This window comes from Pseudoalteromonas prydzensis, assembly GCF_001661495.1.
Taxonomy (GTDB): Bacteria; Pseudomonadota; Gammaproteobacteria; order Enterobacterales; family Alteromonadaceae; genus Pseudoalteromonas; species Pseudoalteromonas prydzensis.
In genome coordinates this window covers 403,701-461,371 of sequence record NZ_BDDT01000003.1, presented here as the reverse complement: position 1 = coordinate 461,371, position 57,671 = coordinate 403,701, and the positions used below count along the sequence as shown (strand labels likewise).

51 protein-coding genes, 1 tRNA gene and 4 pseudogenes (2 of these 56 cut by a window edge) are annotated in these 57,671 nt (G+C 40.3%); 35 read left to right on the top strand and 21 right to left on the bottom strand.

Translation table 11 applies throughout. The features are described 5' to 3' along the window. The 5 genes and pseudogenes from A7968_RS23140 to A7968_RS09440 form a co-directional block, all read left to right on the top strand. A pseudogene (locus A7968_RS23140) lies at positions 1-119 on the top strand (IS3 family transposase) (its annotated part extends 13 nt beyond the left edge of the window); the annotation flags it as partial. A 293-nt stretch (positions 120-412) separates the two neighbouring features. Further along, a complete protein-coding gene (locus tag A7968_RS23135; protein ID WP_157586705.1) occupies positions 413-874 on the top strand; it encodes a hypothetical protein in 462 nt (153 codons plus the stop codon). A 97-nt stretch (positions 875-971) separates the two neighbouring features. Continuing rightward, entirely contained in the window at positions 972-1,448 is a 477-nt protein-coding gene (locus tag A7968_RS09450) for a hypothetical protein (protein WP_064666322.1), read from the top strand. 736 nt (positions 1,449-2,184) lie between these two features. Beyond that, positions 2,185-2,481, top strand: a complete 297-nt coding sequence (locus tag A7968_RS09445) for a hypothetical protein (RefSeq protein WP_157586703.1) — start codon at positions 2,185-2,187, stop codon at positions 2,479-2,481. A 100-nt stretch (positions 2,482-2,581) separates the two neighbouring features. After that, positions 2,582-3,154, top strand: a complete 573-nt coding sequence (locus A7968_RS09440) for a hypothetical protein (RefSeq protein WP_064666320.1) — start codon at positions 2,582-2,584, stop codon at positions 3,152-3,154. Positions 3,155-4,851: 1,697 nt separating this feature from the next. Here the strand turns inward: A7968_RS09440 and A7968_RS23130 are convergent. Then, a pseudogene (locus A7968_RS23130) lies at positions 4,852-5,013 on the bottom strand (IS110 family transposase); the annotation flags it as partial. A 125-nt stretch (positions 5,014-5,138) separates the two neighbouring features. On the opposite strand from A7968_RS23130, the gene A7968_RS09425 reads away from it, so the two are divergent. From A7968_RS09425 to A7968_RS09415, 3 genes are all read left to right on the top strand, one after another. Then, positions 5,139-5,813, top strand: a complete 675-nt coding sequence (locus A7968_RS09425; RefSeq protein WP_064666317.1) for a phytanoyl-CoA dioxygenase family protein — start codon at positions 5,139-5,141, stop codon at positions 5,811-5,813. Between the two features lie 358 nt (positions 5,814-6,171). After that, entirely contained in the window at positions 6,172-6,582 is a 411-nt protein-coding gene (locus A7968_RS09420) for a zinc-ribbon domain containing protein (protein ID WP_064666342.1), read from the top strand. Positions 6,583-6,708: 126 nt separating this feature from the next. Further along, the gene (locus tag A7968_RS09415; protein ID WP_064666316.1) at positions 6,709-7,551 is read left to right on the top strand and encodes an alpha/beta hydrolase; all 843 of its coding nucleotides are present in this window, start codon (positions 6,709-6,711) and stop codon (positions 7,549-7,551) included. 85 nt (positions 7,552-7,636) lie between these two features. Here the strand turns inward: A7968_RS09415 and A7968_RS09410 are convergent, their stop codons facing one another. The 3 genes from A7968_RS09410 to A7968_RS09400 all read right to left on the bottom strand — a co-directional run bounded on the left by A7968_RS09410 (position 7,637) and on the right by A7968_RS09400 (position 11,109). Further along, positions 7,637-9,385, bottom strand: coding sequence for an AMP-binding protein (locus tag A7968_RS09410; RefSeq protein WP_227008915.1), 1,749 nt, complete (start codon positions 9,383-9,385; stop codon positions 7,637-7,639). Positions 9,386-9,580: 195 nt separating this feature from the next. Next, entirely contained in the window at positions 9,581-10,027 is a 447-nt protein-coding gene (locus tag A7968_RS09405; RefSeq protein WP_064666315.1) for a DUF3010 family protein, read from the bottom strand. Positions 10,028-10,068: 41 nt separating this feature from the next. Beyond that, a complete protein-coding gene (locus A7968_RS09400; RefSeq protein ID WP_064666314.1) occupies positions 10,069-11,109 on the bottom strand; it encodes an endonuclease/exonuclease/phosphatase family protein in 1,041 nt (346 codons plus the stop codon). Positions 11,110-11,367: 258 nt separating this feature from the next. Between A7968_RS09400 and thrS the strand changes: the two genes are divergently transcribed. The 6 genes from thrS to A7968_RS09370 all read left to right on the top strand — a co-directional run bounded on the left by thrS (position 11,368) and on the right by A7968_RS09370 (position 16,756). Beyond that, the gene (thrS, locus tag A7968_RS09395) at positions 11,368-13,278 is read left to right on the top strand and encodes a threonine--tRNA ligase (RefSeq protein WP_064666313.1); all 1,911 of its coding nucleotides are present in this window, start codon (positions 11,368-11,370) and stop codon (positions 13,276-13,278) included. A 59-nt stretch (positions 13,279-13,337) separates the two neighbouring features. Beyond that, the gene (gene infC, locus A7968_RS09390; protein ID WP_084448114.1) at positions 13,338-13,901 is read left to right on the top strand and encodes a translation initiation factor IF-3; all 564 of its coding nucleotides are present in this window, start codon (positions 13,338-13,340) and stop codon (positions 13,899-13,901) included. Positions 13,902-14,109: 208 nt separating this feature from the next. Beyond that, a complete protein-coding gene (rpmI, locus tag A7968_RS09385; protein WP_004587840.1) occupies positions 14,110-14,310 on the top strand; it encodes a 50S ribosomal protein L35 in 201 nt (66 codons plus the stop codon). Positions 14,311-14,325: 15 nt separating this feature from the next. Continuing rightward, positions 14,326-14,688, top strand: a complete 363-nt coding sequence (gene rplT, locus A7968_RS09380; protein ID WP_008110477.1) for a 50S ribosomal protein L20 — start codon at positions 14,326-14,328, stop codon at positions 14,686-14,688. Positions 14,689-14,861: 173 nt separating this feature from the next. After that, positions 14,862-15,935, top strand: a complete 1,074-nt coding sequence (locus tag A7968_RS09375; RefSeq protein ID WP_064666312.1) for a sensor histidine kinase — start codon at positions 14,862-14,864, stop codon at positions 15,933-15,935. Continuing rightward, positions 15,932-16,756, top strand: a complete 825-nt coding sequence (locus A7968_RS09370; protein ID WP_064666311.1) for a LytR/AlgR family response regulator transcription factor — start codon at positions 15,932-15,934, stop codon at positions 16,754-16,756. Before A7968_RS09375 ends, A7968_RS09370 begins: the two co-directional genes overlap by 4 nt. 66 nt (positions 16,757-16,822) lie before the next feature. Here A7968_RS09370 and pyk read toward each other — a convergent pair whose 3' ends face one another. Then, positions 16,823-18,259, bottom strand: coding sequence for a pyruvate kinase (gene pyk / locus A7968_RS09365; protein WP_064666310.1), 1,437 nt, complete (start codon positions 18,257-18,259; stop codon positions 16,823-16,825). 399 nt (positions 18,260-18,658) lie between these two features. Between pyk and gnd the strand changes: the two genes are divergently transcribed. Further along, a complete protein-coding gene (gnd, locus tag A7968_RS09360) occupies positions 18,659-20,032 on the top strand; it encodes an NADP-dependent phosphogluconate dehydrogenase (protein WP_064666309.1) in 1,374 nt (457 codons plus the stop codon). Between the two features lie 85 nt (positions 20,033-20,117). Here the strand turns inward: gnd and ansA are convergent, their stop codons facing one another. Continuing rightward, positions 20,118-21,128, bottom strand: a complete 1,011-nt coding sequence (ansA, locus tag A7968_RS09355) for an asparaginase (protein WP_064666308.1) — start codon at positions 21,126-21,128, stop codon at positions 20,118-20,120. Positions 21,129-21,198: 70 nt separating this feature from the next. Then, entirely contained in the window at positions 21,199-23,064 is a 1,866-nt protein-coding gene (gene sppA, locus A7968_RS09350) for a signal peptide peptidase SppA (RefSeq protein ID WP_064666307.1), read from the bottom strand. Positions 23,065-23,284: 220 nt separating this feature from the next. Between sppA and A7968_RS09345 the strand changes: the two genes are divergently transcribed. The 7 genes from A7968_RS09345 to bamJ all read left to right on the top strand — a co-directional run bounded on the left by A7968_RS09345 (position 23,285) and on the right by bamJ (position 28,573). Continuing rightward, positions 23,285-25,246 carry an oxidoreductase gene (locus A7968_RS09345; protein WP_064666306.1) on the top strand — a complete coding sequence of 654 codons (1,962 nt, stop codon included), beginning with the start codon at positions 23,285-23,287 and terminating at the stop codon, positions 25,244-25,246. 64 nt (positions 25,247-25,310) lie between these two features. Then, positions 25,311-25,988: an HvfX family Cu-binding RiPP maturation protein gene (locus A7968_RS09340; RefSeq protein ID WP_064666305.1), complete on the top strand. Its 678-nt coding sequence runs from the start codon at positions 25,311-25,313 to the stop codon at positions 25,986-25,988. Between the two features lie 111 nt (positions 25,989-26,099). Further along, entirely contained in the window at positions 26,100-26,648 is a 549-nt protein-coding gene (locus A7968_RS09335) for an NAD(P)H nitroreductase (protein WP_064666304.1), read from the top strand. A gap of 197 nt (positions 26,649-26,845) precedes the next feature. After that, entirely contained in the window at positions 26,846-27,223 is a 378-nt protein-coding gene (locus A7968_RS09330) for a hypothetical protein (protein WP_064666303.1), read from the top strand. Positions 27,224-27,324: 101 nt separating this feature from the next. Continuing rightward, positions 27,325-27,415: transfer RNA gene (locus tag A7968_RS09325), tRNA-Ser, on the top strand. 49 nt (positions 27,416-27,464) lie between these two features. After that, positions 27,465-27,851, top strand: a complete 387-nt coding sequence (locus A7968_RS09320) for a hypothetical protein (RefSeq protein ID WP_064666302.1) — start codon at positions 27,465-27,467, stop codon at positions 27,849-27,851. Between the two features lie 104 nt (positions 27,852-27,955). Further along, positions 27,956-28,573, top strand: coding sequence for a BamJ family beta-barrel-assembly machinery protein (gene bamJ / locus A7968_RS09315; protein WP_064666301.1), 618 nt, complete (start codon positions 27,956-27,958; stop codon positions 28,571-28,573). A gap of 81 nt (positions 28,574-28,654) precedes the next feature. On the opposite strand, the gene A7968_RS09310 is transcribed toward bamJ, so the two are convergent. Beyond that, positions 28,655-31,048 carry a TonB-dependent receptor gene (locus A7968_RS09310; protein WP_064666300.1) on the bottom strand — a complete coding sequence of 798 codons (2,394 nt, stop codon included), beginning with the start codon at positions 31,046-31,048 and terminating at the stop codon, positions 28,655-28,657. A 150-nt stretch (positions 31,049-31,198) separates the two neighbouring features. On the opposite strand from A7968_RS09310, the gene A7968_RS09305 reads away from it, so the two are divergent. Next, positions 31,199-31,726, top strand: a complete 528-nt coding sequence (locus A7968_RS09305; RefSeq protein ID WP_064666299.1) for a YaeQ family protein — start codon at positions 31,199-31,201, stop codon at positions 31,724-31,726. Positions 31,727-31,755: 29 nt separating this feature from the next. Here A7968_RS09305 and yfaE read toward each other — a convergent pair whose 3' ends face one another. The 5 genes from yfaE to ubiG form a co-directional block, all read right to left on the bottom strand. Continuing rightward, positions 31,756-32,028, bottom strand: a complete 273-nt coding sequence (yfaE, locus tag A7968_RS09300) for a class I ribonucleotide reductase maintenance protein YfaE (RefSeq protein WP_064666298.1) — start codon at positions 32,026-32,028, stop codon at positions 31,756-31,758. After that, the gene (nrdB, locus tag A7968_RS09295; RefSeq protein WP_064666297.1) at positions 32,028-33,158 is read right to left on the bottom strand and encodes a class Ia ribonucleoside-diphosphate reductase subunit beta; all 1,131 of its coding nucleotides are present in this window, start codon (positions 33,156-33,158) and stop codon (positions 32,028-32,030) included. Before nrdB ends, yfaE begins: the two co-directional genes overlap by 1 nt. A 69-nt stretch (positions 33,159-33,227) precedes the next feature. Beyond that, complete coding sequence (gene nrdA / locus A7968_RS09290) at positions 33,228-35,510, bottom strand: class 1a ribonucleoside-diphosphate reductase subunit alpha (protein ID WP_064666296.1); 2,283 nt, start codon at positions 35,508-35,510, stop codon at positions 33,228-33,230. Between the two features lie 401 nt (positions 35,511-35,911). Beyond that, positions 35,912-36,595 carry an HAD family hydrolase gene (locus tag A7968_RS09285; RefSeq protein WP_064666295.1) on the bottom strand — a complete coding sequence of 228 codons (684 nt, stop codon included), beginning with the start codon at positions 36,593-36,595 and terminating at the stop codon, positions 35,912-35,914. Continuing rightward, the gene (gene ubiG, locus A7968_RS09280) at positions 36,595-37,305 is read right to left on the bottom strand and encodes a bifunctional 2-polyprenyl-6-hydroxyphenol methylase/3-demethylubiquinol 3-O-methyltransferase UbiG (protein WP_064666294.1); all 711 of its coding nucleotides are present in this window, start codon (positions 37,303-37,305) and stop codon (positions 36,595-36,597) included. Before ubiG ends, A7968_RS09285 begins: the two co-directional genes overlap by 1 nt. 179 nt (positions 37,306-37,484) lie before the next feature. Here ubiG and gyrA point away from each other — a divergent pair, with 179 nt between their 5' ends. From gyrA to A7968_RS23895, 10 genes and pseudogenes are all read left to right on the top strand, one after another. Continuing rightward, on the top strand, positions 37,485-40,184 hold the full coding sequence (gene gyrA / locus A7968_RS09275) for a DNA topoisomerase (ATP-hydrolyzing) subunit A (RefSeq protein ID WP_064666293.1): 2,700 nt from the start codon (positions 37,485-37,487) through the stop codon (positions 40,182-40,184). Between the two features lie 78 nt (positions 40,185-40,262). Then, positions 40,263-41,345 (top strand): 3-phosphoserine/phosphohydroxythreonine transaminase, encoded by a 1,083-nt coding sequence (serC, locus tag A7968_RS09270; RefSeq protein WP_064666292.1) that lies wholly within the window; start codon positions 40,263-40,265, stop codon positions 41,343-41,345. Beyond that, positions 41,345-42,622 carry a 3-phosphoshikimate 1-carboxyvinyltransferase gene (gene aroA, locus A7968_RS09265; protein ID WP_064666291.1) on the top strand — a complete coding sequence of 426 codons (1,278 nt, stop codon included), beginning with the start codon at positions 41,345-41,347 and terminating at the stop codon, positions 42,620-42,622. The genes serC and aroA overlap by 1 nt, the downstream gene beginning before the upstream one ends. Positions 42,623-42,729: 107 nt before the next feature. Further along, positions 42,730-43,440: a (d)CMP kinase gene (gene cmk / locus A7968_RS09260; protein ID WP_064666290.1), complete on the top strand. Its 711-nt coding sequence runs from the start codon at positions 42,730-42,732 to the stop codon at positions 43,438-43,440. Between the two features lie 94 nt (positions 43,441-43,534). Further along, entirely contained in the window at positions 43,535-45,202 is a 1,668-nt protein-coding gene (gene rpsA / locus A7968_RS09255) for a 30S ribosomal protein S1 (RefSeq protein ID WP_029216020.1), read from the top strand. Positions 45,203-45,264: 62 nt separating this feature from the next. Then, positions 45,265-45,552 carry an integration host factor subunit beta gene (ihfB, locus tag A7968_RS09250; protein WP_016707218.1) on the top strand — a complete coding sequence of 96 codons (288 nt, stop codon included), beginning with the start codon at positions 45,265-45,267 and terminating at the stop codon, positions 45,550-45,552. Positions 45,553-45,573: 21 nt separating this feature from the next. After that, positions 45,574-45,855 carry a lipopolysaccharide assembly protein LapA domain-containing protein gene (locus A7968_RS09245; protein WP_016707217.1) on the top strand — a complete coding sequence of 94 codons (282 nt, stop codon included), beginning with the start codon at positions 45,574-45,576 and terminating at the stop codon, positions 45,853-45,855. A gap of 2 nt (positions 45,856-45,857) precedes the next feature. After that, positions 45,858-46,994 carry a lipopolysaccharide assembly protein LapB gene (gene lapB, locus A7968_RS09240; protein ID WP_064666289.1) on the top strand — a complete coding sequence of 379 codons (1,137 nt, stop codon included), beginning with the start codon at positions 45,858-45,860 and terminating at the stop codon, positions 46,992-46,994. 33 nt (positions 46,995-47,027) lie between these two features. Beyond that, positions 47,028-47,732, top strand: coding sequence for an orotidine-5'-phosphate decarboxylase (pyrF, locus tag A7968_RS09235; RefSeq protein ID WP_064666288.1), 705 nt, complete (start codon positions 47,028-47,030; stop codon positions 47,730-47,732). A gap of 388 nt (positions 47,733-48,120) precedes the next feature. Next, positions 48,121-48,204 (top strand): annotated as a pseudogene (locus tag A7968_RS23895) (group II intron maturase-specific domain-containing protein); the annotation flags it as partial. A 179-nt stretch (positions 48,205-48,383) separates the two neighbouring features. Here the strand turns inward: A7968_RS23895 and A7968_RS23120 are convergent. From A7968_RS23120 to A7968_RS09215, 5 genes and pseudogenes are all read right to left on the bottom strand, one after another. Then, on the bottom strand, positions 48,384-48,638 hold the full coding sequence (locus tag A7968_RS23120; protein WP_157586701.1) for a hypothetical protein: 255 nt from the start codon (positions 48,636-48,638) through the stop codon (positions 48,384-48,386). Between the two features lie 666 nt (positions 48,639-49,304). Then, on the bottom strand, positions 49,305-49,778 hold the full coding sequence (locus A7968_RS09225; RefSeq protein ID WP_064666286.1) for an energy transducer TonB: 474 nt from the start codon (positions 49,776-49,778) through the stop codon (positions 49,305-49,307). Between the two features lie 396 nt (positions 49,779-50,174). Next, positions 50,175-50,249, bottom strand: a pseudogene (locus A7968_RS23800) (hypothetical protein); the annotation flags it as partial. 60 nt (positions 50,250-50,309) lie between these two features. Next, entirely contained in the window at positions 50,310-51,140 is an 831-nt protein-coding gene (locus A7968_RS09220; RefSeq protein ID WP_064666285.1) for a CvfB family protein, read from the bottom strand. Between the two features lie 2 nt (positions 51,141-51,142). Continuing rightward, a complete protein-coding gene (locus tag A7968_RS09215) occupies positions 51,143-52,471 on the bottom strand; it encodes a DEAD/DEAH box helicase (RefSeq protein WP_064666284.1) in 1,329 nt (442 codons plus the stop codon). Positions 52,472-52,671: 200 nt separating this feature from the next. Here A7968_RS09215 and trhO point away from each other — a divergent pair, with 200 nt between their 5' ends. Then, entirely contained in the window at positions 52,672-53,679 is a 1,008-nt protein-coding gene (gene trhO, locus A7968_RS09210; RefSeq protein ID WP_064666283.1) for an oxygen-dependent tRNA uridine(34) hydroxylase TrhO, read from the top strand. A 165-nt stretch (positions 53,680-53,844) separates the two neighbouring features. Here trhO and A7968_RS09205 read toward each other — a convergent pair whose 3' ends face one another. Beyond that, positions 53,845-55,347, bottom strand: a complete 1,503-nt coding sequence (locus A7968_RS09205; protein ID WP_064666282.1) for an alkaline phosphatase D family protein — start codon at positions 55,345-55,347, stop codon at positions 53,845-53,847. Between the two features lie 259 nt (positions 55,348-55,606). Continuing rightward, complete coding sequence (locus tag A7968_RS09200; RefSeq protein ID WP_064666281.1) at positions 55,607-56,440, bottom strand: UDP-2,3-diacylglucosamine diphosphatase; 834 nt, start codon at positions 56,438-56,440, stop codon at positions 55,607-55,609. 104 nt (positions 56,441-56,544) lie between these two features. Here A7968_RS09200 and A7968_RS09195 point away from each other — a divergent pair, with 104 nt between their 5' ends. Next, complete coding sequence (locus A7968_RS09195; protein WP_064666280.1) at positions 56,545-56,943, top strand: DUF3304 domain-containing protein; 399 nt, start codon at positions 56,545-56,547, stop codon at positions 56,941-56,943. Between the two features lie 76 nt (positions 56,944-57,019). On the opposite strand, the gene A7968_RS09190 is transcribed toward A7968_RS09195, so the two are convergent. Continuing rightward, positions 57,020-57,671 carry the 3' end of a proline--tRNA ligase gene (locus A7968_RS09190; protein WP_064666279.1) on the bottom strand. 1,073 nt of this gene lie beyond the right edge of the window, so 652 of the gene's 1,725 nt are visible here — the last part of the coding sequence; the start codon falls outside the window, past its right edge; its stop codon occupies positions 57,020-57,022.

Sequence of the window (57,671 nt, the reverse complement as noted above, 5' to 3'; positions counted from 1 at the left end):
TAGGTAATTATATTCAGTTTTACAATTACAAACGCAGGCATTCAACGCTTGATTATATGACACCGCATCAGAAATATAATGAATTAAAAAATGCCGCATTAGAATCTCTCCAAAATTAGTTGACCATTTCAATATGATGTTTTTGTTCATCAGCTCGCACTTACTTTTATAAAGAATGCTAGCGGCTTCCTTCAGACTATCTCTCGCGATTTAGCCCTTGCCATTCGCTAGTAGTTATCGTTTAATAACAGTATGTTATTTAAACGGTGATCTTCCTACAGAGGACTTTCACCTCATAAGTCAATGCCCATGTCGGGCGTACACAAGGCCAATCAGCATCGCCCCTTCGTGGCTGGACCTCGCTACGCTCGGCCGCTGTTGGCGGCGTTATATTGCTCTGTAAGGTCAAGTGTTGAATAAGAAAGAATGCAAGGAAAGCGGTATTTTATATGCGGTATTCACTACCGTTTTGTTGTATTTCTTTTTTAAAATTACACTAACTTTCTCTATGGTGTTAGATAGGAACTCCACTTGTCTAAGCTCTATTTGGAGTAACTCTGATACTGTAATAACACCTTTTTCAGCATTTTTGATTGTGGCGATATTGAGCTGTATTTGGTTTTTTTATTGCGGCATAAAGTACAAACAAAAAGTAGGTAAATCTGTATATTTATTATTAGCCGTTGGAGCTGTGTTCTATTACTTTTGGTTCAAAGGGTTTTACGGTTTTTGGCATCTAATGAGCTACGAGCAAAAAGAAATTACATTACAAAGTTTTTTTGAAAAAACAGGTGGTACAGAAAGGTTAAAGTTGTATGGTAATGGGCGTAGCCAAAATGTATTGTGTAAGTCGCAATATAACAAAGCAAATTAAAAGTGTGGACAAAAAACAGTTGGCTTTGTTCGTACCTCACAAATTATAGCCAACTATTTTTAGCCGTTTATTTGCGGCGTTATAAGGCATGAATCGAGTGAGCGCATACGAATTGGAAAAGGAAGTTTGGTCTGAAGCTGACTTCAATGTAATGGGGTGGCATGACACGTCAATATGGTCAATGGTCGCCAATTCAGGGCAATTCGAATACTTGTTAGATCTAGATTACATATTCAAATGGGTTCACCCGAAGGAAAATGAAACATACTTCAAATTTTGGGTTGCTCCGGCAACAATGGTTTTTGAAAATGCTTTTGATGTGAGAATTGATATTGAATCACAACAAGGTCTCATTGAGGTAGCCGACCTGTACTTGGAAAATCCAGAACTAACACCAAATGGCAAGTTCACATCTCATACTTATCGCTTTGATTGCCAAGAAGGTGAAATATCACTTAAAGCAACTGGTTTCAAAATGTACGTTCGTCAAAAACCGAAGCTTATTCAAGGTCAAAGCTTTGAACTTGAGGAACGTGGTGGTGTTAATTTTGGTCGTGCAATAAATGCCTTATAACAAGCGCATGTTGTCGGACTGGTTTTCCGCTGCGCTACAAACCAGCTGCAAATGCGGTCGTTTTGGTGTTCATGAGAACTGAAACTAAAACTCAACAGTGGTTCTTGCGTGATCCAAGAACACGAAAATGGATTAGGCAATGTGCTGCTTGTGGACAATATGGCAGAGGTCCCGACACACCCAATGATATTCAAAAAGTGAATTTCGAGAATATGTTTCCCGTAATGAAGTTGGACGTTCGTGGATTATGCCAATTTTGTGGGCCTAGGTTTAAATAAAACTGTACCAGATTGAAGCAGCTATTGGCGCAGCAGTGACTTATACTTCTTTTGTGTCTTCCTCTAAAGCGCAGCATCTTTTGACCTCTTTGTGAATAATTCACTAAATTTTTTTGCACAAAGAGAAGGGAGTGAGAAGTAAATGAGGATTAACTTGAAGGCTTATATTAGCATGCGTAATACACACTACTTTAATAAAACTAACCCTTATCTCCTTAAATAAGCGACTCAAACACCGGCAAAACGCCAATTAAAGCAACAGCAAATCCTCTTTTTATATTTTACGTAAAATCAAAGTAACCGATTGAATCAAAATAGGAACTCGGCTATGGTTAATGAATCAATAAAAATAAATTAAAAAACGAGTTAATCTACAGGCTCGTTAGCTTTGCGGAGGCATTATCGACACCTTAATTTTTCTGATTGGTTCCGTATTGTTCTTTGTATTGGTTATAAAGTTGGAATCAATGATTCCCGTCAACTTTTTGGATAAAGCAGAAAGGACGTTTAACGATTTAGGTTCAAACGTGCAGGTAAGATCAAATTCTTATTCTCGTTTTTATAATACTGAAGGTCGATTGGTAAAAAAGTCGGATATAGCAAAGGTCCAAAATGCAGGTTGTATTACACTTTTTACATTATCGGATAACGCAATCAATATTACAGTGCATTCAGCTAATAGAAGTATTGTGTTTGAAAGAGCTAAAAGTATATTTAAAGAGGCTCAAGTTGTTGAAATTGACATGCAAAGCTAACAAGCCAAGTCATCGGAAAATCACTCGCTAGCTGCGCCAAAACGCTCGCGTTTTCCGCTGTTTGGGGCGTTATAGCGCAAATAGTTAATCTGGAGAGTCCATGAATTTTCAACCAAACATCTCCAATGTAAGCAAAATTGAGTTTAGGCCTTACATGATAGAATGTGCTTTTGATTATTACAGTATGTCTGTTATGTCTAACCATCAAAGGATGGGGTTACAGACAGTAATGTGTGCTCTATCAATTGAAATAATTCTTAAGAGTTTTCTCGTTTCAGTTGCAGGTAACCATGGGCAACTAAACGAGACCTATCAATTTGATAAAAAGTCACTGGTCGCGGATGGAACGCTACCTAAAAAATCAGATGTACATGATTTAACCGTTCTGTATGAGGCATTACCAAAAGATTTACAAACTTATCTATTTGAGCCTTTTGAATTTAAGATCTTGCATGAAAATAGAAAATTATTTACTCAAAGTCGTTATGTTTATGAGCCAAGTGCCAATACTATTAATAATGACGATATTATTAAATTAACAGCTCGATTGGTGTGTAAAATTGTTTATCTATACAAGCATCAAGGATGTGTCGACCCATTTATACTGGAATTCGAAATAGATAAAATTTATTTCTCTCATGTACAACCGTATGCGTTCATTAAAGCACTATAATCGGGTAGCCGGAGGTCTCCTACAGCCCCCACACCACCTAACATGCGCTTTTTATTAACAGGAAGTGCAATGGGCGGTTCATCTCCCGTAATGAATATTGATCCAAATATCTCTCAATGACACTAAACCTTGTGAAGCTAAGTAGTTATTGCCTAGCGCAATGTTAATTCCTTTTGTTTTTGAGCTTCGACAAGGGCCTTCGCTTCCAAGCGCCTACTTTTGGTGCTGGTGATACCACATGCTATGGCGAGTCGCTCACTGACCCCCAATTTCATTAAACTGCGTACTTTAGTGCGTGATATTCCTTATAAAGAGGGTCATTGCCGACAGTAGCACATTCTTATCCTGCGACGGATCCTGTGTTCTAAATCCACCTTTAGCTGATAATTGTTGGCTATTAGGTAGCAGCGTCCCCAGCTACGTAAATACTTTGTGGATCTCGCATCGGTTTCACTCTAAAGCGCAGCGTCTCTTAACCTCTTTGTGAATAATTCAATTAAAGTTTTTTTGCACAAGGAGAAGGGAATGAGAAGTAAATGAGGATTAATTTGAAGGCTTATATTGGCATGCGTAAAACACGATGCATTAATAAAGGTAAGCTACTACCTCTGCAAATAAGCCACCAGTCAGACCTTACAAAGCGTCAATAAAGCAACAGTAAATCCTCTTTTATAGTTTATGTGAAAGTCAGTTGTCGATTGAATCAAAATAGCAACTCGGCTATGGTTAACGGTTAACGCATCAATAAAAATAAATTGAAAACGAGTTAAACTACAGGCTCGTTGTATGCCAGTGAGACAGTTGATGAACCTGTTTGTTAAAATAACTATTCTTCTTTTATTGGTTTGTATCGGATCTTATTACTTATATTTCTATATCACTCCAAATGTTACGGTAGTAAATAAATCTGAGAACGTTATAAGCAACGTAAATGTTAGCTTGCTTAACAGTAATTTGAATTTTGGTACTATTGAGCTTGAGCAGGAAAATACTATTTATTACTCACTCTCTCAAAGTGATGGCAGCTATAATTACTCATTCAGCATAGGCAGAAAAATTATAAGCGGGTCCTGTGGTTATATAACTAACAATGAGTTTAATAAGCGGTTTGTAATTACTGTTAGTGAAAGTAACCAGGTAGCTTGTAACCAGTAGACACATAGCAAGGCTATAAAGAAAAGGACATCTAACAGTTGGCTGGTGTCTCGTTCCTCAACAACTATTAGCTCGTCTAGTACCGAGCCTTAGAAATACTATAAGGATTTGCAAATGTCGTACTACAATCCCGCTATATTAATGACTGCTGCAAAAGTCACATTTCTGCATACTTTATGGCTAGTCGCTCTTATTGGTATCCCGATAGTCTTCTTCAGAGATGGCCTTAATTTCACCGAAAAGTCATTTCTGTTTGTTGGGTTATTGCTTTTTTTCTGGTTAGTCTATTTACTTTGTTGTATTACATTTCATAGGTTAAGTATGCGAAATGAACATAACCGCTTTGGCTATTTCGCAAAAGATGATTTAGAAAAAGGCAAAGAGGTTGGTACGCATTTCGAGGGGTGGTAAGCATAACACTTCTAACAAACACATTATGCTCATCCGTCCTGTTCATTGGGAACATACTCGCTGGCTAGCACTTCGAGAAATTATAGCCATCAAATAGTGCCCATATGTGAAGCTTTGAGGCTTTAAATTACTCTTTTAGGAAACTGACTAACAAGCTTTTGAACTGCAACTTTGGAAGAAGAAAATCGGCCAAGGTGAACATGTTGCGCATTTCTATGATCTTCAATATAGGCGACTTCATTGAATTCTTTATGTGTATCAAGACCGATAAAAAGTATGCTATGTTTATTCATGTTAGCCTCTGCTGTTTAGTTAATTGACAAACTAATTATGACTCTGGCTTTGAATTAAGCTAACCCACGAAAACCGGAGGATAACACCGTGTGGGAGTTATTATGTCTATATTGCCTTCAGGGATATGTCTAATTTGAACATTTGTGATAACGGTTTTGAAATTTTAGAGAAATTTATCTCTCAACCTGAAATAGATTCGATCAAAACTGAAGTTGAAGCATTTTCTGAGGATTACCCTAAATTTGGTATTCGCAACGCTAACGATAAATTCCATACAATTAAAAAATTGTGCTCATCTGAAAAACTTATAAAAAAAGCAGAATCAATATTAAAAGCTGAGGCTAATCTAGTAAGAGTTATTTTCTTCGATAAAACACCTGGCTACAATTGGTTGGTTACATGGCATCAAGATAAGACTATTTGCGTAAACGCAAAGGCTGAAATAGAGCAATGGAAAGCGTGGAGTATTAAAGATGGTAAACATCACGTTCAACCACCAGTTGATGTATTAAATAAAATGATTGCGTTCAGGATTCACTTGGATGATACCGATGAAAAAAATGGGTGTTTAAGAGTTATACCTAGTAGTCATAAATCAGGTATCTTAGCTCAAAATGAAATTGATTTAATCTCAAAAACGGAAAAGCCTTTTTCTTGTGCTGTTAATGCAGGTGATGCTCTTATAATGCGCCCACATCTTTTACATTCATCAAGTAAATCAGTTATTCCTAATCATCGGCGGGTAGTACATATCGAGTTCAGTAGTTATCAATTACCTTGTAATCTATCTTGGGCTTAGGGCAATTACACATATGAGCCTTAACTATTTCAATAGACACTAGTATTCTTTCTTTTTGACCGTTTTTATACAGTGACGGTCAACTTCAAATCAACTCTAATCCAGTAAGCAAATTAGTTTACCTCGTCTGCTTATATTCCTCTAAAGCGCAGCGTCTCTAAACCTCTTTGTGAATAAAATACATTTAAAGATTTTTTCCACAAAGAGCAGAGAAAGAGAAGTAAATGAGGATAAACTCGAAGGCTAATATTAGCATGCGTAAAACACAATACATAAATAGGCATATACGTAAAAGCTGATACTCAATGTATCACTTTACTGTCTCTCGACTTAACATAACGAAATGGTTAATACGCCAATGAATAAAGTTCCGCTAAATAGAAATGAATACTCGCAAGAATCAAAGCGCTCTGTCGGCCACGAATTTCTCGCAGCGTATTATGAAGATATTAAATACGTTTGCATCAAATGTAACAGTGAGGCTGTATTTCTTGCTCAAGATCAGAAACAGGCTTATGAAGTAAGAAAAGAGTATATGTGGATTGAGCGTAAACTGTGCTACACCTGCTGGAAACAAATGCGAGCAATCAAGGCTGAGTTATTTAGAGTCGAGCGTGAATACTGCGAAAACAAACCTAAAGCACTATCAAATAACGAATTTCTTACTCAATGGTTGGGTATGTTGGAGCTTTATCCAAAGTTCGGAAAAAAGGCGAATCTTGCAAGGATAGATTTCGTCAAAAAGCACCTGGCAAATAATGTATGGTGAAGCTATGGAAACAGCGAGATTAATCGTCTTTATAATTGGCTTTAATTGTATGATAAATTAGTTGTTTACTTCGTATAAAAACAGTGGAATGATAAAAATACAATTACATCATTAAAAAATAACAATATGAAACATCTCGTTGTAATCATTTTTAGCCTTGTGCTTAGTAGCAACGCTGTTGCATTTGAAGTTAAGAGCAACACTTTTGTAGGGCAAAAAACCAAGATAGCACAGCCAATCACTGTGGTACTGCCGGATAACTATTCAACCAATAAACGTTACAATGTGATCTATGTATTACATGGTTTTAGCGGTAACCATACAGATTGGACTAAGTTAACCAATATAGCGCAATTAGCTGATCAGTATGATGTGATAGTTGTGAACCCTGATGGTAACTACGGCGCTTGGTATTTAAATTCGCCAGTGCTTAACGATTCCCAATATGAAACTTACATAGCAGAAGATGTAGTAAATTATATTGATAATACCTATTCGACCAATCGGTCTAAAGTGGGGCGGGGGATCACTGGCTTGTCAATGGGAGGGTATGGTGCATTGAACGTTGCTATAAATAATCAACAGGTATTTGCCGCTGTGACGTCTATGTCTGGTGGTGTGGATTTACGCCCCTTTGCTGCTGAGTTTGGTATTGCGAAAGTATTGGGTGAATATAGCCAATACCCACAGCGCTGGGATAACGCAGCTATCATTAATAATTTACATAAACTGGCAGCAGGGAACACTCAGTGGAAGAAAACCGCTGATAGCCTGCCTATTATGTTGGATATTGGTGTTGAAGATTTTTTTATTGAGCAGAACCGTGAACTTCACCAAGCGTTATTGTCACAGCGAATACGCCATGATTATGTTGAGCGTCCAGGGGCCCATGATTGGCACTATTGGCAAAAAGTGATCCCTTATCAATTTTTGTTTTTAACGAGTCACATGCTACCCGCCGCTGAGTAAAATGCAGGCGCTTAAAATAAAATGAGGCTGAGCACAGGCTGCTCAACCTCTCGATAGTCGTAAAATTTTTTACAAATTAGGACAGTTAAGAAAACGCGGCTTCTTTTATTTCAGCTTGCATTTGTTCACGCATTTTAAATTTTTGTAGTTTGCCCGTTACTGTCATCGGGTACTGCTCAACAAACCGTATGTGTTTCGGTACTTTAAAATAGGCGAGTTTATCTTTCAAGAAAGCACGAATTTCTTGCTCGGTTAATACAGCATCTTCTTTGGGTTGCACCCAGGCACAGACTTCTTCACCGTATTTTTCATCATTAATACCAAAAATAGCGGCATCTTGCACGCCAGGATAAGTGTAGAGTACTTCTTCAATTTCTCGCGGGTAGATGTTTTCGCCACCGCGGATGATCATATCTTTGATCCTTCCAACAATGGCAACAAAGCCTTGCTCATCCATTACCCCTAAATCACCCGAATGCAGCCAGCCATCTTTATCTATCGTTGCGGCGGTTTTTTCTTCATCATTCCAATAGCAGCGCATAATACCAGCGCCACGGCTACACACTTCACCAGGTAGGCCAATTTTTTGAATATTTCCCAATTCATCAATAATTTTTACTTCTGTATGGGCAAGGGCACGACCAACCGTGGTGACTTGTTTCTCGATGGGCGAATCAATTTCCGTGACATTATTAATAGGGCTGCATTCTGTTTGACCATAGCCAATCACGACCTCTTGCATATGCATTAGTGTGTGTACTTTTCGCATCACTTGCTCAGGGCATGTCGATCCTGCCATTATGCCGGTGCGCAAACTTGATAAATCAAAACGGGAAAAATCTTTTAGTTCAAGCTCTGCAATAAACATCGTCGGTACGCCATGAAGTGCGGTGCAGCGCTCTTGCTCAACCACTTCTAAGGTGGTTGTAGGATCAAACGATTCGCCGGGGAATACCGCAGTGGCGCCTTTACTGATACACACAAGGTTTCCAAGTACCATGCCAAAGCAATGATATAAAGGAACGGGGATACACAATTTATCAGCAGCAGTTAATTTCATTGCATTCGCCATTAAAAAACCATTATTTAAAATGTTGCGATGGGTTAAAGTCGCCCCTTTTGGATTACCTGTTGTGCCGGACGTAAACTGGATATTGATATCTTGATCAGGTTGTAAGGTTGCAGCAATGGTATTGAGCGTTTGTTGTGTTGCATCATTGGGCAGTGCCATAACGTGTTTAAAACTAAACATGCCTGCTGCGGGGTCATCACCAATACGAATAATATTCTTCAGATCGGGTAAGTTTTTTGCCTTGAGCTGGCCTGCTGTTGCGGTGGCAAGTTCTGGCAGTAACTCATTTAACATTGCCAAGTAATTACTGGCTTTAAAACTTGAGGCGGTAATGAGCGTGGAGCATTGTACTGAGTTAAGTGCATATTGTAATTCATTAGGGCGGTAGGCTGGGTTAATACAGACCATAATGGCCCCAATCTTAGCCGTTGCAAATTGCGTTAAGGACCACTCAAGGTTATTAGGAGACCAAATACCGACCCGATCGCCTGGTTTTACCCCTAAAGCGAGCAATCCCATTGCGAGCTGGTTGATTTGCTGTTGATACTGTTTATAACTTAAGCGGATGTTTTGATGATGAACGACTATTGCTGGATGATCTGGGTTATTGTCGACAATGCTATCTAGGTAATTGCCAATGGTTTTATTGATCAATGCAGGGCTATGCGCCCCCTGATAGTAGCTTTTTAATAGTTTTGTGGGATTATTGACTGCATTATCTATGTTGCTTACAGTCGCTTCAATCTGTTCTACTTGCATCATTGTTCTCCGTATCAATGTTGTGAGAGTTTACATTGTTAGAAAAGCATAGATTGTCGACAAAGAAAAGTGCTATACGACCAATGTAGCAATAAAAATCAAGAATTTTAGGCAATAAAAAACGCTAGCAGTAACTGCAAACATGGTTGCAATACTTACTAGCGTTACGCTCAGTGCGAGATAGAGGTTAATTAAAAATTAAAGCTCTTCACTGCGGTAGGTTTTTTTCATCAAATACACATAAGCGTTAACAAATGCATTTTCTTGGTACTTTTTCAGTCCAGTTTCTGCAAAATCGATAGGAATTGGATTACGCTTTAATTGCTCTTTAACTTCAGTCACTGTAAACAAGTGTACGTCGAGCTCTTTAATTAATTGAATCGCTGTTTCCATCTTAAAACCATTTGCACTGCCGGCAAACTTACCTTTTGGTGCACGTTGACGAATAGCGACAGAATCAATTTGGTAATCTTGCATTAATTTTGCAAAATCAAATTGGAATTTACGCATTACTTCTGTGTCATTGCCGTTACCTAAGGTAAAGCGAGTTTGGCGAATATCGCGTATATCAAATACGTCTTTGTCTTTTGTTAAAATACACAGTAGTACGTCACTACCGGTAATTTCTACACCGCATGTTCTCATTGTCATTCTCTAAATAACTAGTTTGTTACATTATACCCAAGTCACCTCAAGATGCGAGCGTCGTTGCCATTAAAAGCGATTTCAATGCCAATAGCACTGTGATCGCTGACGCAAATATCTTCATCTATTTGCTCAGGATTTAAATGACTGTCGAAACTTAAATAGCGTAAAGACTGTACTCGCGATAACACACACTTAGTATTAAAGTGGCCGGAGACTAAAATATAATCTAAAACATTGCCACGGCCCTTGTAATAATGAGTCACGGGTTTTATTTTACCTGCGATAGCCTCGCTACTTAATTCAAACGCGTCAGTGAGCCCAACGATGGGTTGTTCAAGCTCTAAGCAGGGTTCGCATCGAGTAGGGTGAAATCCTTGGGTCATAAATGATAATGCCGGGCTTTGTATATTGTCGTTAAAATCCCCCATCACTAAGGTGGCGCAATTTTTCTCGCGCTGGGTTTTTAGTGCATCGTAGTAAACGATTGAGGCTTCGAGTGAACGTGATATTTGCGATTGCATCATGCCAACCGTTTGCTGTAGTAAATTAAGTAACGGATCGTCTAAATTATGAATGTTTAACATATGCGCCATTGAATGCACTCGTTGTGATTTAAAATGCACCACATAACAGGCTAACTCACCAAAGCCAGGTACATCAAAGTGGCACTTAATTGGCGTGCGGTTAAATTTAAACTCATTTTGATTATTTAAATACTCAAGTAACTCAGGGCAAGGGGTTAATTCATGGCAGTGTTGAAAAGGAATTTTTGCAGCAATAGCGACCACTGGATTAAATAATACCTGCGGGTAGAGGTTGTCACTGCGCGGGCTGGCCACAGTTGCAAAATAGTCATAGCCTTGTTCTTTACAGACTACCTCGAGTTGTTTAGGGCTAAATACTTCTTGAAATGCCACAACGGTCGCTTGGCTTTGCTGCAGGAAGCGTGCAATAAACTGCTGTTTTTGCCGCCACTGTGTTGCATTGTAACGTTCGTGCAATTGATAAAACGAATAAGGCGGCGCTGCATAATTAAGTAAATTTAAGGTGGCAAAACGGATACTTTTGAAAGCAGACATTCGATGATCCAACAGCTGAAATTGCATTAAGTATGAAATGCAGCGGTTATTTGTCAATTTGTCTGGCTAAATACTTGTATTTAGTGGCTTCAAACGCGACAATAACCGCTTGTGTTTGGTAAGACTCAACAAACGCATTAACCAAATACGGTTAAAATTAACAATGCTTATTCGTAAAAGCGTTGTCGAGTTACTCATTTTACTTTAATAAATACATGTGATGCATTGTAGGCGTCACCACTGTAGTAAGGATTTATAATGCCAGTTATTACTCTCCCTGACGGCAGTCAGCGTAGTTTTGAAAACCCAGTAAGCACTCTAGATGTAGCCAACGATATTGGCCCAGGCCTTGCCAAAGCAACCATAGCTGGTCGTGTTAACGGCACCCGTGTTGATGCCTGTGACTTAATTACAGACGATTCTCGCCTTGAAATCATTACCGCAAAAGATGATGATGGCCTTGAAATCATTCGTCACTCATGTGCTCACTTGATTGGTCATGCAGTTAAGCAATTGTTCCCTGAAGCAAAAATGGCAATTGGTCCTACCATCGATAACGGCTTTTACTATGATATCGATATGGAACACTCATTAAGTCAAGATGACTTAGAAGCCATTGAAAAACGTATGCTGCAGCTTGCTAAAACAAACTACGACGTGGTTAAGAAAACCGTAAGCTGGCAAGAAGCCCGCGATGCTTTTGCAGCACGTGGCGAAACATACAAAATTGAAATCCTTGATGAAAACATCAGCAAAGATGATCGTCCAGGTTTATATCATCATGAAGAATACGTCGACATGTGCCGCGGCCCGCACGTACCAAATATGCGTTTTTGCCAACACTTCAAAATAATGAAGGTGGCGGGCGCTTACTGGCGTGGTGATTCAGAAAATAAAATGTTGCAACGTATTTATGGCACTGCATGGGGCGATAAAAAACAGCTTAAAGCGTATTTACAACGCCTTGAAGAGGCTGAAAAGCGCGATCACCGTCGTATTGGTAAAGCACTCGACTTATGGCATTGGCAAGAAGAAGCACCAGGTATGGTGTTTTGGCATAACGATGGTTGGAGCATTTACCGCGAATTAGAAGAATTCGTACGTGAAAAACTGCGTGAATACCAATACGAAGAAGTTAAAGGTCCAATGATGATGGACCGTTCGTTATGGGAAAAATCAGGTCACTGGGAAAAATATTCAGAGGCCATGTTTACCACTGAGTCTGAAAAGCGTGAATACGCAATCAAACCAATGAACTGCCCAGGTCACGTACAGATCTTTAACCAAGGTTTAAAATCATACCGTGATTTACCGCTGCGTATGGCTGAATTTGGTTGTTGTCACCGTAATGAGCCCTCAGGTGCATTACATGGCTTAATGCGTGTTCGTGGCTTTACGCAAGATGACGCGCATATCTTCTGTACTGAAGAGCAAATCATGGCCGAAGTATCAGCCTGTATTCAAATGGTCTATGATACTTATGAAACGTTCGGTTTTGAAAAAATTGTTGTTAAGTTGTCGACTCGCCCAGAACAACGCATTGGCGAAGACGAAATGTGGGACAAAGCAGAGCTTGCGCTTGCTGAAGCACTTAAAGCAAATAACATCGAATTTGACTATTTACCGGGTGAAGGTGCCTTCTACGGTCCAAAAATTGAATTTACTTTGTACGATTGCTTAGACAGAGCGTGGCAGTGTGGTACAGTGCAACTAGATTTTGCATTACCTGGGCGTTTAGGAGCAACTTATGTTGCTGAAAACAACGAACGTCGCACACCTGTTATGATCCACCGTGCAATTTTAGGTTCGATTGAACGCTTTATTGGTATTTTAACTGAAGAGTATGCCGGTTTATTCCCAACGTGGCTTGCGCCTAAGCAAGTAGTGATTATGAATATCACTGATAAACAAGCTGATTATGTGCAAGAAATTGTACAAAAATTAAATAAACTTGGAATTAGAGCCGCTGCTGACTTGAGAAATGAGAAGATTGGCTTTAAAATCCGTGAACATACATTAAAACGTATCCCATATTTACTGGTTGTTGGCGACAAAGAAGTCGAACAACAAGAAGTAGCAGTACGTACCCGCACAGGTGAAGATCTGGGCAAATTTAATGTTGATGACTTTGTCGCTAAAATTAGCGATGAAATTAAAAATCGACTATAAAAATCCAGCGTGTAGGGCATACATTTAATTGCTAACTACACGCTTATTATTAGATATTCTTGGAGGAACGTACCATTAGAGGCGGCAAGAAAGGGCAACAAACAGCCCAAAAAAATCGTATTAACGAAGAAATTACAGCTCAAGAAGTTCGCTTAATTGACATTGACGGCGAGCAAGCTGGAATTCAGTCATTAAAAGACGCGCAAACTATGGCTGATGCCGCTGGTGTTGATCTAGTAGAGATTAGCCCAAATGCTGAGCCGCCTGTTTGTAGAATCATGGACTACGGTAAGTTCATCTTTGAAAAAAGCAAAGAACTAAAAGAGCAGAAGAAGAAGCAAAAGCAAATCCAGATAAAAGAAATCAAATTCCGTCCTGGCACGGATGAAGGTGATTATCAGGTTAAGCTTCGCAACTTACGTAAGTTCTTAGAAGGTGGCGATAAAGCTAAGATTACCATCCGCTTCCGTGGTCGTGAAATGGCCCACCAAGAAATTGGTATCGAATTATTAAACCGTATCAAAGGCGATTTAGAAGAACTTGCAGTTGTTGAGTCTTTCCCAAATCGTGTTGAAGGCCGTCAAATGGTTATGATGATGGCGCCTGTTGCTAAAAAGCAATAAACAGGTTAAGATGCGCACCGAATTTAGCTCAGGTCACCAAGTAATACGCAAGTATTCACCTGTGCTAACCGGTATTAAAGTAAAACTGCAGCATTTATGTTGGGTTTTCACCGGACTATGGCAGTAAGTTAGGCCTAAAAGTGGAGCTATAGCAATATATCTCACGCCTGCTTACTAATTTTAAAGCAATACATTTGGAGTTATTGCAATGGCTTATAAGCTAAAAAGTCACAGAGGCGCGGCTAAGCGTTTCAAGAAAACTGCTTCTGGCGGTTTCAAGCGTAAACAAGCGCATCTTCGTCACATTCTGACTAAGAAAACTTCTAAGCGTAAGTTACACCTACGTCCTAAGATGATGGTTCATAAAAATGACCATGGTCTAGTTTCACGTATGTTACCATTCGCTTAATAGGGGTTTTTAGAAATGGCAAGAGTTAAACGCGGCGTTGTCGCACGTGCACGTCACAAAAAAGTTTTAAAACAAGCAAAAGGTTACTACGGAGCACGTTCACGTGTTTACCGCGTAGCTTTCCAGGCTGTTACTAAAGCGGGTCAATACGCTTACCGTGACCGTCGCGCGAAGAAACGTACTTTCCGTCAATTATGGATCGCACGTATCAATGCTGCTTCACGTCAAAATGGTCTGTCTTACAGCCGTTTTATCAATGGTCTTAAAAAGACATCTGTAGAAATCGATCGTAAGATCCTTGCAGATATCGCTGTTTATGACCAAGTTGCATTCGCAGCGCTTGTTGCAAAAGCAAAAGAAGGCCTAGCGGCAGCTTAAGCTTTTACAAATAAGTATTGAAAAGGAGCCAATGGCTCCTTTTTTTGTGGCTAAATTAAAGTACCTATACATTTGCTTTGCGGTAAGGCTCGTGAAAAGCGAGATAGTCGGTAGTGATCCCACCCTAATTAACGCTATATAATAATTACAAATAAATGAGGTAATTAACTATTTTGAATTGGCAATCCTTAGTTGATAACCGCCAACGGTTTTTCTGGGTCTTACAGATCGCCGGCTGGATAGGTTATGCACTTGTTAACTACATTGGCTCTAAAGTATTCGAAATGCGCGATATTTATGTATTTGTGATCGTGCTCAATGCTTACGCTGGATGTTTAATGACTGTGCCATTGCGTTATATGTATCGCAAGGCCTGGAATGCAGCGCCTTGGGTTTTAATGTTGGTGGTGTTCAGTGCGTCGTATGTTACCGGTACTTTGTGGGCGGTGATCCAAAAGTTTAATTTATGGGAAATCTATCGTCATGGTTATCGCCCAACAGAATGGTTTTACTATCTTCAACAAGGCTTAGATTCAGTTTATATTATTCTTTGTTGGAGTGGTTTGTACTTTGGTATTAAATACTATCAGCTTTTGCAAAGTGAGCGACAAAAGGCGCTAAAAGCGACTACCATGGCACATGAAGCACAGCTAAAGATGCTGCGTTATCAATTAAACCCACACTTCTTATTTAATACCTTGAATGCGATCTCAACATTGATTTTGGTAAAAGAGAATAAAGATGCTAATTTAATGGTGTCAAAGCTGAGTGACTTTTTACGCTATACACTCAATACCGATCCGATAAAAAAAGTGCCACTTGAACAAGAGTTACATGCACTTATGCTTTATCTTGAAATAGAGCGAGTGCGCTTTGATGAACGATTACAAGTAAATGTACAAGTCAGTGATGAAGCAAAAAATGCATTAGTGCCAAGCTTGATTTTGCAACCGATCATCGAAAATGCGATTAAATATGCGATAGCTCATCTTAGTGAAGGTGGAGTGATTGATATTAAAGCACAAGTTTTTGCTAATGAACTATTACTGGAAGTAGGCGATAATGGCCCTGGTACTGAATTACTTAATGGCCAATTAGTTAATTCACAAGGGGTTGGGGTAGCAAATACTAAAGACCGGCTAAAAACCTTGTATGAAAATAACTATTCGTTTGTGTTATCACATAATACGCCAAGTGGATTGAAAGTAAATCTGCGCGTTCCGTTTGAAAAGGCTGTGAAAAAATGAGCAAGATTAAGACCCTGATTGTCGATGATGAACCATTAGCCCGTAGAGGCCTAGCTGTAAGATTGGAGGAGTTTGATGATATCGAAGTCATCAAACTATGTAACTCTGGTCAAGAGGCAATCGATGCATGTCAAGCAGGGAAGATAGATTTAGTTTTTTTAGATATTCAAATGCCAGGAATGAATGGATTTGAGGTTGCCAGAGCACTCAGTGAAAGTGTTAGAGCGTTACCTGCTATTGTGTTTGTTACCGCATTTGATCAGTTCGCAGTCAAAGCATTTGAAATTCATGCTTTAGATTACATTCTTAAACCAGTCGATGACAACAGACTAAAACAGGCGGTAGAAAAAGTGCATACCTACTTGAAGACGCAACAAGACAACGCCCATAAGAAAAAATTGGCAAGTTTTGTCGCTGGAATTACTGGCAATAATTGTGAAGAGATTTTGAAAAAACTGGCCACTGGCGATACCTTAACAGATCGTCGCTACCCAGAATCTTTAGCTGTGAAAGAGCAGGGTGAAATAATCCGTGTGCCTGTAGCGACAATTCAATGGGTTGATGCAGCTGGTGATTATATGTGCCTCCATTGCCAAGATGGGCAAACCCATATTCTTCGCAAAACCATGAAAGAACTAGAGCAGGAACTTGATCCGCAACTATTTGTTCGTGTACACCGCAGTGCGATTGTAAATACTAAACAAATAAGCAAGTTAGTGACGCAAGTCAGTGGCGAATATTTATTAGTGTTAGACAACGGCCAAGAACTAAAAGTAAGCCGTAGTTACCGCGATAAAGTAAAAGCGGCGTTAGCAAGTTAATAAAATTAATATAAAAAACGCGAGCCTTGACTCGCGTTTTTTTACTGTGCTAAATAATTTATGGTATTAAGCAACAGTCACAATCTTCATGGTGTTAGTTGCACCAATCGTTTCCATTGCATCACCGTGAGTGATAATAACTGTATCGCCAGCTTGTAAAGAGCCTGCAGCTACTAAAGTGTTAAGCGCATCTTTTACCATGTTATCTTTTTCACATTTCGTTGAGTCAAAGAATACTGGGTAAACACCGCGATATAATGCTGTTTGGCCAAGTGTACTGGCATGACGAGACAATGAATAAATCGGTAGGCCAGAACTGATGCGTGACATCAATTTAGCTGTGCTGCCTGATTCAGTTAACGTTACAATCGCTTTCACAGAATCTAAATGATTTGCTGCATACATAGCAGATAAAGCGATTGATTCAGCGTTTGATGAAAAACGACTGTCTAAGCGATGCTTAGAAACGTGGGTTTCTTTTTGCGATTCTGCACCTAAACAAACGCGTGCCATGGTTGCAACGGTTTCTTCAGGGTAATCACCAGCTGCGGTTTCAGCTGAAAGCATCACAGCATCAGTGCCATCGAGTACAGCATTGGCAACGTCCATAACCTCTGCACGTGTTGGCATTGGGTTATCAATCATTGATTCCATCATTTGCGTTGCAGTGATCACTGTACGATTAAGTGAACGAGCACGACGGATAATAAGCTTTTGCTTACCCATTAATGCCGCATCACCAATCTCTACACCTAAGTCACCACGGGCAACCATTACAGCATCAGACGCTAATACGATGTCATCAACGGCTTCAACAGTTTCTACCGCTTCAGCACGCTCAATTTTTGCTAACAACTGTGCGTTTGAACCTGCCGCTTCAGCAAGTGAACGAACATAACGCATGTCATCGCCGCTGCGCGGGAATGAAACGGCAATGTAATCTACGCCAATCTCAGCGGCTGTGATTAAATCTTCTTTATCTTTTTCGGTAAACGCTGGAGCTGTTAAACCACCACCTAAACGGTTGATGCCTTTGTTATTTGATAACACGCCGCCAACAGTTACGGTGGTATAAACTAAGTGGCCTTCAACACTATCAACAGTCAGTTGGATCAAACCATCATTTAATAGTAATAAATCACCTGGTGCGACGTCTTGTGGAAGTTCTTTGTAATCAATACCAACAGCATTTACATCGCCTTGGCCTTTTTCCATTTTTGCATCAAGAATAAATTTAGCGCCAACAACTAAACTTACTTTGCCATCTTTAAATGTTGATACACGAATTTTTGGGCCTTGTAAGTCGGCTAAAATAGCAATGTGCTTGCCTAACTTATTAGCAATATCACGCACCGCTTGGGCACGATCTTTGTGATCTTGTGCAATACCGTGTGAAAAGTTCAAACGCACTACGTTTGCACCAGCACGGATTATTTTTTCTAAGTTATTATCTCGATCGGTTGCAGGTCCAAGGGTCGCGACTATTTTTGTGCGTCTAAGCATCAAATTCTCCTGTAGGCTTAATAAATGATAAGCAGGTTGACGGTTTTTCGTTATTTATATATGCCGTTTTAACTAACACGCATATTACAGTTTCTATGCTCAGCCAATACATTGTTCAATACAGTGTTATTTATTAGGCTGTCATAATTTTATACAAAAAATATGACCACATTATGACACCGGTGTCAGGTCTCGTCAATGCTCGGCTCAGAAATCCATACAAGGAAAATTCCCCTGTGGGAGGCGTTGTTTGATATAATTTACCGTATCTTGTGTATTTTGCTGCGCATAGCGCGGTATCTGTTGTCTAAGCTCGCATTTTTAAGTGGCTTGGGTATATAATGCGCGCGGTATTATTTTCATTTACTAACCAATAGTTGTTACCGAGGAGGACACTAAATGCAAGTTGCATTAGTCGGGTTAGGCGTTATGGGTAAAAATCTTGCTCTGAACTTGATAGAACAGGGTATGACGCTAGTAGCTTATGATAAAAACCCAGATGCGGGCGAAGAGCTATTAAGCTGTGCTAAATTACAGGGCATGGCAGACCGTCTGCACATTGTGTCTGATTTAGCTGATATGGTAAAACGGTTAACGCCGCCTCGCTCAATCTTGTTATTAGTACCAGCAGGTGAGTTAGTTGATAAAGTGTGTAACGAATTAGTTGAAGCGGGCGTTGATTGCGACGACATTATTGTTGATTGTGGTAATAGTAATTATAAAGACGGCATATCGCGTAAACTGAAATATCAAAATAAATTTGAATTTGCCACTATGGGTATTTCTGGCGGTGCTGAAGGCGCTCGTCATGGACCTGCAATGATGGCAAGTGGTTCAGAAGGTGGCTGGGAGCGTGTCGAGTCATGGTTTGAGAAAGTTGCTGCGAGCTACAAAGGCGAATCGTGTTTTGCACGTGTCGGCCAATCAGCCAGTGGTCATTTTGTTAAAATGGTACACAACGGTATTGAATACGCATTAATGCAATTAATTGCAGAAATGTATCAATTACTACGTTTAGGCACAAACCGCACACCACATGAAGTTGCTGAGATTTTTAATCAATGGTCTGAAGGGTCACTAAATAGTTATTTATTGTCTATTTCAAGTCATATCTTATCGTTAGAAACCGATACGAATGAAGCTTTAGTTGATTTAATTGATAACAAAGTGGGCGCCAAAGGCACTGGTTTGTGGACCGCACAAAATGCACTAGAGCTAGGCATTGCTGTGCCATCACTTGTTGCCGCTGTGCAAGCACGTCATTTAACCAATACCGGTGATACACACGCAGCAAAAGAAATGACCTACGCCGCTAAAGCAACGTCGCAAGTAGAGCTCGATTTAGACGAGCTTAAAGATGCGTTCTTGTTTGCAAGCTTGCTGGCATATCGCCAAGGCCTTGCGCTTATTAAAGGTGCATCACGTGCCCATCAATGGAAAGTAGACTTATCTAAAACACTGCAAACATGGCGCGCAGGGTGTATTATCCGAGCTGATTACTTAGATAATATTGCTGAGGGTGTTGAGTTTATCGATACACTCGAAAAAGAAGCGTTAGCACTGCGTAAGATAGCAGGCCAAGCGATGATGACCGGATTAGCATTCCCGGTATTAAGCTCTACGCAAACCTATTTTGCAACACTTACTACGCCAAGTAATGGTCATTTAGTACAAGCACAACGCGATTACTTTGGTGAGCATGGTATTAAAACTCACAGTGGTGAAGTGTGCCATTTAACTGATTTAGTTGAGATTGACGCGAAAGTTCGTTAATTAGACCAAACAGTTTAAATAAAAGGCACGCTAATTAGCGTGCCTTTTTAGTTTGAAAGATTGTTTTTAGTATAAAGCGCTGAGCTTATCTACTTAACTCACCACGTAAGTTGTCTTGCATGAGATGACGGATCGTTTCAATTTCAAGATTTTGACTAAATAAGTAATGTAGCTTAGTAAGGCATGCCTCTAGCGTCATATCGTAACCACTGATAACCCCGATGTTTAGCAATGCATTACCGGTTGCATAGCCGCCCATATTAACATGACCTTTTAAGCATTGCGTTAGGTTGATAATAACCATACCGCGTTTGCTTGCGCTTGAAAGGATCTCTAAAAAGTCTGGATCTTGTGGCGCATTGCCGACCCCAAAGCTTAATAATACCAGCGCTTTGATATTATCATTTACCAGACTTTTAACCACCGCATGGCTTATCCCTGGATACAAATATAAAACCCCAATAGGCTGTGGCGTGATATTGGTGACTTGTAGTTCATTTTCAACGTACGGGCTCAACTGGCCTTTTAATAATTGAATATTAATGCCTGATAGCGCCAGTGGTTCAAGGTTTGGCGAGGCAAAGGCATCAAAACCATCGGCATGTGCTTTTGTTGCACGGTTGCCGCGAAATAATTGATTGTTGAAAAATAAACTAACCTCAGCAATCGGGTAGTTAGCCGCTAAATACATGGCATTAAGTAAATTGACTTGGCCGTCAGAGCGTAATTGCGAAAGGGGAATTTGTGAGCCTGTGACGATCACAGGTTTAGTTAAATTCTCAAACATAAATGACAGTGCCGATGCGGTATAGGCCATAGTGTCGGTACCGTGCAATACCACAAAGCCATCATAGTCTTGGTATTTACTTTTAATGTCTTCTGCGATTAATTGCCAATGGGCAGGGGACATATCTGACGAATCAATAAGCGGACAATACTCATGAATATCAAATAAAGGCATTTCATCACGATTAAATTCAGCATTGTTTGCCACGGTTTGTGTTAAAAAGCCTTCTGCAGGAATATAGCCTCGGCTTGATTTTTTCATGCCAATTGTACCGCCAGTATATGCGATATAAATACGTTTACGTTTCATAAAAAAAGCCCAGTAAAAAAACTGGGCTTAGTATAACGCTAAGTGCTAATCAATACAGCCTGTTAGGGCATTATTGTGAAATATTACACACTAAGCAGCGAGCATAAATCCCTTGCGGATCGTTGTAATCCTGCAAGCTTTCAACTTCAGTGCTTAACTGTTTAAGCAAGCCATTGATTGATGCTTGGTTAGATAATGCATTTTGTAAGGTACTTTGCGAGCCTATAAATGCTTTAACGGATGCGTTACCAAAAATATCTTGCATTAATTGCTCTTGCCCTGAAAGGCTATGCTTAATCGTTTTGACTTCGTAAAAATCAAGTTTAGCAAGTTCAGCGGCAGCTTTTATAGCGTCTTGTTTATTGCCAAGCTTATCAATTAAGCCCAGCTCTTGCGCTTGGCTGGCAATCCAAACACGGCCTTGGGCAATATTATCCACTTGCTCAGGCGTCATGTTGCGTGCTTCAGCAACCACTTCTAAAAAGCGCTGATAAGCATCTTCAACACTCAGTTGAATAACTTGTGCCATTTTCTCATTCAGTGGGCGGGTGACAGATAAGCCTGCCATTTCTGTTGTTGCTACACCGTCAGAATAAACACCTAATTTAGCCATGGTGTTTTCAAAGGTCATAAAGTTACCAAATACACCGATTGAGCCGGTAATGGTGCTTGGCGCAGCCCAAATTTCATTGGCTGCTGAGGCAATCCAGTAACCACCCGAGGCAGCCACAGAGCTCATCGAGGCAATAACAGGCTTGCCAGCGGCTTTAAGTGCCAGTACTTCAGCACGAATAACTTCAGACGCAAACATGCTGCCACCGCCTGAATCAATACGCAGTACTACGGCTTTAACTTTTTCATCTAAACGTGCTTTACGTAGTAACGCCGCTGTAGAATCACCACCGATTTCACCAGCTTTACGTTCGCCGTCAGAAATAGTACCGCGAGCAACAACAACAGCGACTTTTTCGGTTACTGGGTTATCAAACTCAATGGGCGGTTTAATTAATGACAAGTACTCGTTAAACGAAACTTGATTAAAGGTTTTACCGGTTTCTTCAGTGCCGACTAATGCAATCAATTCTTGGCGAACTTGTTGATTGGTTTTTAAAGAATCAACCCATTGATGTTCTAGAGCATAGCGACCTGAATCACCATTGACTGCTTGCATTTTTGCAAGGAAAACATCCATTGTTTCATCAAAGTTAGATTCATCAAATGGACGAACGGCGGCGACATCTTGTTTGTATTCTTGCCATAACGCGCCTAGCCAGACACTATTGGCTTCTTTTGCTGCATCTGACATGTCATTACGAATAAAAGGTTCAACAGCCGATTTGAACGTACCGACGCGGAAAATATGTTGGGTGATGCCAAGCTTTTCAAGCGCATCTTTAAAATACAGCGGATACATCGCAAAACCTTGAATTTCAACACCACCATAAGGGTGCATTGAGACTTCATCGGCGTGAGCGGCAAGATAATATTGTGCTTGTGAATAATAATAGCCTGATGCAATCACTTTTTTATCAGCCGCTTTAAAACGCTCAAGCGCTTGTGTGATCTGCTTTAATTTATTCAAATGCGCATTAGGCATTTTTTGTAAGTCTAGCAAAATTACGCTGATGCGCTGATCTTCTGTTGCTTGATCGATTACTTCGACAATATCATCAAGTAAAATTTCAGCAGGTTCATCATTACCCATTGTTGCATCATTGATGGCTGCTTCTACTGGATCTACATAGGTTTTTTCTTCTACGATAGGGCCATTAAGATTGAGCCTGAGCACGGATGTGTCGGCTACTTTAATTTCATCATCATCGCTGGCTATTGAGACAATAAATAGAATCACAATTAGCACAAATAAAATATTGAGAACTAAGCGACGAGAAAAGTTAATTCCTGTCCACAGCCCTTTAAACAGCTTTGCAATCAAAATAAATCCTTAGTCTGGTACAACTTATATATAGCAACCATCTTAGCCTAGAATAAAAATTTATTTAACTGTTAAATCGTAACTAAGTGTTTATCAGCTACCATGTTAGTGAGTTTATCTGTAGAAATAATACATAATTTGGTGCTTTTGTTGCTTATTACTTGCCAATCAAGCAAAATTCGCTAATGTATAGAGGTTAGACCAGTTAACGGGGCAGAGGATGTTAGAACAACAATTACAATTAAAACACACACAATTACGCAATCGGTTAGTGATGGGGTCAATGCACACGGGGCTTGAAGAAGGGTGGCACAACCGAAAGCGGTTGCGCGCTTTTTATGAAGCACGCGCAAAAGGTGGCACTGCAATGCTCATCACTGGCGGTTATAGCCCTAATTTACGTGGTAAGTTAACCCCCATTTCATCTTCTTTTAATAGCTATTATGATGTATTTAAGCACCGTGCTTATACAGAGGCTGTGCATCAGCATGGCGGAAAGATTTGCTTACAATTATTACACGCTGGTCGCTATGCCTATCATCCATTTAATCAAGCGCCAAGTGCAATTAAAGCACCGATCAATCCTTATAAACCAAAAGCGATGTCTGCTGGCGCCATTAAAAAGACCATTAAAGACTTTGCTCAGTCGGCCTACTTAGCTCAAAAAGCAGGTTATGATGGTGTTGAAGTGATGGGATCTGAAGGCTATCTGATCAATGAATTTATGGCGCCACATACTAATAAACGCACAGACGAATACGGTGGCAGTTTAGAAAACCGCATGCGTTTAGCATTGGATATAGTCAAAGCGGTGCGTGCAAAAGTAGATAAAGAATTTTTAATTATCTTTCGTTTATCTGTGATGGATCTGATCCCTAATGGCTCCACTCCAGAAGAGGTCACGATCCAAGCTAAAGCTTTAGAGCACGCTGGGGTTGATATTTTTAATACTGGAATTGGCTGGCATGAAGCGCGCGTACCAACCATTGCTAGCATGGTACCGCCTGGTGCATTTAAAGAAGCATCAAAACGCTTAAAAGAAGTGGTATCGGTGCCTGTTATTGCTGTAAACCGCATAAACACCCCTGATATTGCAAATGAAATTTTAAACGCAGGGGATGCAGACTTAATTTCGATGGCACGCCCTCTGCTTGCCGATCCTGAATTTTTTAATAAATATAAAGCACAACACAGTGAGCAAATTAATATTTGTATCGGCTGTAACCAAGGCTGCTTAGATCATGTATTTAAAGGCAAGCGGGCCACTTGCTTAGTGAACCCACAAGCGGGCTTTGAATTAGATTACCCGCTTGAACACACTGCAAAAGCGAAACGCGTGTTAGTTGTGGGTGCCGGACCTGCAGGTTTATCGGCGAGTTGTTATTTAGCGCAAAAAGGGCACACAGTGACGCTGATTGATAAAAACGCCGATATGGGCGGGCAATTTAATTTAGCGATGCGTATTCCTGGCAAAGAAGATTTTAATCACACCTTACGGTATTTTGTTAATGAACTTGAGCGTCTCAAAGTCACAGTAACACTCAATACTGCGTTTACAGATAGCATGCTTGATCAATACGATGAAGTGGTATTTGCAACGGGCGTACGTCCGCGCGAAGCCAACTTTACTTGTGCTGATGACAAACGGGTTTTTTCTTATGATGAAGTGATCCGCGGTGACGTTGAATTAGGTCAATCGATAGCGATTTTAGGCGCTGGCGGAATTGGTTTTGATATGGTTGCTTTTTTGAGCGAACATAAAAATCAAACTATCACTGAATTTAAAACTCAGTGGGGTATTGAGTGCGAACCAAGCCCTCATAAAGATGCTCGGCAATTATTTATGCTCAAACGCAGTGCAGGGCGATTCGGCAGTGAACTGGGTAAAACCACCGGTTGGATACATCGCCAAGTTGCAAAGCAACATGGTGTAAAACAAATAGCTGATTGCCAGTACCATCACTTTGATGCGCAAGGTCTAAAAATTTCTATAGCAGGCGAACAGCAAGTTTTACCCGTCGATACGGTTATTGCTTGCATTGGTCAAGTGTCTAATAATGAGTTAATGTCGCAATTAACGGATAACCCAAAAGTACATGTAATTGGTGGGGCCAAGTTAGCGTCAGCGATTGATGCAAAACGGGCCATTTATGAAGCGCTACAAGTTGCGCGTAAAATTTAACTGAAATAAACTTTCAATCGTAGCGGTCTTTGTTTAATATATTTAAAGAGACTAGACTGCTACGATGAATACATTACTCACACTCTATAAAACGTTCCTACAAAAAATAGCTTTGCTTGATGGTATCCCAGCTTTGTTATTTAGACTCATACTCGCGCCCGTTATGATCATTGCGGGTTATAACAAGCTAAATATCAGTGGTGACGTTAATGGCTTTTTTGAATTTTTTTTAGCTTCACCTGATGTGGTTGCTTGGTTTGGCAACCCAGATTGGGGCCTCGGCCTGCCATTTCCTGATTTACTGGCTTTTTTAGCTGGCTGGAGTGAATTTCTCGGGGGCTGGCTGCTCTTGCTAGGTTTATTAACTCGCCTAGTAAGTATTCCACTTATGTTTACTATGGTTGTTGCTGCAACGTCTGTACATTGGCATAACGGCTGGTTTGCGATTGCGCCGACAGATCCAGATACCAGTGCTGCTCAAGTACTCGATTGGTTAGCTGTCCCCGGCGCCAAAGAAAGCCTCGAAAACTCCCTTGCAGTAAAAGAACGAATTGAGAAAATTCGTGGCATTGTAGAAGAGCATGGTTTCCCAGATTATCTATATGAAAAGGGTAAACCGTCTATTTTAAATAATGGCATTGAATTTTCAGCAATTTACTTTGCAATGCTCTTGAGCTTATTTTTCACCGGTGGTGGGCGCTTTGTCAGTGTTGATTATTGGTTACGACGAAAAATTGAATAACCAAAGCGTAAGTAGAAAGTTTGCCGACGCGGCAAACTTTCTACTTTTCTAACTTTCTCAGTGATCCCTAACAATGCTATGCTAGCTTCTTTTTTCAAGTAGAGAATTGCTATGGACGCTATTGAGCTGTTATTAACTCGTCAATCTGATCCCAAACTCAGTTTCCCAGGACCCAATCAAGCGCAATTAGAGAACATTAAAAAAGCCGCATTAAAAGTCCCTGATCATGGTGGCTTAGCGCCGTGGCAATTTTTTATCGTAGAAGAGGCAGGGCGGGAACGCTTAGGCGAAATTTATTATCAAAGTGCTATTGCAGAACAGCAAGATGAAAAAACCATTAGTCGCGCAAAAGAATTAACGCAACGAGCACCGATGATTATTATCGCGGTGGCAAAATATCAAGCGCACCCAAAAGTTCCTCGCATTGAACAAGTACAAAGTGCAGGATGTGCTGTATTTGCAATGCAGCAGGCTGCCTTTGCACAAGGGTTGGCGGGTATCTGGCGTACGGGTTACTTTGCTCAAAGCGCGGCAGTAAAAAAGGCGCTCGGGCTTGCTGAGCAAGACGAAATAGTGGGTTATCTATATCTAGGTACAGCTGTTGTTGATTGCACTAAGCCTGCGCGGCATAAGGCAGACGACTTTTTTAGTGTGTTATAAATATAAAATGAACTTGTTGGCGCTATCACAGTCATACTAGATTAAGGTTGCTTTTGCTAACTTTGCTTAGCTAAACGTTGGCTGTGAGAAGCGCTAGGATGCAAGTAATTATTCTTCGACGGTTTGTTTTTTAATCTGTTATTTTTTGTTACTGTATGGAATGTCTTATAACAATAACGATAAAAAAGACGAGAACAATGGGAAATTTATTTTTACGTGAAAAAGAAAAATGGCTTACTTGGTCTTTATGGGGTTTTGTAGGTGCTGTAATCACTCTATACACCGCATTTAGTACGCATACTCCTCATCTAATCGCAATGTCATCAATAGGTATCGTCGTTATATTAGCATGGTGGATGCAACGTACCAGACGATTTGATTTTGGTAGAGCATTCAAAGTGTGCTTTTATGTATTAGTGCTGAGTATTTTGCCTGCCTTTATATTGGTTTTAGTGCCAAGTGATGATCTCAATCGTTATGACTTAATATTTCAAGGTTTAAGTTTTGTGACTTTTAGCTTGTTAGTGTGTTTATTATGTTCGTGGATCGCAAAGCGCCCAAAACAGTATTATTGAGTTATTTTTAGCCTTTATAGAGTTATCGCTGCAATTAATTTTAATTTTTTACTTTTAGGGCTTTACAACAAGGCGAGTAACCCCTATTATCCGCGCCGTACGGAGAGATGGCAGAGTGGTCGAATGCACCGGTCTTGAAAACCGGCATGGGTTTGTAGCCCATCTAGGGTTCAAATCCCTATCTCTCCACCATATTTAAAAAGCCGCCTTATGGGCGGCTTTTTGCTATCTGGAGTTTACTATGACAGAACAAAACCAATTAAGTACAACTCAGCGAGTACTCAAACATGTGTTGTTATGGAGTGTATTTGGCTACTGTTATCACAGTGCAATCAATTTACTGGTTAAGATGGCTATTGATTCACAACCTGAGCAGGTATTAGTGACTGCAACGGCGTATTGCTTAGGATTTAATATTTTATCTGCCCATTTGATCACCAAATACGATAAACATTGGCCTGAAATAGCAGCAATTTATATCGGCGTATTTGGCTTATTAGTAGTTCCTTTGATACTCGTTGGTTCGCACGCATTACTGAGTCGGCCATTACTCGCTGGTATTTTAATCAGCTTGCCGGTATTTACTTTCGCGATGCGCTTTATTAAGGGAAAACTCCTTAAAAACTAATCCTAAAGAAGCCCAAAAGGGCTTTTTTTTATGATAGCATAGGCGCGTCTTTTAACTGATACCAACGCTTTTAAGGTTGGTATAAACAAAACGTGAAACACATTATGTCAGATAATTTTACTACAGATGCTGAAAAAGCAAGTTACGGTATTGGCTTACAAATGGGTGAGCAACTTAAAGCAAATCCATTCGAAGGTTTAAACTTAAATTCAGTATTTGCAGGCATGAAAGATGCTTACACAGGTGGTGATTTCCAAGTTGAGATCCCTGAGATCCAAGCGGCTTTCGAAAAAATCAATACTGAAATTCAAGCTCGTCGTGAAGAAGAAGCTAAAGTACTAGCCGCTGAAGGTATTGCATTCTTAGAAGAAAATGCAAAGCGTGCTGAAATAACGGTTACTGAGTCTGGTCTTCAGTACGAAGTACTTGCAACAGGTGAAGGCGAAAAGCCAACTGCAGAGTCTACAGTTCGCGTTGATTATCACGGTACACTTATCAACGGTACTGTTTTTGATAGCTCTTATGAGCGCGGCCAGCCTGCTGAATTCCCAGTCGGTGGCGTTATCAAAGGTTGGACGGAAGCGTTACAAATGATGCCTGTAGGCACTAAATGGCGTATTTATGTTCCTCATGAGCTTGCTTATGGTGAACGTGGTGCCGGTGCTGCGATTGCACCTTTCTCGACGCTTGTATTTGATGTTGAGTTACACGCTATTCTTTAATAGTTATTTACTTTTTAAGTAAATAAAAAAGCCACCTTAAGATGATTAAGGTGGCTTTTTTTATACTTGTGTTACGGTAAATTAAAAGTAACCACGAACACCGAGTCTAAAGTTTCGCCCTGGTAATGGCGCTTGATCTTTAATGAAGGAACTGTGTACAAAACCTAATTCATCGGTGATGTTATCAATGTTGATATAAAACTGCGTATCGACAGGGCCAACAGTTAATTGATAATTTGCTTGTGCATCAAATAATGTGTAACCGTCAGTTGCGGTTTCATAGGCAGTGATGTCATTTTGTTCAAAGTAGTGAGTGCCCGTTAAGCTAAATTGCCAATCACTAATAGTATATTGTAATTCAGAGCCTAATTTGTTCGCTGGAATACGCGGCAAATTACCTTCGTCATCAGCAAGTTTCGCGGTTGTTGAATCACCAAATAGTTTAACCATGGCATTGGCGTTAAGTTGATAATGTGCGTCAAACTCAATCCCGTATAATTTTGCATCTTTACTAACAAATTGATAAACCGCCATGCCATCATCGTGGCCAGGCTCTGCTGTTTCAAGGCCGTGCTCTTCATCAAAGATTAACCCTGTGTTTTGCTGATAGTAAAAGTTTTCAATGTCGTTATAGAAAAAGTTAACGGTATAACCAAAATCACCGCTAAAGCGTCTAAAGCCAAAATCAATATTGGTTGATGTTTCTTGTTTGATATTTTCTGGTTCAAAGTGAATTTCACCGTCTTCTATCACGTAGCCTAAACCTAGTTCATAGGTGCCAGTCGCAATATGCACACCATTTGAAAGTAGCTCTGCAGATAATGGAGCACGCTCAGAATGTGACACGCTAAGAGACACGCTTTGACCTGGCGTATATTGCCAAATTGCGCCAGCTGAAGCGCTTAGGTTAGTAAAACTTTTACTGTAAGCCGTTAGCTCATTTCCGTGCTCATCAGCATGCTCTTCATGCTCATGGTCATGGTCATGCGCTGAAGTATCGACGTTACTATCAATATTATAATCTTCTAAACGAGCACCAAGTTCCACAGTTACGTCGCCAAACTGTTGCTCTTCTAAAATAAACAATGCATTAGTCGTGGTTTTACTTGCAGGTGTAAAGGCTTCTTCACCATCAGCATCATAATTAGACTCGCTAAAGTGGTAGCCCGCCATCCCATGCCAGTTCCCCAGTTTATGCTCAACATTAAAACGTGCTTCAGTGGTTTCATTACTAAAGATTGTACCAATCGCGCCATCTTCAATTTCAGCATGGCGATAGTCAGTATAACCAAGACGTAAATTAATGGTTTCAATCCAATTGTTATGTAACGCATAGCTCATTAGGCCTTGCCAACGATCTTGCTCTACGCGCGCATAAACAGCTTCTTCTTCACCTTCTTCATGGGCATGTTCGTGCTCATGTTCATGCCCGTGTTCATGGCTATGGGCTGGAATACCGTAATCTGTTTCTATACGACCATAAGAGACGCCTAACGTTAAATGTTCGCCTACATAGCTAGTACCAAAGTTTACGGTTTGGCTATCAATAAAGGTATTTTTAACAGACGTCGCTGTTTCATGCTCTTCTTCGTCATGGCCTTCATGATCTTCGTGCTCTTCCTCAGGTAAGTTAAAACGCGGAGTTTGGTAGTCATCACCAGTGCGTTTAGTGCCATCAAAATGAAAATTAAAGTTGTTATGACCTGTTTCAAGCTTGGCAGCATAGGTGTTGGCGTTTGATACTGTATCGTGGCTGTATTCAACTGCGCCAGTTAGTTGTTCGATGTTATCAGTTGGAATACGGTTATCAACCACATTAACAACACCGCCGATTGCACCAGAGCCATAAAGTAAAGTCGCAGGACCACGTAGGACTTCAATCTGTTCAGCAGCTAGGCTGTCATTAGAAGTGGCGTGATCTGGGCCAATTCTAGATGCATCGCTGCTGTCTAAACCATTTTGAGTGATTTTCACGCGGGGGCCATCTAAGCCTCGGATTATAGGGCTCGAAGAAACAGGGCCAAAATAGCTGGCATTAACGCCTGGTAGACCTTTTAAAGTTTCGCCTAATGTTGGTTTTGCTTTATTTCGTAGTTCATCACCACTGAGAACGCTCACTGGTGAAATCATTTCTAAACTATTTTTATGCAGGGCAGAGGCGTATACTACCACCGTTTCAACAGAGGTTGGAATAAGGGTAACCTGTAATGCTGGGCTTGCTTCATTGACAGCAATACGGGCATCAACATAATTATCTTTACTAATATGTAGCTGACTATTAGCGTCTATATTAATACTAAACTGGCCGTTGTTATCAGTTTTTATTGTTTGAGCTTTACCGTGTACATGGACTTCGGCTTGGCTGATCGGTTGATTTTTGTCATCTAAAACTTGGCCTGTTACAACCGCGGCATGAGCAGAAAAAGAACTTAAAGCAGTGATAATTGCAGTGGATACTAAAGAATGTCGGATCATGGTTACTACATCGTGGTTATTATGTTGTGATATAATATAACACCATCATTTGTGCCGATCAATAATGTTATACCATAACTTTAAAATAAACACATTTTCATTAGTAAGCGCTATACTGAAGTAGAAATAATCACTAGTTTGGTGAATGTTATGTCTGATAAAGCCCGGATCTTTAAAGCTCGATTTAGCATTGCAGATTTGCGTCAGCAGCGTAATCATCAAGAGGTATTTACCACCGCTTTAACAAAAAACGAAACGCTCGAGCATTTTGTTTTAAAACTAGTAGGGTATTGCCTTTTATCTTACGACCGCCATGCGGTGCTAAATAAACTCTCTGATAGACTGCAACCAGATGTCGGTATCCAAGCACTGGATGAGCATTATAAAACGTGGTTAAGTGTGGATCAGCCTAATCTTGATCAACTGCTAAAAATAGCGAAGCAAGTTGACGAATTATTAGTCCTAACGATTAGTAATAGTCAGTGGCTAATTGAGTCAGAGGCACGCTTAAAGTTATTTGCAAATAGCCATATTATCGAAATTGATCAGCAGTTTGTTGATGATATTCAAATGGATTTAACGCGCAGTTTAAATTGGGATGTCATTATCGATGAGAGTAGTTTAATGATCAGTGATAAAGTACATTGCTATGCAACCAAACAATTTGAGTGGCACTAATAGCAATCGATTTAAATATTCTAGTGGGTTTATTTAAAGCTCAGTGTAATATCGCCATCGGGTTTGCAGCAGCACAGTAGCACTTCTCCATCACGCACAAATGCAAGCGGCTCTTCATTATAAATCACTTTCCCTTCGCTAAGTGTTGCACGGCACGCACCACAGTAGCCTTCTCGGCATTGAAAAGGGATATCATATTGCTGTTGTTCAAGGCAGTCTAAGAGGGAATGGCAGCCAGTGTTAAATTCCACACACTGGCTGTTATCTGCAAAGTGAACCTTTGCAGTCTTGTTGGTGCTCATTAGAGATCAAAGTCACCAAAGTCAGCAGCATCAACTTGCGAATCAATTTGACCAACAAGGTAAGAGCTGATCTCAGCTTCTTGAGGCGCAACTTGTACATTGTCAGATACTAACCATGAGTTGATCCATGGAATAGGGTTACTGCTGGTTTTGAATTGCGTTGGTAAGCCTACCGCACTCATACGTGCATTAGTAATGTACTCAACGTATTGACACAAAATATCTTTGTTTAAGCCAATCATTGAACCATCTTTAAACAAGTATTCAGCCCATTCTTTTTCTTGCTCAGCGGCATCGACAAACATTTTGATTGCTTCTTCACGACATTGCGCCGCAACGATCGCCATTTCTGGATCGTCTTTACCATCTTGCATAATGTTGAGAATGTGCTGTGTGCCTGATAGGTGAAGGGCTTCATCACGGGCGATCAGCTTGATGATTTTTGCGTTGCCTTCCATTAATTCACGCTCTGCAAATGCAAATGAACAGGCGAAGCTAACATAAAAGCGGATGGCTTCAAGAATGTTGACTGACATCATGGCAAGGTATAACAGCTTTTTAAGTTCAAATAAGCTGATATGAACCGTTTCACCGTTAAGAGTATGCTTGCCTTCACCGTACAAGTTATACACGGCAACTTTATTGATTAATTCATCGTAATATTTAGTGACGGCATCAGCACGTTCGCTGATCTTGTCGTTACTCACGATATCATCAAAAATAAGTTCAGGTGATTGCGTTACATTACGAATGATATGCGTGTACGAGCGACTATGAATCGTTTCACTAAACGCCCAGGTCTCAATCCAAGTTTCAAGCTCAGGAATTGATACGATTGGCAATAATGCCACATTCGGTGAACGTCCTTGCACACTATCAAGTAATGTTTGATATTTTAAGTTACTTAAAAAGATATGCTTTTCGTGATCTGGCAACGCTTGGAAGTCTAAGCGGTCTTTGCTTACATCAACTTCTTCAGGGCGCCAAAAGAACGACAATTGCTTTTCAATTAACTTTTCAAAAATAGGGTACTTCTGTTGATCATAACGCGATACGTTAACGGTTTGGCCGAAAAACATCGGTTCTTGTAATTGGTTGTTATGGTTTCGGCTAAAAGTAGTATAAGACATAAGATCACTCAAAAAACGAACAGGACAAAGCGGGCTTAAGGCCCGCTTGCAATTTATATTTATTATCGATTAGATTTTACACGCGCCGCCTGCACAATCATCATCTTCCACTTCAGGTGTGTCATCTTGTGCATCAGACGCACCATCGCGGGTGTTGTGATAGTAAAGGGTCTTAACGCCAAGTTTATATGCGCCCAATAAGTCTTGTAGTAAAACCTTCATAGGTACTTTACCACCTTCAAACTTATTAGGATCATAGTTAGTATTTGCAGAGATCGTTTGATCAACAAACTTTTGCATTATACCAACAAGTTCTATGTAACCTTTATTTGATGGGATATCCCACAATAATTCATAGTTATCTTTTAAACGCTCATACTCAGGAACAACCTGTTTTAAAATACCATCTTTACTGGCTTTAACACTGATATGGCCGCGTGGTGGCTCAATACCATTGGTTGCATTAGAAATTTGCGACGATGTTTCAGACGGCATCAATGCTGATAACGTTGAGTTACGCATGCCATGCTCTTTAATATTGGCACGTAACGTATCCCAATCTAAATGCATTGGCTCATCACAAATTTTGTCTAAATCACGCTTGTAAGTATCAGTAGGCATGATCCCTTGTGAGTATGTGGTTTCGTTAAATTTAGGGCAGGCACCACGTTCTTTAGCAAGCTCATTTGATGCTTTCATTAAGTAGTACTGAATCGCTTCAAAAGTCTTATGCGTTAATGCATTAGCACTGCCATCAGAATAACGCTTACCGTTTTTAGCTAGGTAGTATGCGTAATTGATCACACCTATACCTAAAGTACGACGACCCATAGTTGCATTGTGTGCAGCAGGAACAGGGTAGTCTTGGAAATCCAGTAAGTTATCTAAAGCACGTACCGCAAGCTCTGCTAATTCTTCAAGCTCATCCAGTGACTCAATGGCACCTAAGTTAAAGGCCGATAGTGTACAAAGGGCGATTTCGCCTTCTTCGTCATTCACATTACTAAGCGGTTTAGTTGGTAAAGCAATTTCTAAACATAAGTTAGATTGGCGAATTGGCGCAACTTTAGCAATAAACGGGCTGTGTGTATTACAGTGATCGACATTTTGTAAATAAATTCGACCTGTGCTGGCACGCTCTTGTGCAAACATTGAGAACAATTCAATGGCTTTAATACGTTTTTTACGAATTGACTCATCTTGCTCGTATTGCACGTAAAGACGATCAAATTCATCCTGGTCTTCAAAAAATGCATCATAAAGACCTGGTACATCTGATGGGCTGAATAAAGTGATGTAATCATCTTTAATCAAGCGCGCGTACATTAACTTATTAAACTGTACACCGTAATCTAAGTGGCGAACGCGGTTATCATCCACACCACGGTTGTTTTTAAGTACTAATAAATTTTCTACTTCTAAATGCCATAGTGGGTAGAAAAGGGTTGCTGCACCACCACGTACACCACCTTGCGAACAGCTTTTAACGGCTGTTTGAAAGTGTTTATAAAAAGGAATACAACCTGTATGGTACGCTTCGCCATTGCGAATAGGGCTACCTAGTGCGCGAATACGACCGGCATTAATACCAATCCCCGCACGTTGCGATACGTATTTAACAATTGCAGAAGAAGTTGCATTGATTGAATCTAGGCTGTCACCACACTCAATTAGTACACATGAACTGAATTGACGAGTAGGCGTACGTACCCCCGCCATAATTGGCGTAGGCAATGAAATCTTAAACATTGATACCGCATCATAAAAGCGCTTAATGTAATCTAAACGCGTTTCTTTCGGGTAATCAGAGAATAAGCTAGCAGCAACAAGAATATATAAGAACTGTGCACTTTCATAAATTTTACCAGTAACACGGTTCTGCACTAAATATTTGCCTTCAAGCTGCTTAACGGCGGCGTAGCTGAAGTTTAAATCGCGTGCATGATCAAGGTATTCATCTAGTTGATCAATTTCTTGCTCAGTGTAATCTGCAAGTAAGTGGGCATCGTAGCGCTTATCTTCAACCAGTTTTACAATGTGGTCGTATAAACGTGGCGGCTCAAACTGACCATAGGCTTTTTTGCGTAAATGGAATACAGCTAAACGGGCCGCTAGATATTGGTAATCAGGTGACTCTTTTGAGATCTGATCAGCGGCTGCCTTAATAATCGTTTCATGGATGTCTTCAGTTCTAATACCATCGTAGAACTGAATGTGTGATTTTAGCTCAACTTGTGAGACAGACACATTATTTAGACCTTCGGCGGCCCAAGCAATAACGCGATGGATCTTATCTAAATCAAGTGACTCTTTACGGCCGTCACGTTTGCTTACAGATAGCTGTTGGTTCATAGTTTTGCCTGTATTCCTTGGGATATAAAATTTTTTAGTGACACATTTTTCTTAAAATAAATATTTTATTGTCATAAGACTGTTCTAGCGCGAATTTAATTGAATAACATTTAGCCACAACATCTGGTGTTCATCAAACTCTGGATCACAAGATAGTGTGGTATGCGATCATTTGCAAGGGGCATAAATGCCCCACATTGTGGATAACGTCGGGATAACACGTTTGTGTTAGTAGCCATTAACCTTTGACCATCTGATTAAAATGAAATTTATAAAAATCAACTGATGATCTATTAAATTTAGCCATTTTAAAAATAAATTTAGGCTGCTTTTTTTATCAGCAAACAATGTGCAAAAAATAACACAATCACAATATATAGTGTTTAATTATTAGCAAGCCACTATATATGGTTAAATGCATCAATAGGTGACTGCCAATTAAAATCCGCTTGCCAGCCTAACGCTTCCTCTTCACTGGGGATATATCCCCACAATGCCGCTGCACTGTGCATGTTCGCGGCTTTAGCTGCGATAATGTCGCGCTCGGCATCACCAACATACAAACAACGACTCGGGTCGACATCTAACAGTTGCGCGGTATGCAGTAAAGGTAACGGTGAAGGTTTTGCCACGTTGAGGGTGTCACCACAAACAATGGCTTGCGCATCACTTAACTCACTGATGGCGGCAACTAAAGGGGTAGTCAGAAATTCCGGCTTGTTGGTCATGATCCCCCATTTGATCTGTTGCTGCTCAAGCGCAATTAATAATTGTGCGATACCCGTGAAGCATTGGCTATGAGTTGCAATATTATCAGCGTAGGCCGTGAGTAACTGTTGGCGCAAAGCATCTTGTTGCGGGTGGGTGGGCCACTGCTGGCCAAATCCCGCTTCTAGCAGTGCTACAGCGCCATTTGATGCCGCTGGACGGTAAACATTGGCGCATACCGTAGGTTGATCATGTGCTGACAATACACTATTTAGCGCAGCACCAAGATCGTCTGCAGTATCAAGTAAGGTGCCATCAAGGTCGAAAATAAAAGCGTCGTAGTTGATTATGGGTGTTGCTGTGTTAAAACCAGCCATTACGCAAGTTTCTCAAAGTGAAGAATATAATTAACGCTCACATCGGTATTTAAGCTGTACTGCTTTGATAACGGGTTATAACTGAGCCCAGCACTTGCACGTACTTTTAATCCTGCTTGCTCTGCCCATGCAATGAGTTGCGCTGGTTTGATAAACTTTTTGTGGTCGTGTGTGCCTTCAGGCACCATCTTCAATAACTTCTCTGCACCAATAATGGCATACAAGTAGGCTTTAGGGGTTTTATTGAGTGTCGAAAAAAATACATCTGCGCCTGGTTTTGCTAATGCCGCCACTGCATGAATGATAGAAGCAGGATTTGGAACGTGCTCTAACATTTCCATACACGTAATAGTATCAAAGCGAGCAGGGTGCTCTTGCGCATATTGTTCGGCAGGCACTTTAATGTACTCTACCTTCACACCGGTTTCTAAACTATGCAATTTAGCAACGGTTAATGGTTCTTGGCCCATATCGATGCCAGTAACGTGTGCGCCCATTCGCGCCATACTTTCACTGAGTATGCCACCACCACAGCCTACATCGAGGGTTTCTTTATCAAATAAGCCGTTGGCTTTGTCGGCGATAAAATCTAATCGTAACGGGTTAATTTCATGAAGGGGTTTAAATTCCCCGTCGCGGTCCCACCATCGCTCGGCAATGGCTTCAAACTTTGCAATTTCTGCACTATCTACATTCTGATGTTCGGTCATAAAAAACTTCCTCGTCAATCTGAGGCCATTATATAGGGTGAAATTGATAAATCGCAAAGATTTAGCGCCTGTAAATTTAAATTAATTGTGGTAGCATGACTTGGTAATAATAACTAATATCCTCGCAAGCGCCCATATGCGGCACTTTGTGGGGAAATACTGAAGGAATGTGATATCAAATGACTGATTTCGCCAACGAAATTCTGCCAGTCAATATTGAAGACGAGTTAAAAAACTCCTACTTAGACTACGCGATGAGCGTAATCGTAGGACGAGCACTACCAGACGTACGTGATGGTTTAAAACCTGTTCACCGCCGCGTTTTGTTTGCTATGAACGAGCTTAATAATGATTGGAATAAGCCTTACAAAAAATCAGCCCGTGTGGTTGGTGACGTAATTGGTAAATACCATCCCCATGGCGATAGTGCAGTGTACGACACCATTGTACGTATGGCTCAGCCTTTCTCTTTACGTTACATGTTAGTTGACGGTCAAGGTAACTTCGGTTCAGTTGACGGTGACTCTGCAGCAGCAATGCGTTATACCGAAGTCCGTATGGCGAAAATGTCTCATGAGCTATTAGCAGATCTTGAGAAAGAGACGGTTGATTTTGTGCCTAACTACGATGGTACAGAACAAATTCCTGACGTATTACCAACTAAAGTACCTAACTTATTAGTGAACGGTTCTTCGGGTATTGCGGTAGGTATGGCAACCAACATTCCTCCTCATAACTTGACTGAAGTTGTGAATGGTTGTTTAGCACTTATTCAAAACCCAGATCTAACCATTCATGAATTAATGGATTATATTCCGGGCCCTGATTTTCCAACTGCGGCAATTATCAACGGTAAAAAAGGCATCGAACAAGCCTATTTAACAGGCCGTGGTAAAGTGTACATGCGTGCCCGCGCAGAAATTGAAGTCGACGAAAAAACCCATCGTGAGACGATTATTGTTCACGAAATCCCTTATCAAGTAAATAAAGCCCGCTTAATCGAAAAGATTGCTGAGCTTGTTAAAGATAAGAAGATTGAAGGTATTAGCGCATTACGTGATGAATCAGATAAAGACGGTATGCGTATCGTTATCGAGATCAAACGTGGTGACGTAGGCGAAGTGATCTTAAACAACCTATATGCACAAACTCAGTTACAAACTGTGTTTGGTATGAACATGGTTGCGTTAATTAATAATCAACCTAAGTGTTTCAACTTAAAAGAAATGCTTGAAGAGTTTATTATTCACCGCCGTGAAGTGGTAACCCGTCGTACGGTATTTGATTTACGCAAAGCCCGTGACCGCGCACACATGCTTGAAGGTTTAGCAATTGCACTTGCTAACATCGACCCAATTATCGAGCTTATTCGTAACTCACCAACACCTGCTGAAGCTAAAGTAGCACTAGCAAGTCGTCCGTGGGAATTAGGTAATGTGAAAGCCATGCTTGAAAAAGCAGGTGAAGCAAACGTTGCACGTCCTGACTGGTTAGCCGATGACTTAGGTATCCGTGATGGTCAGTATTATATTTCTGAGCAACAAGCTCAAGCGATCCTTGACTTACGTTTACACAAGTTAACCGGTCTTGAGCATGAAAAAATTCTAAGCGAATACCAAACGTTATTAGATTTAATTGCCGAGCTTTTATATATTCTTGCTAATCCTGAGCGTTTAATGGAAGTTATCCGCGACGAGCTAGTCGAAATTAAAGAGCAATACGGTGATGAACGTCGTACTGAAATCAACGCCGCGGCTCATGATATTAGTCTTGAAGACTTGATCACAGAAGAAGACGTTGTAGTAACGCTTTCTCATGAAGGTTATGTGAAGTATCAGCCATTGTCTGATTACGAAGCACAGCGTCGTGGTGGTAAAGGTAAATCTGCAACCAAGATGAAAGATGAAGATTTCATTGAACGTCTATTGGTTGCTAATACGCACGATACAATCTTGTGTTTCTCAACGGCTGGTCGTTTATATTGGCTTAAAGTGTATCAATTACCACTGGCAAGTCGTGCAGCGCGCGGCAAACCAATTGTTAACTTGTTACCACTTGAAGCTGACGAACGTATTACTGCAATCTTGCCAGTACGTGAATATGAAGAAAACAAATACATCTTTATGGCTACTGCATTCGGTACCGTGAAGAAAACACCATTGACTGCGTATAGTCGTCAACGTGCTAGTGGTATTATTGCCGTTAACTTAAATGACGGTGATAGCCTAATTGGTGTTGATATCACTGATGGTAGCAACGAAATCATGCTCTTCACTGATGCTGGTAAAGTTGTTCGCTTTAAAGAAGCGGAAGAGTCACCTGTTTTAGATGAAAATGGCAACCCAGTACTTGATGAAAACGGTAATCCTGAAATCAAGTTCAAAGGTGTACGTCAAATGGGTCGTACTGCAACCGGTGTTCGCGGTATTAAGATGCCTGAAGGTCAACGAGTTGTATCGTTAATTGTACCTAAGACAGATGGTGCTATCTTAACTGTGACTGAAAACGGTTACGGTAAACGTACGTTGCTTGAAGACTACCCAGCGAAGAGCCGTGCGACTCAAGGTGTGGTATCAATCAAAGTGTCAGAACGTAACGGCGCAGTGGTTGGTGCAGTACAAGTTGATGAAAACGACGAAATCATGATTATTTCTAATCGTGGTACGCTTGTTCGAACGCGAGTTAAAGAAGTTTCTACCGTTGGGCGTAATACCCAAGGTGTTATTTTGATAAGAACTATTGACGAAGAGCAAGTAGTTGGTTTACAACGTATCGAAGAAATTGAAATCGATGAGCTTGAGGCTATTATCGAAGGCGAAAGCGTCGAAGTAGTCGAAACGGTTAATGATGAAACTGGTGATAATCCACCGGTTGAATAAACCAATATAAAGCGGCTTCGGCCGCTTTTTTTTATACATAATTAAAAAGCAAAGTAATTACTGGAATGAGGAAAGGTAATGAGTAAATATAATTTTTGTGCAGGGCCTGCAATGTTGCCGCCAGCTGTAATGGAAAAGGCACAAAAAGAGTTTGTTGATTGGCAAGATTTAGGTGTCTCGGTGATGGAAATTAGTCACCGTAGTAAAGAATTTTTAGCGCTCACCGCGAAGTGTGAAGCAAGCCTGCGTCGACTAATGAATATTAGCGATGAATTTGAAGTGCTGTTTATGCACGGTGGCGGTCGTGGTCAGTTTGCTGCGGTGCCACTGAATTTACATGTTGATGGTAAAGCCGCTGTTTATTGTGAAAACGGTGTGTGGTCTAAAGGTGCAGTTGACGAAGCGGTAAAATTCACCACGGTCACTGAGCTTGATGTACGTAATGACACGAGTGAGCAATTTTCTATCAAACCGGTTAGCGAGTGGCAATTTCCAGCAGATCCGTCATACATTCATTATTGCCCCAATGAAACCATTGATGGCATAGAAGTATTTGATGTACCAAGTCACCCAACAGCGCCGATTGTTGCTGATATGTCATCGACAATTTTATCGCGTGAATTTGATGTTGATCAGTTTGATTTAATTTATGCCGGTGCGCAAAAAAACATTGGCCCATCAGGGCTTGCCATTGTGATCATTCGTAAAACGCTGCTTGAACGTGAAGGGGTCGCAAAACCAGGCATATTCGATTACGCACTCGAAGTAAAACAAGGCAGCATGTATAACACGCCACCGACATTTGCTTGGTATTTAGCGGCAGAAGTATTTGACTGGCTTGAGCAAAATGGCGGTGTAAAAGCCATGGAGCAGCAAAATATTGCTAAAGCAGAACTGCTTTACGGCTTTATTGATGAATCACCATTTTATAATAATAAAGTGGCAAAGCACTGTCGTTCACGCATGAACGTACCTTTTTGGTTAAACGATGAAAGCTTAAATGCAGCGTTTTTAGCACAAGCTAAAGAAGCGGGTTTACTGGCCCTTGAAGGCCACCGCATTGTTGGCGGCATGCGTGCCAGTATTTACAACGCAATGCCACTTGCTGGCGTGCAAGCGTTAGTTGACTTTATGGCACAATTTGCCAAGGAGCACAGCTAATGGAACAGTTACGTTTAGAGCCTATTAGTAAAGTAAATGGCAGTGTGACGCTGCCTGGCTCAAAAAGTTTATCCAATCGCATTCTACTGTTAGCAGCCCTTGCTAAAGGTACAACGGTGGTTGAAAACCTACTTGATAGCGATGATATTCGTCATATGTTAGGTGCGCTTAAACAGTTAGGCGTACAGGTAAGTTTAAATGACGATAAAACCGTTGCCACAGTGCAAGGGGTAGGCGGGCAGTTTTTAACGCCAGCTGAGCCGTTATTCTTAGGTAATGCCGGCACGGCTTATCGGCCACTTACCGCGGTACTTGCCGCAGTTAAAGGTGACTATGAATTAGTTGGTGAGCCACGTATGGAAGAGCGCCCAATTGGTCACTTAGTGGATGCTTTACAAGCGCTTGGTGGTGATGTTAGTTATTTAAAAAATAAAGATTATCCGCCACTGAAAATTGTTGGCGGACAAATAAACGGCGGCGATGTTGAAATTGACGGTAGTATTTCGAGTCAATTTTTAACAGCCTTATTAATGGCTGCGCCATTATTTAATGGTGATACCAACATTACCATTAAAGGCACTTTAGTTTCAAAGCCTTACATTGATATAACGCTAGATGTTATGGCGCGCTTTGGCATAGTAGTCACACACGATGACTATAAAACTTTTACCGTGAAAGGTGCGCAGCAATACCAAGCTGTTGAGCGTATTATGGTTGAAGGGGATGCGTCATCGGCCTCCTATTTTGTTGCAGCTGCTGCAATTGCCGGCGGTGAAATAGAAATAAAAGGCGTTGGTGCAAAATCAGTGCAAGGTGATATCGGGTTTGCCAAAGTAATGGAGCAGGTCGGTGCTAAGATTGATTGGTATGACGAGCGCTTAGTGGTTCGTAAAGGCCAATTGAAAGGCGTTGATATTGACGCAAATGCCATTCCTGATGCCGCAATGACACTTGCAACTGTGGCGTTATTCGCCGATGGGCCAACGGCTATTCGCAATATTTACAATTGGCGCGTAAAAGAAACGGATCGTTTACATGCTATGGCGACCGAGCTTCGTAAAGTGGGCGCTGAAGTTGTTGAAGGTGAAGACTTCATCGAAATAACACCACCAAAACAGTTTAATGATGTGGCAATTGATACTTATGACGACCACCGCATCGCCATGTGTTTTGCCATGGTTGCAGTGGGCGGTAAGCCTATTACCATTAACGATCCTAAGTGTACATATAAAACATTTCCAACGTTTTTCAATGTACTAGCATCGGTTAGCCAATGAGCAACAGGGACTGAAATATAAAAAGTTACATACAAAAAGCGGATCTATTGCAATAAGTAACGTATAATGTCGCAGTTTAATTTTGGTGTGCATTGCAGGAGGTTTAAATGCAGGCGTTATTAATGCCGGTGATCACCGTTGATGGCCCAAGTGGTTCAGGTAAAGGAACTGTTTGTCGCTTGTTAGCCGAGAAATTGGGATGGGATGTACTGGACAGTGGCGCAATTTATCGCGTATTAGCACTGGCAGCACTGCACCATCAAATTGCACTAGACAATGAAGAGGCATTGGTGCCTTTAGCTGCTAACTTAGATGTGCAATTTTTAGTAGATAGTCAAACAAACGCTGGTAAAGTTATTCTTGAAGGCGAAGATGTATCAACAACAATTCGCAATGAAGAAGTAGGGGCTGCCGCATCAAAAGTAGCAGCCTTACCTCGTGTTAGAGAAGCATTATTACGTCGCCAACGCGCATTTCGTACTGAAAATGGCTTAATCGCCGATGGCCGTGATATGGGCACTGTGGTATTCCCAGATGCACCATTAAAAATTTATTTGACCGCCAGCGCGGATGAACGTGCGCGTAGACGATTTGTTGAGTTGAATGAACGCGGTCTTGATGTTACACTAAGTGGTCTATTAGAAGATATTCAAGCACGTGATGAGCGCGATATGAATCGTGCCGTTGCTCCGCTTGTACCGGCTGATGATGCCATTGAACTCGATACTAGTGAGCTTAATGCACAGCAAGTATTTGATAAGGTTATGACTTTATTAGATGCCGCGATTGTCGAAGGTAAACTTCCAAAGCGACGATAAACTATTTTATGCGCCAGCAGGATGCCAGTGCTATTTTAACAACCCCATGCAGCATGGTTGCTTATTGGTATTAATATATGAGACGTATATTCGTATGTCAGAAAATTTTGCGCAGTTATTTGAAGAAAGCTTAAAGGGTTTTGAAGCAGAGCAAGGCTCTATCGTTAAAGGTACAGTAATCTCAATCGAGAACAACATTGTACTTGTAGATGCTGGTCTTAAATCAGAAAGTGCTATCCCTGCAGAGCAGTTCAAAAATGCTGCTGGTGAACTAGAAGTTGCTGTTGGCGACGAAGTAGATGTTGCACTAGATGCAATCGAAGACGGTTTCGGTGAAACTATCCTTTCTCGTGAGAAAGCGAAGCGTCACGAAGCGTGGATCCGTCTTGAGAAAGCATGTGAAGAGCAAGAGACTGTTACTGGTGTTATCAACGGTAAAGTTAAAGGCGGTTTCACTGTTGAAGTTGATTCAATCCGTGCTTTCCTACCTGGTTCACTTGTTGATGTTCGTCCAGTACGTGACACAACTCACCTTGAAGGCAAAGAGCTTGAATTTAAAGTAATCAAGCTTGATCAAAAACGTAACAACGTTGTTGTTTCACGTCGTGCAGTTATCGAATCAGAGAACTCACAAGAACGTGAAGAGCTTCTTGCTAACCTTGTTGAAGGTCAAGAAGTTAAAGGTATCGTTAAGAACCTTACTGACTACGGTGCATTCGTTGACCTTGGTGGTGTTGATGGTCTACTACACATTACTGATATGGCGTGGAAGCGTGTTAAGCACCCTTCAGAAATCGTTAATGTTGGCGACGAAATCGCAGTTAAAGTTCTTAAATTCGACAAAGATAAAACTCGTGTATCTCTAGGCCTTAAACAGCTTGGCGAAGATCCATGGGCAGCTATCGCTGGTCGTTACCCAGAAGGTTCTAAACTTTCTGGTCGTGTAACTAACCTTACTGATTACGGTTGCTTCGTAGAAATCGAAGAAGGCGTTGAAGGTCTAGTACACGTTTCTGAAATGGATTGGACTAACAAGAACATCCACCCTTCAAAAGTTGTTTCACTAGGTGACACTGTTGAAGTTATGGTTCTTGAAATCGACGAAGAACGTCGTCGTATTTCTCTAGGTCTTAAGCAATGTATTGCTAATCCTTGGCAAGAATTTGCTCGTCTTCAAAACAAAGGCGACCAAGTTACTGGTAAGATCAAATCAATCACTGACTTCGGTATCTTTATCGGTCTTGACGGTGGTATTGACGGTCTTGTACACCTTTCAGACATTTCTTGGAATACACCTGGCGAAGACGCTGTACGTGAATTCAAGAAAGGCGACGAAATCACTGCTATCGTATTGCAAGTTGACCCAGAGCGTGAACGTATCTCTCTAGGTGTTAAGCAAATCGAAGCTGACCCATTCAATAACTACCTTGATGCAAACAAAAAAGGTGCTATTGTTAAAGGTAAAGTGACAGAAGTTGATGCGAAAGGCGCAACTGTTGAACTTATCGAAGGCGTTGAAGGTTACATCCGTGTAGCTGATATCGCTCAAGAGCGCGTTGAAGATGCAACTACTGTTGTTTCTGTAGGCGACGAGATTGAAGTGAAATATGTTGGTGTTGATCGTAAGAACCGCACTTTAAGCCTTTCTGTTAAAGCTCTTTTCGAAGCAGAAGAGAAAGAAGTACTAGAAAAGCTTAAGAAAGAAGAGCCAGTGTTCGAAAACGCAATGGCAGCTGCATTCGCAAATGCACAAAAAGACTAATTAATCAGTCTTAATTGGAAGGGCAGTGTTGCCCTTCCTTTATCTCTTTTTAAGGAAACGTTATGACTAAGTCAGAATTGATAGAACAATTAGCCGAGCAACACGCACATGTACCTGTGAAAGATGTTGAAAATGCTGTTAAAGAAATTCTTGAACAAATGGCCGGCTCATTATCAAGCTCAGATCGCATTGAGATCCGTGGCTTTGGTAGTTTCTCACTACACTTTCGCTCACCACGCACAGGTCGTAATCCTAAGACTGGCGACACAGTTGAGCTTGAAGGTAAGCACGTACCACATTTTAAACCAGGCAAAGAGTTACGAGATCGCGTAAACGCGAGCATTGCCTAGTTATTTAGTTGGAGTAGTTACTTGTTTAGGGTATTAAAAATTATCCTGGTAGCAATATGCTTAATTTTTGCATTTGTACTTGGTTCGCAAAATCCACAGTTAGTGCAAATAAATTATATTATTGCCAGCAATACTTTACCCCTCGCAATGATAATAAGTATCTGCTTTGCTTTAGGTGTCGCAATTGGTTGTTTTATTAGCTTTAAATTGTTTTCGCAATTGAAGTGGCAAAACTATCGGTTGAAGAAAAAGTTAGCGCCTGAAAAAGATAATAATAAGCTTGTTGCTAATAAAGACACCTAACTATGATTGAGCTTTTGTTTTTACTTTTACCTGTTGCGGCTGGTTATGGCTGGATCATGGGTAAAAATAGCGCTAAAAACCAAGCTCATCAACTTAATCGTCAGATCACTTCTGAATACAGTAAAGGCTTAAAGTTTTTACTTGATAGAGAAGAAGACCAAGGTCTTGAACACCTTATCAATTTGCTTGAAGTTGCAGCAGATTCTGTCGAGCATTATTCTACACTCGCAACGATGTTTCGCCGCCGCGGTGAATTAGATCGCGCAATAAAAATCCACGAATTACTCCTTAAACACCCAAGCCTTAATGAGCAACAAGCTGCGACTAGCCGCCTTGAACTTGCTGAAGATTATATTATGGCTGGGCTTCTTGATGGTGCAGAAGAACATCTTGTTTGGTTAGTTAAAGCAAATCACAGTGATGCATTAGAGCCGATACTTAATCTATATTCACAAACGCGTGAATGGGAAAAAGGTATCAATATGTTTGAAGCACACAGCGATTTATTTTCTAAACCACAACACTTCAAGGCCATAGCTAACTTTTATTGTGAAGCGGCATTAATCGAAAATGATCCGCAAATTATGCGCAAAGCTATTAGCCTCAATCAAAAAGCAATTAGACCCTTATATGAGCTGGGTAAATCAGCGTTTGCAAAAGAAGATTATGTAAAAGCGATTTATTATTGGCGAGAGCTGATCTGCAATTTTACCTTCTTTGCGCCCTTGTTTATTGATGATCTTGCTCATAGTTATGAGCAATTAAACTTAACCCACCAATTTCATGAATTACTGCTGCAATTGCTTGATAAAGGCGGTGTACTAATAAAAATAAAACACTGTAAAGCATTACTCGAGCAAGGGCATACCGAGCAAGCAATCAAATTTTTAACTGATAGTTTAAAACGCCAGCCGACTATTCGCGGTTTTAGTTTTTTACTTCAGTTATTAGCAAAACAGAACAATGATATTAAAGAAGTGTTAGATCAAATAGATAAATTGGTAACCTCTTATATTGCAACAAAGCCAGATTTTCAGTGCCAACACTGTGGTTTTACTAGCCATACCATTTATTGGGTTTGCCCGTCGTGCAAACATTGGGAAACCATAGTCCCAAGCCGTGGCTTAGACGGTTTTTAATTTTACTTATATTCAATTCGTTTTAGGAAAGTTATGTCTCTCGAACAATCAAAAAAAGTTCTTATAGCCCTTGATTATGATGATCAGCAAACAGCATTAAATTTTGTTAAACAACTTTCTCCTGACACGTGTCGATTAAAAGTAGGTAAAGAAATGTTTACCTACTTTGGCCCTGCGTTTGTTAAAGAGCTGATTGATTTAGGCTTTGACGTATTCTTAGATCTTAAATTTCATGACATTCCAAACACAGTAGCAAAAGCGGTTACTGCCGCGGCCAAAATGGGTGTTTGGATGGTTAATGTTCACGCCAGTGGCGGTGTTGAAATGATGACTAAAGCCAAACAAGCGCTTGAGCAATTTGGTGATAAAGCGCCATTATTAATTGCCGTTACCGTTTTAACCAGCATGGATGCAGCAGAGCTAACTCGTTTAGGGGTTGATAAAACCCCTGAACAGCAGGTTATTTATTTAGCAAAACTTGCCAAAGAGTCAGGCCTTGACGGGGTAGTGTGCTCAGCACAAGAAGCGAAGAAATTAAAAGCGGAACTTGGCGCAGACTTTAAACTAGTGACCCCAGGTATTCGCCCTGCAGGCAGCGACGCGGGTGACCAAAAGCGTATTATGACGCCAAAACAAGCGATTGATGATGGCAGTGATTATCTAGTTGTTGGCCGTCCAATTACACAAGCCGCAGATCCTGTTGCAACACTCAAAGAAATTAATGACTCGCTAAAATAAACAAGCGTTATTTTTAAGAGTACAAAGAGCAAAGTTTTTACTTTGCTCTTTTTGTTTCTGGGTATACAAACTTAATAACTTGGCGATGAGTAGGCTGGAATATGCCAATTGCAGATGCTCGTCAGCGAGCCTGTAGATTAACTCGTTTTTAATTTATTTTTATTAATGGTTTAACCATAACTGAGTTGCTATTTTGATTCAATCGCTTAGTAATATTCGTGTTAGACTATTAAGCATGCTAATACTAAGCGCTAAGTTTCCCTCATTTACTTCTCATTCCTTTCTCTTTGTGCAAAAAACTTAGTGAATTATTCACAAAGAGGATAAGATGCGCTGCGCTTTTGAGTAATACAGATTCTAGGCCCAAAACTATTTGCGCTGCTAAAGACATTACTACCTAATAGGCAATGCATATCAGCTAACGGTGGATTTAGAACACTGGATACGCCGTAGAATAAGAATGTGCTACTGGCCGTAGTTGCGTAAACCTCGCGCTAGGCAATGACTAATTGGCTTCACGAGGTTTAGTGTCATTGAAAGATATTTGAATCAATATTTATCACGGTAGATGAACTGCCCATTGCACTTCCAGTTAATAAAAAAGTGTATGATGGGTTGTGTGGGGGTTGGAGGAGCTCTCCGGCTACCCGATTATGTAAGTGCTAACTCGGAGCGACTTTTCAATTTTTTCACGCAACGTACAAAAACAGATACAGAAGTGATTCCACTACAAATGATTCCGATTTGGGGAATGGATAGTTCAATTGACCCTAATACATACATTCTTCCAATTGCTGAACCAACTACATATACAGCAGCCAAAAACACCACTAAAGCAATAACTAACATTAACCACGTCGCAGTCTTTCCCCATTTAGACATATTCTCTACTTCCTCAACATCCATTTTAGTACATAACGGCCGCATAGGCTGCGGAGCATATTGGGCGCTTTTTTGTGTTATTTTATTTTAAGTAAAAAATCGGACAATGTGAGACGTCAGATTTAATGCGCTTGTGTACGCCCGCCATGGGCATTGACTTATGAGGTGTAAGCCCTCTGAAGGAACATGACCGCATAAATAACATACTGTTATTAAACGATAGACACTCGTAAATAGCAAGGGCAATTGCTCAAGATTGTCTGGAGAAAGCCGCTAGCATTCTTTATAAATGTAAGTGCGAGCAGATGAACAAAAATATCATATAAGGCGTAGACTCGGGACATTATAACCTAATAGCCAATGCTTATCAGATAACAGTGGCTTTTTACAAAGGAATAGCCCGCACCAAAGTACGCAGTTTAATGAAACTGGGTGTTAGTGAACGACTCGCCATAGCATGTGGTATCACCAGCAAGGGTCCTTGTCGAAGCTCAAAAACAAAAGGAATTAAATTGTTGTGTTAGGCAATGACTAATTGCCTTAACAAGGTTTAGTGTCACTGAGAGATATTTGGATCAATATTCATTATGGGAGGTGAACCGCCCATTGCATTTCCTACTAATAAAATCGCCTGATGGGTATTGTTTCAGCTGGATGTTATAGACTTCCGGCAATCCGATTATAAATACTTTAGCCACTGATCTTAACGCGCATGCCTGTAGAATAAATAATGTCTTCACTTGGGCATGAATAATTGGGTGTAATAGATGAACAAGGCTGATTCGGCTTGTCGAAACAGAAATCAAATCGGGTTTGCGTTTTTACAGGCTGAGTTAGAATACTTTTAGGTAATTCTAACCATTTCCAGTTTTTAATCACGGCCACAGCAGCTTTAGAAAACTGTTTATTTGTTGAAGCTATTACAGTTATGTCTTTAACTTCATTTTGAGGTGTTATTACATATTCAACGGTAGCGCACCCTTCAATAGAGTTAATTACTGCTTGTTTCGGATACATCGGAGGAAAGCGATTAAGTTTGTTCCATTTAGAAGATTGAATTTCGTTCTGAGTGACCGATAAATCTGGATACTCTTTTTCCACTTTAGTCGATGCGCAACCACCAACTATAAGAGTCGTGATTAAAATGATAATACTATTTTTCATAATCGAAGTTTCCTTGTATTTATAACAATTTATCTACGACATTTTGTCTTTTTTAAACCGACAAATATCTATATGTCACAATGCATTTATCTTAGTCCTCAAAAAAACATCTGTAAACAATTAGTTAACTTTGCCTAATATTTTACAAGTGCAAAAATACACCAAAGTGGCACAGAACAGTAATATTGAAGAAAACGCAAAACAGAAGAGATTGTATATGAAACCAGTATTGCAGGTTCACGTTATTAGAACACCTTTTTAACTATGATTTATGAGCCAATGAAATCATATATTGACTTCATGCGGCATAAGTTATCACTGGCTGGTTATTGTTTATAGCTACTATTGAAGTTTATAAAAACAAAAAAAAGAGTAAAGCTTTCACTTTACTCTTTTCTATATCATTTTAAATTGACCGCTGACCGCTGACCGCTGACCGCTGACCGCTGACCGCTGACCGCTGACCGCTGACCGCTGACCGCTGACCGCTGACCGCTGACCGCTGACCGCTGACCGCTGACCGCTGACCGCTTACTTAAGCCTAATAGCCTTAGCTTCAATATCAATTAGGCCTTGCTTAAACAAACCGCCAATGGCTTTTTTGTAATTTGCTTTGCTGGTTGAGAACACTTTTTTGATAAGTTCAGGATCAGATTTATCGCCAATTGCGAGCACGCCACCTTCTTGTTTTAACTTATCCATGATCTTTTCGCCAAGCTCGCTTACTTTAGCCATACCTGGTTTTTCTAGGATAACGTCAATCTTACCGTCTTCACGTACTTTTTGAACATAACCTGTTAAACGTTGGCCTACAAACATGTTTTTAAATACCATGTTATAGAAGATCACCCCAAAGTGCGCTTCTTCAATAATGACTTTGTAACCGATGTCTGTTTTTCCGGCCACAATAAGTTGCACTTCTTGTAGTGGTGCATACTCAGGCTCTGTTTTATTCAGAAAACGATTAAAGTTAGTAGATGCACAAATACGGCCGCTGGCATTATCTAAATACAAACGCACGAGGTAAGAATAGCCTTCCTGCATTCTTGGTTTTTGTTCGTTGAATGGGGCAAGTACGTCTTTTTCAAGCCCCCAATCTAAGAATGCGCCAATGCTATTTATTTCTTTAACACGAAGTAGGGCATATTCACCCACTTGAGCTAACGGCTTTTTCGTTGTTGCAGTCGCGAGATTAGCGTTATCTAAAAAGATAAACACACTAACACTGTCGCCTGCTTCAAGTTCATGTTTAATTTCATGACTTGGTAGAAAAACTTCGCCTAGCTCATGGCCGTCGAGGTACGCGCCTTCGTTACTTACTTCGTTTACAAATAAGGTTTGGGTAGTTCCGAGGTAACTCATTTTTATTCCTGTTCTGGCTTTTTACGGCGGCGCATCGGCGCATCACCATCAATGTTTAACGGCGCTTTAATTGGAGCTTGAGGCTGCTTAGGTTTCACTTTACGTTTAGTCAGTGATTTAGCTTTAGGCTTGGCTTTATGCTGCGCAGTTGCTTTTATTGTGTCTGGTTTTGCTTCTCGCAATCCTTTAAATTTGCCAGTTAAGCCAGCTACTGTATGAAATTCAAGTTCATCATTTAAAAAGGATTTAATCGCTTTATAGCTTGGCCAATCTTTAGGACCAACTAAAGAAATAGCTGTTCCTTTGAAGCCCGCGCGACCAGTACGACCGATACGGTGTACGTATTCTTCAGCATGCTTTGGTAAATCAAAATTGATTACATGGGTTACACTTAATAAATCAAGACCACGGGAAGCAACATCTGTGGTGATTAAAATTTTAAAGTTTTCCCGGCTAAAAGCATCCATAATATCAAGGCGTTTACTTTGCGTTAAATCACCCGCTAGCGCTTGAGCTTTTAAACCTTTACTGATCAACAATTCGCTTAAACGCGTGGTATCAGAGCGAGTTGCAGTAAAGATAATGCATTGACCTACGTCATCTTGTTTTACAAAGTGCTCAAGCAAGGCTTCTTTATGATCTAAATGATCTGCTAAATATAAACTTTGCTTAATGTCTGAATGCTGCTCGTTCGCGGCGCTGAGCATAATTTGCTTAGGCTTTTTTAATAAATTTCGAGATAGCGCATCAACTTGAGCATGATCTAAGGTTGCAGAAAATAACAGAGTCTGGCGCAAGCGGTGATCAGCCAACTCATTAATCATTTTAAGTTGTTCGGTAAAGCCTAAATCTAAAATACGGTCGGCTTCATCAAAAATTAACAGCTCTAAGCCACTTAACTGCAAAGAGCGCTGGGTTAAGTGATCGGCTAATCGCCCTGGTGTGGCAATAACAAAATGTGGGTCATTACGCAGTGCTTTAATTTGATCATTAAAGTTTTCACCACCAAGAATTTTAACGGCTTTAATATTGGTACCGGCAATAAGCAATCTAAGTTGAGTGAAAACTTGGGTAGCAAGCTCTCGCGTAGGAGCAACAATTAATACACGTGGGTCACGTTTACTGAGGGCCTTTTGTTTCATTACTCGTTGAACTGCGGGTAATAAAAACGCTAACGTTTTACCTGAGCCCGTTTTAGACTGAGCAAAAATATCGTGGCCTGCAAGGGCAGTAGGCACAGCATGAGCTTGAATATCAGTGGGCTGAGTGATGCCTTGATGCGCAAGCTGTGTTTCAAGGCGAGTATCAATCCCAAGATCAGTAAAGTGCAAAGTGTGTTTCTCCAAATTGAGCGAGTCGTTGGCAATTAGCCAAAAATATTGCACCTATTATAGCGTAGTAGGGTGTTGTGCTAACAGTAAAAACCAATCAATAGCGGCTTTTTTTGCATTTAATTTGAAAAAGCGTAAAATACGCGCCCCAATGCGCCGGATTTACGATTCGGTTTTGAAAAAGCAAAATAGGAATACCCATGACAGCCATTCATAAAGATAATGTCACCAGTGCGCACTTTGTTGTGTGTGCTTTGTATAAATTTGTCGCTTTACCTGAGTTTGAAGCACTGCGCCAACCACTACTTGATGTAATGGAAGCCAATGAAGTACGTGGCACGTTATTAATCGCCGCAGAAGGCATTAACGGCACCGTTGCCGCAAAACGTGAAGGTATTGACAATTTATTAGCTTGGCTTGATAAGCAACCAAATTTAGACAATATCGTTTCTAAAGAATCATACGATGATGAATGCCCGTTTTACCGCACTAAAGTAAAACTAAAAAAAGAAATCGTGACTATGGGTGTTGAAGGCGTTGACCCATTAAAAGTGGTTGGCAGCTATGTAAAACCAAAAGATTGGAATGCGCTTATTTCAGATCCAGAGGTTATTTTAGTTGATACCCGTAATGATTATGAAATCGAAATTGGTACTTTTCAAAACGCGGTAGACCCAAATACTAAAACCTTTCGTGAATTCCCGCAGTGGGCGAAAGAGAACCTTGATCCGAGTAAACACAAAAAAGTTGCTATGTTTTGCACCGGTGGTATTCGCTGTGAAAAGTCGACGGCCTATATGAAAGAGCAAGGTTTTGAAGATGTGTACCATCTTGAAGGCGGCATTTTAAAATACTTAGAAGAAGTGCCAAAAGAAGAAACCATGTGGGAAGGTGAGTGCTTTGTATTTGATAACCGCGTAGCGGTAGATCACGACTTACAAAAGGGGTCATACGATCAGTGTCATGCGTGTCGTATGCCAATCACTGAAGACGAAAAACTAAAAGCTGAGTACATGGAAGGCGTTTCGTGCCATCACTGTATTGATGATGTGACCGATGAGCAACGAGCACGATTTGCTGAGCGCCAAAAGCAAATTGAATTAGCTCAAGCTCGTGGTGAAGGCCATATCGGCAACGAAGCACAAGCTGTTTTACAAAAACGTAAAGAAGCCAAAAAAGCACAAAAAGATGCACAGCGTAAAAAGTAATTAGCGTTACTTCTATTAGATTTAAAAGCCTCAGCATTGTCTGGGGCTTTTTTATGATCAATTCTGAACTTATACGTTTATAGTAACAACTTATGTTTAGAAGACATCTAAAAACGTGATGTACAGAGTGCCAGAAAACAAATTAAACGACTCCTTTAGAAATTATTAGGTAGTAGCTATTCTCGTTGAGCTGGAAACTTTATTTAAGTTGCTAATGATATCTATTTCAACAATACCGTTGGCAACTGTAATTTTTGTGTAATTGTTGCGTTTTTCAACATGGATTGTAGATTCGTTATCAATCTTTTTCGAAATTATAGAAGTAGAGTATTCAGTTGCTCCAAACAGCTCACCTAGCTGAAAGCTGGTTTTCCCTAGCCCGAATGTAGGCCAATTAAGTGCGGAAGATACAATATTATATGCAATCACTACATTCTCATGGGCAACTTGTGCAACAAAAGAACAGTGAACATCACCAGATAAGAAAAACACATTTACGATTTGGTTGCTTTTAATAAAATCTAATATTTCTTTTCTTTGCTTGTGACCACCTTTCCATTTATCAAATGGCGCAGTTGCAATTGCTCGATCTTGTCCAATTCCGCTGGGTTTAGTGTCGGGTATAAATGGCATTGCACTAATAATAAATTTAACGTCATCCTTATTGTTTAATAGAAAAGATTTAAGTGAACGCATCTGAGTGTCAGGATCTATAAGTTGAACAAATGCGTTGTTATCGTTTGCTTCTAGGTCATTATTTCTCTTATTAAAATTACGCCCAATGATGCGTTGATATCTGGTGTCCATAGCAAAAAATTTGATATTCGAATGCTGGAATGTATACCAATATTTGAATTTACTAAAAATATAATCTGCACCGATACGCGCTTCTAGATCTTGCATGCTAAATTCAGGGTTGAGAGCATGTTGGAATGCATCGTAGGCTAGTAAACCATTATTTAATATTCTTGAGTCTTTCTTAGTTTTTAACTCTTTGTGATGATCATCAGTGAAGTCACTTAATGCCCAATCATTAGTTACTTCATGATCGTCAAATGTACAATATGTTGGTATAAGTGAAGCAATATTATTATGGGCTTGGTTATAATTTCTAAAGTAATGTTTAGCAAACCCTTTAAATGTTTTTGGTGGATTGTTATTACTTAAATAAGTAATAGGGTGATCAGCATAAACTTGGTCTCCGCAAGCTATTCTGAAATCTACGTCTCTTTCTTGTTTTAACCTTTTATGCATTATGTTTAGCATGTGATTTTTGTTTCCAAAAGAAGCAAATTGATCAGGGTGTCTACATGAGGTAAGGATAAATTTTGTTTTATTATCAGAGTTAGGGCTAGGGAAGGTTTTTACTTGCAATGGAGTGATATTATTCCAATCCAACGAAGTTAAGGCCTTAGCCCTACCAATAAATACTGAGTAACTCGTAGATGGTTCTAACCCTGTTATTTCTACAAACCCTATATTTTTAAGTTTATGTAAAGTAGGTATTTGCCCTTGATAGATAAGCGAGTCGTCAGGAGCAAGTACTTTGATAACTAATAACCAGTTACCTTTTTTACTACAACATCCCCACACTTTAAACGAACTAGTAGTTTTATGTCCAAAATTAGGACCCCTAATTAATTTTTTAACTGTATGTGAGTTATGCATTGAACATCCTTATTTAATGTTTACTCATAATACATAGTAGATAAAGTGTATTATCGCCAATAATATAAATAAGCTTTATCGCTCAGCGAAAAAACAATCTTTTATCTAAGTGCTTAAGTTTTTGTAGACGTATGGTAAATAAAGTAACTCAGATTTTAACGGATTATATTTCTCATAGAATGATCAATGGTTAGTACTAGTCAGATTTGATTACATGCTAAAAACCGAATCTGACTGGCTTTGTTGGTGAGACTTTATTTTAAGCTGCCGATTTTGTTTTGCCTGATGTTGTTAGCGTATCAAGCGAGGTAATATCTGCAGAGTTAATTACTTTTTGAGTTTCTGACCAATGGAGTAACTCAATTCGGCCATTTTTGTCTTCTACCAAAGCAGTGCAGTTTTCTATCCAATCGCCATCATTACAATAAACAATGCCATCAACAACTTTTAGTTGCGGGTGGTGAATATGGCCACAGATTATGCCGTCAACACCTTGCTTTTTTGCTTCATGAATTGCGGCATTTTCAAATGCTTCGATTGCTTCACGGGCTTTGTGAACTCGGGCTTTGATCCATGATGCTAGTGACCAATAGTTACCACCATATAAGCGGCGTATACGGTTAGTCCAACGATTTAAAAAGAGCAAAAAGTCATAACCGGCATCACCCGCAATACTTATTAACTTGTTATATCGCGTGGCGGAATCAAAATCATCCCCGTGAACGAGCAGAAATCGTTTATTGGCTTTGGTGGTGTGAATAAATTGCTGGTGAACTTCTATGCCAAATAAGCTGTTATTGACGTATTGCCGAAATGTTTCATCATGGTTGCCTGGAATATAAATTACGCGCGTTCCTTGCTCGGCTTTAGCTTGAATACAGGCTAATACTTGATAGTGACTGGCGTGCCAAAAGAAGTTTCGTTTCATTGACCACAGATCAACAATATCGCCGACTAAATAGAGGGTTTCACATTCGATACTATTTAAAAAATCGAGCAGGTAATCAGCCCTACAATCTTTATAGCCTAAATGTACATCGGAGATCCAAACGGCGGGATAGTGCTTTTTATCGCTTTTTTCGGTATCGTTCATAGGTATTTACTCACGGTGTAATAACAACAAAGTTAAGCAACTTAAATGACGTTTATACGACTGTTTGACTAAACATCTATGACAATTAAATAATGGACTAGACAATGACCATGATAAAAAATATCGGCTTAACATTATTAGTAGCAACAACAGTGCTTGGTTGTCAGCTTATTACCCCAGTTAAATTACAAGTGAATGGTTTAGAGTTTGAAAATGTCGGCACGTCAGCGATGACAAATGTGCAACTGAAAGTTGGCCCAGCAGGTAATCAGGTTTCATGTAGTCTCATTGAGCCACAAAATAGCTGCGGTACTGGTTTTCCGTCAAAATGGTACAGTGGTGAGGATTTAACCGTTAATTGGCAGCAAGACGGTAGAAGTTATACTCAGCAGCTAGTGCTAGAGTATGCACAATTTGATGATAGTGCCAAACACTACCGCGTGATTGTAAAACTTAGTAGCGCAGGAGAGATAAACGCTGAAATTTTACCGTTTACTCTATAAGGCTCTTGGTATTGAGTGTTATAAAATAAAAAACCGCATTTAAGCGGTTTTTTACTTTAAGCTATTACTGTAATTGTTAAGCGTTCATAGCCGCTTTTATAGCTGCAACTGCTGTATCAATATCAATCATTAGCTTTTCACCAGTACGACGGTTTTTAAGCTCAACTTTGTTTTCGTCAAGGTTGCGCTCGCCAATAACTAAAGTAAATGGCACACCAAGTAGTTCCATGTCGTTAAACATCACACCAGGGCGCTCTTTACGGTCGTCAAATAACACGTCTAAACCTGCAGCTTTCAAACCATCATAAAGATTGTTTGCGATATCAGGGATGCGGTGCGACTTGTGCATATTCATTGGCACAATAGCGATATCGAATGGGGCGATTGGTTGTGGCCAAATAATCCCGTATTGATCATTATTTTGCTCAATAGCAGCGGCTACAATGCGTGATACACCAATGCCATAACAACCCATGGTCATAATTTGGTTTTTGCCTGATTCACTCAAAACACCGGCTTTCATCGCTTCTGAGTACTTAGTACCGAGTTGGAATATATGGCCCACTTCAATACCACGTTTAATTTGTAAGTTACCTTGGCCACATGGGCTAGGATCACCTTCAACAATGTTACGTAAATCGGCAACGTCATAGTCTGTTACATCGCGATCCCAGTTAATACCACTGTAATGTTCGTTGTCTTTGTTTGCACCTGCTACAAAGTCAGCC

What these genes read in the sequence shown, in the direction of transcription:
- gyrA (WP_064666293.1), top strand. Translation starts at nt 37,485, where the DNA reads ATGACTGATTTCGCCAACGAAATTCTGCCAGTCAATATTGAAGACGAG.
- A7968_RS09440 (WP_064666320.1), top strand. Translation starts at nt 2,582, where the DNA reads ATGAATTTTCAACCAAACATCTCCAATGTAAGCAAAATTGAGTTTAGG.
- A7968_RS09370 (WP_064666311.1), top strand. Translation starts at nt 15,932, where the DNA reads ATGAGCAAGATTAAGACCCTGATTGTCGATGATGAACCATTAGCCCGT.
- nrdB (WP_064666297.1), bottom strand. Translation starts at nt 33,158, where the DNA reads ATGTCTTATACTACTTTTAGCCGAAACCATAACAACCAATTACAAGAA.
- A7968_RS09400 (WP_064666314.1), bottom strand. Translation starts at nt 11,109, where the DNA reads ATGTCTGCTTTCAAAAGTATCCGTTTTGCCACCTTAAATTTACTTAAT.
- A7968_RS09285 (WP_064666295.1), bottom strand. Translation starts at nt 36,595, where the DNA reads ATGGCTGGTTTTAACACAGCAACACCCATAATCAACTACGACGCTTTT.
- A7968_RS09340 (WP_064666305.1), top strand. Translation starts at nt 25,311, where the DNA reads ATGAATACATTACTCACACTCTATAAAACGTTCCTACAAAAAATAGCT.
- A7968_RS09205 (WP_064666282.1), bottom strand. Translation starts at nt 55,347, where the DNA reads ATGCATAACTCACATACAGTTAAAAAATTAATTAGGGGTCCTAATTTT.
- serC (WP_064666292.1), top strand. Translation starts at nt 40,263, where the DNA reads ATGAGTAAATATAATTTTTGTGCAGGGCCTGCAATGTTGCCGCCAGCT.
- aroA (WP_064666291.1), top strand. Translation starts at nt 41,345, where the DNA reads ATGGAACAGTTACGTTTAGAGCCTATTAGTAAAGTAAATGGCAGTGTG.
- A7968_RS09335 (WP_064666304.1), top strand. Translation starts at nt 26,100, where the DNA reads ATGGACGCTATTGAGCTGTTATTAACTCGTCAATCTGATCCCAAACTC.
- A7968_RS09200 (WP_064666281.1), bottom strand. Translation starts at nt 56,440, where the DNA reads ATGAACGATACCGAAAAAAGCGATAAAAAGCACTATCCCGCCGTTTGG.
- yfaE (WP_064666298.1), bottom strand. Translation starts at nt 32,028, where the DNA reads ATGAGCACCAACAAGACTGCAAAGGTTCACTTTGCAGATAACAGCCAG.
- cmk (WP_064666290.1), top strand. Translation starts at nt 42,730, where the DNA reads ATGCAGGCGTTATTAATGCCGGTGATCACCGTTGATGGCCCAAGTGGT.
- ihfB (WP_016707218.1), top strand. Translation starts at nt 45,265, where the DNA reads ATGACTAAGTCAGAATTGATAGAACAATTAGCCGAGCAACACGCACAT.
- gnd (WP_064666309.1), top strand. Translation starts at nt 18,659, where the DNA reads ATGCAAGTTGCATTAGTCGGGTTAGGCGTTATGGGTAAAAATCTTGCT.
- pyrF (WP_064666288.1), top strand. Translation starts at nt 47,028, where the DNA reads ATGTCTCTCGAACAATCAAAAAAAGTTCTTATAGCCCTTGATTATGAT.
- bamJ (WP_064666301.1), top strand. Translation starts at nt 27,956, where the DNA reads ATGTCAGATAATTTTACTACAGATGCTGAAAAAGCAAGTTACGGTATT.
- A7968_RS09330 (WP_064666303.1), top strand. Translation starts at nt 26,846, where the DNA reads ATGGGAAATTTATTTTTACGTGAAAAAGAAAAATGGCTTACTTGGTCT.
- ansA (WP_064666308.1), bottom strand. Translation starts at nt 21,128, where the DNA reads ATGAAACGTAAACGTATTTATATCGCATATACTGGCGGTACAATTGGC.
- A7968_RS09305 (WP_064666299.1), top strand. Translation starts at nt 31,199, where the DNA reads ATGTCTGATAAAGCCCGGATCTTTAAAGCTCGATTTAGCATTGCAGAT.
- rpsA (WP_029216020.1), top strand. Translation starts at nt 43,535, where the DNA reads ATGTCAGAAAATTTTGCGCAGTTATTTGAAGAAAGCTTAAAGGGTTTT.
- A7968_RS09345 (WP_064666306.1), top strand. Translation starts at nt 23,285, where the DNA reads ATGTTAGAACAACAATTACAATTAAAACACACACAATTACGCAATCGG.
- A7968_RS09220 (WP_064666285.1), bottom strand. Translation starts at nt 51,140, where the DNA reads ATGAGTTACCTCGGAACTACCCAAACCTTATTTGTAAACGAAGTAAGT.
- A7968_RS09320 (WP_064666302.1), top strand. Translation starts at nt 27,465, where the DNA reads ATGACAGAACAAAACCAATTAAGTACAACTCAGCGAGTACTCAAACAT.
- rpmI (WP_004587840.1), top strand. Translation starts at nt 14,110, where the DNA reads ATGGCTTATAAGCTAAAAAGTCACAGAGGCGCGGCTAAGCGTTTCAAG.
- A7968_RS09410 (WP_227008915.1), bottom strand. Translation starts at nt 9,385, where the DNA reads ATGATGCAAGTAGAACAGATTGAAGCGACTGTAAGCAACATAGATAAT.
- thrS (WP_064666313.1), top strand. Translation starts at nt 11,368, where the DNA reads ATGCCAGTTATTACTCTCCCTGACGGCAGTCAGCGTAGTTTTGAAAAC.
- ubiG (WP_064666294.1), bottom strand. Translation starts at nt 37,305, where the DNA reads ATGACCGAACATCAGAATGTAGATAGTGCAGAAATTGCAAAGTTTGAA.
- trhO (WP_064666283.1), top strand. Translation starts at nt 52,672, where the DNA reads ATGACAGCCATTCATAAAGATAATGTCACCAGTGCGCACTTTGTTGTG.
- A7968_RS09195 (WP_064666280.1), top strand. Translation starts at nt 56,545, where the DNA reads ATGACCATGATAAAAAATATCGGCTTAACATTATTAGTAGCAACAACA.
- A7968_RS09415 (WP_064666316.1), top strand. Translation starts at nt 6,709, where the DNA reads ATGAAACATCTCGTTGTAATCATTTTTAGCCTTGTGCTTAGTAGCAAC.
- A7968_RS09425 (WP_064666317.1), top strand. Translation starts at nt 5,139, where the DNA reads ATGTCTAATTTGAACATTTGTGATAACGGTTTTGAAATTTTAGAGAAA.
- A7968_RS09420 (WP_064666342.1), top strand. Translation starts at nt 6,172, where the DNA reads ATGAATAAAGTTCCGCTAAATAGAAATGAATACTCGCAAGAATCAAAG.
- A7968_RS09310 (WP_064666300.1), bottom strand. Translation starts at nt 31,048, where the DNA reads ATGATCCGACATTCTTTAGTATCCACTGCAATTATCACTGCTTTAAGT.
- A7968_RS09225 (WP_064666286.1), bottom strand. Translation starts at nt 49,778, where the DNA reads ATGAAAAATAGTATTATCATTTTAATCACGACTCTTATAGTTGGTGGT.
- nrdA (WP_064666296.1), bottom strand. Translation starts at nt 35,510, where the DNA reads ATGAACCAACAGCTATCTGTAAGCAAACGTGACGGCCGTAAAGAGTCA.
- pyk (WP_064666310.1), bottom strand. Translation starts at nt 18,259, where the DNA reads ATGCTTAGACGCACAAAAATAGTCGCGACCCTTGGACCTGCAACCGAT.
- A7968_RS23120 (WP_157586701.1), bottom strand. Translation starts at nt 48,638, where the DNA reads ATGGATGTTGAGGAAGTAGAGAATATGTCTAAATGGGGAAAGACTGCG.
- rplT (WP_008110477.1), top strand. Translation starts at nt 14,326, where the DNA reads ATGGCAAGAGTTAAACGCGGCGTTGTCGCACGTGCACGTCACAAAAAA.
- A7968_RS09405 (WP_064666315.1), bottom strand. Translation starts at nt 10,027, where the DNA reads ATGAGAACATGCGGTGTAGAAATTACCGGTAGTGACGTACTACTGTGT.
- lapB (WP_064666289.1), top strand. Translation starts at nt 45,858, where the DNA reads ATGATTGAGCTTTTGTTTTTACTTTTACCTGTTGCGGCTGGTTATGGC.